Annotated in this window: 64 protein-coding genes and 3 pseudogenes (1 of these 67 running past the window's edge); 36 read left to right on the top strand and 31 right to left on the bottom strand. The window is 47.6% G+C overall.

Annotated elements, in window-relative coordinates; genetic code table 11:
* A protein-coding gene (locus CWE06_RS05965; RefSeq protein ID WP_126792160.1) for an OmpW/AlkL family protein crosses the window boundary here: on the top strand, positions 1-158 show its end. It extends 541 nt beyond the left edge of the window; 158 of the gene's 699 nt are visible here — the last part of the coding sequence; its start codon lies off the left edge, out of view; its stop codon occupies positions 156-158.
* Positions 159-276: 118 nt separating this feature from the next.
* Positions 277-456, top strand: coding sequence for a DUF6435 family protein (locus CWE06_RS05960; RefSeq protein ID WP_126792158.1), 180 nt, complete (start codon positions 277-279; stop codon positions 454-456).
* A gap of 4 nt (positions 457-460) precedes the next feature.
* Here CWE06_RS05960 and CWE06_RS05955 read toward each other — a convergent pair whose 3' ends face one another.
* Together CWE06_RS05955 and CWE06_RS05945 are read right to left on the bottom strand one after the other, a co-directional pair.
* The gene (locus CWE06_RS05955; RefSeq protein ID WP_126792156.1) at positions 461-946 is read right to left on the bottom strand and encodes a hypothetical protein; all 486 of its coding nucleotides are present in this window, start codon (positions 944-946) and stop codon (positions 461-463) included.
* Between the two features lie 511 nt (positions 947-1,457).
* Positions 1,458-1,952: a PH domain-containing protein gene (locus CWE06_RS05945; protein ID WP_126792152.1), complete on the bottom strand. Its 495-nt coding sequence runs from the start codon at positions 1,950-1,952 to the stop codon at positions 1,458-1,460.
* A 230-nt stretch (positions 1,953-2,182) separates the two neighbouring features.
* Between CWE06_RS05945 and CWE06_RS12380 the strand changes: the two genes are divergently transcribed.
* Together CWE06_RS12380 and CWE06_RS05940 are read left to right on the top strand one after the other, a co-directional pair.
* Complete coding sequence (locus CWE06_RS12380) at positions 2,183-2,359, top strand: hypothetical protein (protein ID WP_157981145.1); 177 nt, start codon at positions 2,183-2,185, stop codon at positions 2,357-2,359.
* Between the two features lie 37 nt (positions 2,360-2,396).
* Positions 2,397-2,696 (top strand): hypothetical protein, encoded by a 300-nt coding sequence (locus tag CWE06_RS05940; RefSeq protein ID WP_126792150.1) that lies wholly within the window; start codon positions 2,397-2,399, stop codon positions 2,694-2,696.
* 64 nt (positions 2,697-2,760) lie between these two features.
* On the opposite strand, the gene CWE06_RS05935 is transcribed toward CWE06_RS05940, so the two are convergent.
* A complete protein-coding gene (locus CWE06_RS05935) occupies positions 2,761-3,366 on the bottom strand; it encodes a hypothetical protein (protein WP_126792148.1) in 606 nt (201 codons plus the stop codon).
* Positions 3,367-3,662: 296 nt separating this feature from the next.
* Here CWE06_RS05935 and CWE06_RS05930 point away from each other — a divergent pair, with 296 nt between their 5' ends.
* From CWE06_RS05930 to CWE06_RS05920, 3 genes are read left to right on the top strand one after another with little or no spacing between them, the layout of a single operon-like run.
* Positions 3,663-4,181 carry a hypothetical protein gene (locus tag CWE06_RS05930; RefSeq protein ID WP_126792146.1) on the top strand — a complete coding sequence of 173 codons (519 nt, stop codon included), beginning with the start codon at positions 3,663-3,665 and terminating at the stop codon, positions 4,179-4,181.
* Positions 4,182-4,190: 9 nt separating this feature from the next.
* Positions 4,191-4,382: a hypothetical protein gene (locus tag CWE06_RS05925; RefSeq protein ID WP_126792144.1), complete on the top strand. Its 192-nt coding sequence runs from the start codon at positions 4,191-4,193 to the stop codon at positions 4,380-4,382.
* 44 nt (positions 4,383-4,426) lie between these two features.
* Positions 4,427-5,089: a YoaK family protein gene (locus CWE06_RS05920; protein ID WP_126792142.1), complete on the top strand. Its 663-nt coding sequence runs from the start codon at positions 4,427-4,429 to the stop codon at positions 5,087-5,089.
* Here CWE06_RS05920 and CWE06_RS05915 read toward each other — a convergent pair.
* The 4 genes from CWE06_RS05915 to CWE06_RS05900 all read right to left on the bottom strand — a co-directional run bounded on the left by CWE06_RS05915 (position 5,086) and on the right by CWE06_RS05900 (position 10,102).
* Positions 5,086-5,853, bottom strand: a complete 768-nt coding sequence (locus CWE06_RS05915) for a nuclease-related domain-containing protein (RefSeq protein WP_126792140.1) — start codon at positions 5,851-5,853, stop codon at positions 5,086-5,088. The genes CWE06_RS05920 and CWE06_RS05915 overlap by 4 nt on opposite strands.
* An 88-nt stretch (positions 5,854-5,941) precedes the next feature.
* Positions 5,942-8,389 carry a DEAD/DEAH box helicase family protein gene (locus tag CWE06_RS05910; RefSeq protein WP_126792138.1) on the bottom strand — a complete coding sequence of 816 codons (2,448 nt, stop codon included), beginning with the start codon at positions 8,387-8,389 and terminating at the stop codon, positions 5,942-5,944.
* Position 8,390: 1 nt separating this feature from the next.
* Entirely contained in the window at positions 8,391-8,978 is a 588-nt protein-coding gene (locus tag CWE06_RS05905) for a class I SAM-dependent methyltransferase (protein WP_126792136.1), read from the bottom strand.
* Positions 8,979-9,112: 134 nt separating this feature from the next.
* Positions 9,113-10,102: a M23 family metallopeptidase gene (locus CWE06_RS05900; RefSeq protein WP_126792134.1), complete on the bottom strand. Its 990-nt coding sequence runs from the start codon at positions 10,100-10,102 to the stop codon at positions 9,113-9,115.
* Positions 10,103-10,239: 137 nt separating this feature from the next.
* Between CWE06_RS05900 and CWE06_RS05895 the strand changes: the two genes are divergently transcribed.
* From CWE06_RS05895 to CWE06_RS05880, 4 genes are all read left to right on the top strand, one after another.
* Complete coding sequence (locus tag CWE06_RS05895) at positions 10,240-10,995, top strand: helix-turn-helix domain-containing protein (protein ID WP_126792132.1); 756 nt, start codon at positions 10,240-10,242, stop codon at positions 10,993-10,995.
* 182 nt (positions 10,996-11,177) lie between these two features.
* Positions 11,178-11,732, top strand: a complete 555-nt coding sequence (locus CWE06_RS05890) for a hypothetical protein (RefSeq protein ID WP_126792130.1) — start codon at positions 11,178-11,180, stop codon at positions 11,730-11,732.
* A complete protein-coding gene (locus CWE06_RS05885) occupies positions 11,729-12,787 on the top strand; it encodes a winged helix-turn-helix domain-containing protein (RefSeq protein ID WP_126792128.1) in 1,059 nt (352 codons plus the stop codon). The genes CWE06_RS05890 and CWE06_RS05885 overlap by 4 nt, the downstream gene beginning before the upstream one ends.
* 64 nt (positions 12,788-12,851) lie before the next feature.
* On the top strand, positions 12,852-13,409 hold the full coding sequence (locus tag CWE06_RS05880; protein ID WP_126792126.1) for a YIP1 family protein: 558 nt from the start codon (positions 12,852-12,854) through the stop codon (positions 13,407-13,409).
* Positions 13,410-13,421: 12 nt separating this feature from the next.
* On the opposite strand, the gene CWE06_RS12375 is transcribed toward CWE06_RS05880, so the two are convergent.
* Positions 13,422-13,595 carry a hypothetical protein gene (locus CWE06_RS12375; RefSeq protein WP_157981144.1) on the bottom strand — a complete coding sequence of 58 codons (174 nt, stop codon included), beginning with the start codon at positions 13,593-13,595 and terminating at the stop codon, positions 13,422-13,424.
* A 294-nt stretch (positions 13,596-13,889) separates the two neighbouring features.
* Here CWE06_RS12375 and CWE06_RS05875 point away from each other — a divergent pair, with 294 nt between their 5' ends.
* The 7 genes from CWE06_RS05875 to CWE06_RS05845 all read left to right on the top strand — a co-directional run bounded on the left by CWE06_RS05875 (position 13,890) and on the right by CWE06_RS05845 (position 19,238).
* Positions 13,890-14,177: a CopG family ribbon-helix-helix protein gene (locus tag CWE06_RS05875; RefSeq protein WP_126792124.1), complete on the top strand. Its 288-nt coding sequence runs from the start codon at positions 13,890-13,892 to the stop codon at positions 14,175-14,177.
* Positions 14,174-14,464 carry a type II toxin-antitoxin system RelE/ParE family toxin gene (locus tag CWE06_RS05870; protein WP_198679055.1) on the top strand — a complete coding sequence of 97 codons (291 nt, stop codon included), beginning with the start codon at positions 14,174-14,176 and terminating at the stop codon, positions 14,462-14,464. The genes CWE06_RS05875 and CWE06_RS05870 overlap by 4 nt, the downstream gene beginning before the upstream one ends.
* Before the next feature lie 440 nt (positions 14,465-14,904).
* A complete protein-coding gene (locus tag CWE06_RS05865; protein WP_126792123.1) occupies positions 14,905-15,876 on the top strand; it encodes a CsgG/HfaB family protein in 972 nt (323 codons plus the stop codon).
* On the top strand, positions 15,873-16,184 hold the full coding sequence (locus CWE06_RS05860) for a hypothetical protein (RefSeq protein WP_126792121.1): 312 nt from the start codon (positions 15,873-15,875) through the stop codon (positions 16,182-16,184). Before CWE06_RS05865 ends, CWE06_RS05860 begins: the two co-directional genes overlap by 4 nt.
* Entirely contained in the window at positions 16,184-16,552 is a 369-nt protein-coding gene (locus tag CWE06_RS05855) for a DUF4810 domain-containing protein (RefSeq protein ID WP_126792119.1), read from the top strand. Before CWE06_RS05860 ends, CWE06_RS05855 begins: the two co-directional genes overlap by 1 nt.
* Positions 16,549-17,226 carry a DUF799 domain-containing protein gene (locus tag CWE06_RS05850; protein WP_126792117.1) on the top strand — a complete coding sequence of 226 codons (678 nt, stop codon included), beginning with the start codon at positions 16,549-16,551 and terminating at the stop codon, positions 17,224-17,226. The genes CWE06_RS05855 and CWE06_RS05850 overlap by 4 nt, the downstream gene beginning before the upstream one ends.
* 47 nt (positions 17,227-17,273) lie before the next feature.
* A complete protein-coding gene (locus CWE06_RS05845; RefSeq protein WP_126792115.1) occupies positions 17,274-19,238 on the top strand; it encodes a hypothetical protein in 1,965 nt (654 codons plus the stop codon).
* A gap of 64 nt (positions 19,239-19,302) precedes the next feature.
* On the opposite strand, the gene CWE06_RS05840 is transcribed toward CWE06_RS05845, so the two are convergent.
* Positions 19,303-21,354, bottom strand: coding sequence for a PAS domain-containing protein (locus tag CWE06_RS05840; RefSeq protein ID WP_126792113.1), 2,052 nt, complete (start codon positions 21,352-21,354; stop codon positions 19,303-19,305).
* A 161-nt stretch (positions 21,355-21,515) separates the two neighbouring features.
* Here CWE06_RS05840 and CWE06_RS05835 point away from each other — a divergent pair, with 161 nt between their 5' ends.
* Together CWE06_RS05835 and kynU are read left to right on the top strand one after the other, a co-directional pair.
* Positions 21,516-22,334: an alpha/beta hydrolase gene (locus CWE06_RS05835; protein WP_157981143.1), complete on the top strand. Its 819-nt coding sequence runs from the start codon at positions 21,516-21,518 to the stop codon at positions 22,332-22,334.
* A 2-nt stretch (positions 22,335-22,336) separates the two neighbouring features.
* Positions 22,337-23,575 (top strand): kynureninase, encoded by a 1,239-nt coding sequence (gene kynU / locus CWE06_RS05830; RefSeq protein WP_126792109.1) that lies wholly within the window; start codon positions 22,337-22,339, stop codon positions 23,573-23,575.
* A gap of 19 nt (positions 23,576-23,594) precedes the next feature.
* Here the strand turns inward: kynU and CWE06_RS05825 are convergent, their stop codons facing one another.
* Complete coding sequence (locus CWE06_RS05825; protein ID WP_241972499.1) at positions 23,595-23,789, bottom strand: YgaP family membrane protein; 195 nt, start codon at positions 23,787-23,789, stop codon at positions 23,595-23,597.
* Positions 23,790-23,991: 202 nt separating this feature from the next.
* On the opposite strand from CWE06_RS05825, the gene CWE06_RS05820 reads away from it, so the two are divergent.
* Genes CWE06_RS05820 through CWE06_RS05810 form a run of 3 tightly spaced genes read left to right on the top strand, consistent with a single transcriptional unit; the run spans position 23,992 to position 27,261 of the window.
* Positions 23,992-24,873 (top strand): sensor domain-containing diguanylate cyclase, encoded by an 882-nt coding sequence (locus tag CWE06_RS05820; RefSeq protein ID WP_126792107.1) that lies wholly within the window; start codon positions 23,992-23,994, stop codon positions 24,871-24,873.
* Positions 24,874-24,883: 10 nt separating this feature from the next.
* Positions 24,884-26,359, top strand: coding sequence for a flavin-containing monooxygenase (locus CWE06_RS05815; protein ID WP_126792106.1), 1,476 nt, complete (start codon positions 24,884-24,886; stop codon positions 26,357-26,359).
* Between the two features lie 11 nt (positions 26,360-26,370).
* Positions 26,371-27,261, top strand: coding sequence for an alpha/beta hydrolase (locus tag CWE06_RS05810; protein ID WP_126792104.1), 891 nt, complete (start codon positions 26,371-26,373; stop codon positions 27,259-27,261).
* 44 nt (positions 27,262-27,305) lie between these two features.
* Here CWE06_RS05810 and CWE06_RS05805 read toward each other — a convergent pair whose 3' ends face one another.
* From CWE06_RS05805 to CWE06_RS05795, 3 genes are all read right to left on the bottom strand, one after another.
* A complete protein-coding gene (locus CWE06_RS05805; protein ID WP_126792102.1) occupies positions 27,306-27,515 on the bottom strand; it encodes a cold-shock protein in 210 nt (69 codons plus the stop codon).
* A 230-nt stretch (positions 27,516-27,745) separates the two neighbouring features.
* Positions 27,746-29,056 carry a type II toxin-antitoxin system HipA family toxin gene (locus CWE06_RS05800; RefSeq protein WP_338021484.1) on the bottom strand — a complete coding sequence of 437 codons (1,311 nt, stop codon included), beginning with the start codon at positions 29,054-29,056 and terminating at the stop codon, positions 27,746-27,748.
* Positions 29,056-29,382 (bottom strand): helix-turn-helix transcriptional regulator, encoded by a 327-nt coding sequence (locus tag CWE06_RS05795; RefSeq protein WP_126792098.1) that lies wholly within the window; start codon positions 29,380-29,382, stop codon positions 29,056-29,058. The genes CWE06_RS05800 and CWE06_RS05795 overlap by 1 nt, the downstream gene beginning before the upstream one ends.
* 279 nt (positions 29,383-29,661) lie before the next feature.
* Here CWE06_RS05795 and CWE06_RS05790 point away from each other — a divergent pair, with 279 nt between their 5' ends.
* Both CWE06_RS05790 and CWE06_RS05785 read left to right on the top strand, forming a co-directional pair.
* Positions 29,662-30,123 (top strand): magnetosome magnetite crystal formation protein family, encoded by a 462-nt coding sequence (locus CWE06_RS05790; RefSeq protein ID WP_126792096.1) that lies wholly within the window; start codon positions 29,662-29,664, stop codon positions 30,121-30,123.
* Positions 30,123-30,959 carry a putative RNA methyltransferase gene (locus CWE06_RS05785; RefSeq protein ID WP_126792094.1) on the top strand — a complete coding sequence of 279 codons (837 nt, stop codon included), beginning with the start codon at positions 30,123-30,125 and terminating at the stop codon, positions 30,957-30,959. Before CWE06_RS05790 ends, CWE06_RS05785 begins: the two co-directional genes overlap by 1 nt.
* On the opposite strand, the gene CWE06_RS05780 is transcribed toward CWE06_RS05785, so the two are convergent.
* Positions 30,946-31,206 (bottom strand): substrate-binding domain-containing protein, encoded by a 261-nt coding sequence (locus CWE06_RS05780; RefSeq protein WP_126792092.1) that lies wholly within the window; start codon positions 31,204-31,206, stop codon positions 30,946-30,948. The genes CWE06_RS05785 and CWE06_RS05780 overlap by 14 nt on opposite strands.
* Before the next feature lie 12 nt (positions 31,207-31,218).
* Between CWE06_RS05780 and CWE06_RS12585 the strand changes: the two genes are divergently transcribed.
* The 3 genes from CWE06_RS12585 (at position 31,219) to CWE06_RS05770 (ending at position 33,033) form a co-directional block, all read left to right on the top strand.
* On the top strand, positions 31,219-31,365 hold the full coding sequence (locus tag CWE06_RS12585) for a beta/alpha barrel domain-containing protein (protein WP_275065570.1): 147 nt from the start codon (positions 31,219-31,221) through the stop codon (positions 31,363-31,365).
* A gap of 20 nt (positions 31,366-31,385) precedes the next feature.
* Positions 31,386-31,481: a hypothetical protein gene (locus CWE06_RS12580; protein WP_275065569.1), complete on the top strand. Its 96-nt coding sequence runs from the start codon at positions 31,386-31,388 to the stop codon at positions 31,479-31,481.
* 109 nt (positions 31,482-31,590) lie between these two features.
* Positions 31,591-33,033, top strand: coding sequence for a plasmid pRiA4b ORF-3 family protein (locus CWE06_RS05770; protein WP_126792090.1), 1,443 nt, complete (start codon positions 31,591-31,593; stop codon positions 33,031-33,033).
* A gap of 20 nt (positions 33,034-33,053) precedes the next feature.
* Here the strand turns inward: CWE06_RS05770 and CWE06_RS05765 are convergent.
* Positions 33,054-33,149: pseudogene (locus CWE06_RS05765) on the bottom strand (DNA-binding response regulator); the annotation flags it as partial.
* Here CWE06_RS05765 and CWE06_RS05760 point away from each other — a divergent pair.
* On the top strand, positions 33,139-33,330 hold the full coding sequence (locus CWE06_RS05760) for a hypothetical protein (protein WP_126792088.1): 192 nt from the start codon (positions 33,139-33,141) through the stop codon (positions 33,328-33,330). The pseudogene CWE06_RS05765 and the gene CWE06_RS05760 sit on opposite strands and share 11 nt — an antisense overlap.
* Here CWE06_RS05760 and CWE06_RS05755 read toward each other — a convergent pair.
* Positions 33,327-34,340 carry a hypothetical protein gene (locus CWE06_RS05755; RefSeq protein ID WP_126792086.1) on the bottom strand — a complete coding sequence of 338 codons (1,014 nt, stop codon included), beginning with the start codon at positions 34,338-34,340 and terminating at the stop codon, positions 33,327-33,329. The two genes, CWE06_RS05760 and CWE06_RS05755, sit on opposite strands and share 4 nt — an antisense overlap.
* Positions 34,341-34,343: 3 nt before the next feature.
* Complete coding sequence (locus CWE06_RS05750; RefSeq protein WP_126792084.1) at positions 34,344-34,685, bottom strand: PadR family transcriptional regulator; 342 nt, start codon at positions 34,683-34,685, stop codon at positions 34,344-34,346.
* Between the two features lie 240 nt (positions 34,686-34,925).
* On the opposite strand from CWE06_RS05750, the gene CWE06_RS05745 reads away from it, so the two are divergent.
* A complete protein-coding gene (locus CWE06_RS05745) occupies positions 34,926-35,663 on the top strand; it encodes an endonuclease/exonuclease/phosphatase family protein (RefSeq protein WP_126792082.1) in 738 nt (245 codons plus the stop codon).
* Positions 35,664-35,672: 9 nt separating this feature from the next.
* On the opposite strand, the gene CWE06_RS05740 is transcribed toward CWE06_RS05745, so the two are convergent.
* The gene (locus CWE06_RS05740; RefSeq protein WP_126792080.1) at positions 35,673-37,115 is read right to left on the bottom strand and encodes a phospholipase D-like domain-containing protein; all 1,443 of its coding nucleotides are present in this window, start codon (positions 37,113-37,115) and stop codon (positions 35,673-35,675) included.
* Between the two features lie 146 nt (positions 37,116-37,261).
* Positions 37,262-37,363: pseudogene (locus CWE06_RS05735) on the bottom strand (type 1 glutamine amidotransferase domain-containing protein); the annotation flags it as partial.
* Between the two features lie 173 nt (positions 37,364-37,536).
* Between CWE06_RS05735 and CWE06_RS05730 the strand changes: the two are divergent.
* Together CWE06_RS05730 and CWE06_RS05725 are read left to right on the top strand one after the other, a co-directional pair.
* The gene (locus CWE06_RS05730; RefSeq protein ID WP_241972497.1) at positions 37,537-38,922 is read left to right on the top strand and encodes an amidohydrolase family protein; all 1,386 of its coding nucleotides are present in this window, start codon (positions 37,537-37,539) and stop codon (positions 38,920-38,922) included.
* A gap of 232 nt (positions 38,923-39,154) precedes the next feature.
* Positions 39,155-39,982, top strand: coding sequence for a MipA/OmpV family protein (locus CWE06_RS05725; protein WP_126792078.1), 828 nt, complete (start codon positions 39,155-39,157; stop codon positions 39,980-39,982).
* A 13-nt stretch (positions 39,983-39,995) separates the two neighbouring features.
* Here CWE06_RS05725 and yjjJ read toward each other — a convergent pair whose 3' ends face one another.
* The 10 genes from yjjJ to CWE06_RS05675 all read right to left on the bottom strand — a co-directional run bounded on the left by yjjJ (position 39,996) and on the right by CWE06_RS05675 (position 50,105).
* The gene (gene yjjJ, locus CWE06_RS05720) at positions 39,996-41,378 is read right to left on the bottom strand and encodes a type II toxin-antitoxin system HipA family toxin YjjJ (protein ID WP_126792076.1); all 1,383 of its coding nucleotides are present in this window, start codon (positions 41,376-41,378) and stop codon (positions 39,996-39,998) included.
* A 267-nt stretch (positions 41,379-41,645) separates the two neighbouring features.
* Positions 41,646-41,942, bottom strand: coding sequence for a hypothetical protein (locus tag CWE06_RS05715; protein ID WP_126792074.1), 297 nt, complete (start codon positions 41,940-41,942; stop codon positions 41,646-41,648).
* 186 nt (positions 41,943-42,128) lie between these two features.
* Positions 42,129-42,440, bottom strand: coding sequence for a type II toxin-antitoxin system RelE/ParE family toxin (locus tag CWE06_RS05710; RefSeq protein WP_126792072.1), 312 nt, complete (start codon positions 42,438-42,440; stop codon positions 42,129-42,131).
* Positions 42,428-42,685 (bottom strand): type II toxin-antitoxin system Phd/YefM family antitoxin, encoded by a 258-nt coding sequence (locus CWE06_RS05705; RefSeq protein ID WP_126792070.1) that lies wholly within the window; start codon positions 42,683-42,685, stop codon positions 42,428-42,430. The genes CWE06_RS05710 and CWE06_RS05705 overlap by 13 nt, the downstream gene beginning before the upstream one ends.
* A gap of 448 nt (positions 42,686-43,133) precedes the next feature.
* Complete coding sequence (locus tag CWE06_RS05700; RefSeq protein ID WP_126792069.1) at positions 43,134-43,706, bottom strand: site-specific integrase; 573 nt, start codon at positions 43,704-43,706, stop codon at positions 43,134-43,136.
* 225 nt (positions 43,707-43,931) lie between these two features.
* Positions 43,932-44,672, bottom strand: coding sequence for a DUF4145 domain-containing protein (locus CWE06_RS05695; protein ID WP_126792067.1), 741 nt, complete (start codon positions 44,670-44,672; stop codon positions 43,932-43,934).
* Positions 44,669-45,241 (bottom strand): hypothetical protein, encoded by a 573-nt coding sequence (locus CWE06_RS05690; RefSeq protein ID WP_126792065.1) that lies wholly within the window; start codon positions 45,239-45,241, stop codon positions 44,669-44,671. The genes CWE06_RS05695 and CWE06_RS05690 overlap by 4 nt, the downstream gene beginning before the upstream one ends.
* A gap of 107 nt (positions 45,242-45,348) precedes the next feature.
* Entirely contained in the window at positions 45,349-45,909 is a 561-nt protein-coding gene (locus CWE06_RS05685) for a hypothetical protein (RefSeq protein ID WP_126792063.1), read from the bottom strand.
* A gap of 81 nt (positions 45,910-45,990) precedes the next feature.
* Positions 45,991-48,744, bottom strand: coding sequence for a TrlF family AAA-like ATPase (locus CWE06_RS05680; protein WP_126792061.1), 2,754 nt, complete (start codon positions 48,742-48,744; stop codon positions 45,991-45,993).
* A 239-nt stretch (positions 48,745-48,983) separates the two neighbouring features.
* The gene (locus CWE06_RS05675; protein ID WP_126792060.1) at positions 48,984-50,105 is read right to left on the bottom strand and encodes a Fic family protein; all 1,122 of its coding nucleotides are present in this window, start codon (positions 50,103-50,105) and stop codon (positions 48,984-48,986) included.
* A gap of 316 nt (positions 50,106-50,421) precedes the next feature.
* Here CWE06_RS05675 and CWE06_RS05670 point away from each other — a divergent pair, with 316 nt between their 5' ends.
* From CWE06_RS05670 to CWE06_RS05655, 4 genes and pseudogenes are all read left to right on the top strand, one after another.
* Complete coding sequence (locus tag CWE06_RS05670; protein WP_126792479.1) at positions 50,422-50,712, top strand: helix-turn-helix domain-containing protein; 291 nt, start codon at positions 50,422-50,424, stop codon at positions 50,710-50,712.
* Positions 50,713-50,760: 48 nt separating this feature from the next.
* Positions 50,761-50,991, top strand: a pseudogene (locus tag CWE06_RS05665) (type II toxin-antitoxin system HipA family toxin); the annotation flags it as partial.
* A 159-nt stretch (positions 50,992-51,150) separates the two neighbouring features.
* Entirely contained in the window at positions 51,151-51,450 is a 300-nt protein-coding gene (locus tag CWE06_RS05660; RefSeq protein WP_126792059.1) for a helix-turn-helix domain-containing protein, read from the top strand.
* Positions 51,437-52,759, top strand: a complete 1,323-nt coding sequence (locus CWE06_RS05655) for a HipA domain-containing protein (protein WP_126792058.1) — start codon at positions 51,437-51,439, stop codon at positions 52,757-52,759. Before CWE06_RS05660 ends, CWE06_RS05655 begins: the two co-directional genes overlap by 14 nt.
* Before the next feature lie 42 nt (positions 52,760-52,801).
* Here CWE06_RS05655 and CWE06_RS05650 read toward each other — a convergent pair whose 3' ends face one another.
* Together CWE06_RS05650 and istB are read right to left on the bottom strand one after the other, a co-directional pair.
* Entirely contained in the window at positions 52,802-54,124 is a 1,323-nt protein-coding gene (locus tag CWE06_RS05650; RefSeq protein ID WP_126792057.1) for an ATP-binding protein, read from the bottom strand.
* 248 nt (positions 54,125-54,372) lie between these two features.
* On the bottom strand, positions 54,373-54,992 hold a 620-nt coding region (gene istB, locus CWE06_RS05645; RefSeq protein ID WP_126792056.1), incomplete at its 5' end, for an IS21-like element helper ATPase IstB.

Raw genomic sequence — 54,992 nt, 5'->3', positions numbered from 1 at the left:
ACTATCAGCTAACCGAGCGCATGGGCATTCACTTCATGGTCAGCAAAATGGCCATCGACACGACCGGTAAAGTGAAAGTGAACGGCACCACCGTACAAAGCGTCAACGTCGACATTGACCCAGTTGTCGCCATGCTCGGCTTCCGCTGGAAAATCTAACCGCCCGCATTAGGGACCGTAGCTGGAATGGCATTCCAGCTACGGTCCGCAATGAAGCCACTGAACTCTTCTACAACAACGTGCGTATTCAGATAACACTATTTAATACGGACGCACTATGTTTAACTTATTCAAATCGAACCCAACAAAAAAGCTCCGCAAACAACTGGCCAAACTGCAGGCTGACGCTATGTTTGCATCACGCAACGGCGATATTCGTAAAAGCTCGGAGATCTCAGCTGAAGCCGATAAGATTTGGCAGGAAATTCAGAGGATTGAAGGTGAAACGAAAAGCTAAGCCTCTAGCCAAGTAGTTGTGCTTCGCTATTCAACTTAAGTGCAGCTTCCGCAGCTTCGTATAACGTAGCATCAACAATCGGTGTGCCAAGTTTTTCGAGTTGGCTCATTACACTCGCAAGACGAAAGATCTGAGTGTTGCCGACGTTGGTCATCGGATGAATGCTGACGCCCTTCGTTTGCATGATCTTAAGAACTCGCTGGCGACTTATTTGATAATTCGCCGCTATATCCGATGGACTCACATAATCTGGTTTCGCTTCAAGAAACCGAGCACCAGGAAGTGCGCAGAGAACTTCTGATTTCGCCCGTTCGAAAGCCATCAATGCTGATTCAGCCTCTCGATTATAATCGATTTGAATTTCACCTTTTCGACTATGCCGTACAAGCGCGTCACCACATCCAGCTTCGAACAGTAGATCATCAATAGCATCGATACTCTTCTGACAGGCTGAAATATCAAATCGCAAACTGAATTCAAACATCTTCATTTTGACTCTCCATGAGGATACATTTCTCAACCGCCCTGCGAAGACTGTTCGCATGATTCTGCCCGTTTCGCGGGGTGCTCCATACAGAGATCATACAAAAGTCACCGCAACGGCATAAAGCATTTACAGATCCATAAGGACAAAGTAACCGCCCCAAGCAGTGAGCGCTATGACCTGCAGAAATAAGTCTCCATCCACACCTTTCTGCAAACCTAACCGCAGCATCAATTTCCTTAACAGGATGCTTTTTACTGGCCATACAACGATAGTCCCTTACCTACCTATTGTCAATTGACAATAGGTAGGTAAGGGACTATCGTTGTAGACCATGAGCCACCAACAAAACCAGCGATTACCCCGCAGATTCCACTGCCAATTCAATTTCCGCTGGTGCAACAAGCAATGGCCCTAACTCGTCGGCGCAGCTGTGCAACCAAAACTGCGTTTCTGAAGGGCGAATCAACAAAGGCATGCGGTGGTGATAGGTCGCACATTGCTTGAACCTCTTGATTTAGAGTACAGGAACACTCACCCGGCCACCCAAAACGATCGGATAAGCGACGGTTTCAATCACGGTGAATTCCTGAGGGCGCTCAGCATACAAAACAAAGCCTCGCTGACCGCTTGCCAAGCGAAACCAGCCGGGTTGATACTGCCCAAAACCAGTACCACCCACACGCCGACCCGGTCGAAACTCTGAAGCATGTAGCGCTTCTCGACTTAGATGCTGAACAGCAATAATATCATTGACCGCCACCTCCGTTCGATGCAGCCCCGCACGCACAATGAGCGAGTCGTTCTCAAGCCGCACTTCGTTCGTTCCATATACCGAATAAGACAGCAACCACACCGCAACCACCGAACCAATCGCGAGGCTAATTGCGACATTCATATTGATTTTTCGCTTCACCCCCAGCGAAATCCACAACGGCACAAAACAAAGCCCCCCAATCATAAAGGCCATAAAAAAGTGTAATGACAGACCAATATCGTAGCTTTGCAACATTTATTTATCCTTCTAAATCCTAGTGCCCTAACCATAAATCGCAATAAGGCATTTCACAACCTTTTGCGAATCAGCGGGTTAGAGTTTCGGCTCGGAGCCGGAAAGCGGAAGCTTTGCGTTACTGCACCTTGCGCGTAATTAACTGCTTATCCATCGCGGCTCTCCAACAGTGCTTGATGAATCAAGGCGGACGGGTCAGTAGCTCGTTTTTCGACACACGCGGACAGAATTTGGCAAAAAAATTACTGAAGCATTACCCCAAAGCGTTCGTTGAATTCATCATGCCCGCGTTGGTATACAACAAAGAGGGCAAAAAACTGAAACGAGGCGAACGCCGCGCTCAAAACGCCTTTTACGGCACTTGGCTTGAGGAATCTCAAATTACGTTCTCAGCCCCAAAACGCTAACTATCAAGGACCTACAACAATAAAAAGGAACATAGCTATGAAAAAATTGGCATTACTAGCATTCTTCTCATTAACTCTCACCGCCTGTAGTCAGGAAGAAATTGTAGTCGTTGAGGAAGTGAAGGATACCCGCATCGATCAGTCCAATATATGCATCTACAGCACTGATGACGAAGCAAAGCTTTGTGTAGCTGGGAAGTTATCATTCTTTAAACCCACTCGATGGGGTAATGCCCAACTTCCGATTCTTGTTGCCGCTGCATATTGTGATACGAATTATCAGGTGATTTACAACGAATCTGGCGTCCTTTGTGTGTTTACAGACGAGAGAATGTAAGGAGCCAGTCCATTCCGAACCGTAGCTGGAATGGCATTCCAGCTACGGTCCGCAATCAAAACCGCTACCAATACAGGTACGCGAGCTCGTTAACTGTGTCTTCGATGTGTTTTTTCCATGAATCGAGGATTCTGCGGTTGTCGTTGTAGTGAGTATCCACTTGATAACTACTCAAATCCCAATAGGCGGAACAGCTTTGACGTAATTGCGCTCGAGTGTTCGCGATTTCATAGTCCCAGCGCTCTTGCTCATTCAGTTCATGTATAACTAAATCGATATTCGCAAGAATAACCTTGCTATGCGCATCGGTGCACTGGTTAAAACGATAAGTCATCGTGCAGTCGACAAATTTCGTGCGAAACGTATTAACTTGCTCATATACCATAGCCCGAGTCTTTTCCACTGCAATGGTATAGCGGTCATATTCTTCCATGTCTCGACGCATTGCATTCACCGCATTATCGCAACGCTGTTCAGCCTCGTACGACTGAATAATCGAAGCACCACGATTCATACATTCCTGCTGCGCCCAAGAGTCATTCGGATAGGCCGATTGGCACTGAACCGCCACATTAAAATAGGCCAAATCGCTGCTTTCACAACCCGACAAAAATAAAGCCAAACCACTAAAAACAACCGCTTGAACCGAAACGCGTAAAGTCGTCTTCATAAGGGGGATACTCTTCTATTGTTGTTATTGTTCAAATTATAAACAGGTTTTGAAAATCCGCTAGAAATAAAAATCATCAAATAAAGTTTGCATGCGACATGTGCTGTCGCATCAATTGGTTAATCTGTCATCAGTCGCTTCTAGGGAAGGTTCCGAGCTCGCAAGCAGGAGCTTAGGCAAAGTAGGAACAAAGTCCGAGCACGGGCACAGGATGTGCCGACAATAACTTCTTTATCTCGTCCGAGATGTAAAACTCCAAAATCAAAATACCATCGCAACAACTGAAGGAATGAGCTATGAGCAATTCATATCGCCAAGCCGCCAAGGACACGCGTAGTCCGATAGCCAAACTCGCCGACCGTATTCACCTCGCCGAGTTTCCTGAAGAATACGCCCACATGAACGATTCACACGCTGACGCCCAAGCGCGTCGACGCGGCGAAAACCCCATGAACCCAGAGTACTTCGAACAAGTGAACCTCATGCGCCAGGTGCGCGGAGTTGGTCCCCTCGACACATTCGGTCAACCAACCGACCAAAAAAGTCGCAAATGGGCGCAGGAAAAAGCCACCCGAGACTTCACTATTAAACTCGACAATGCGCTGTACAACAACGACCCCATGAGCACCTGTTGCGTGCAAAACTATTGTACAGACGAGTATGCCAACATCACACGCGGTGTTATCGCCCGCCTCGACAAAGAACCATTACACCTCGCCATTCTCAATGAGCTCGAGCAATGGTTCGACAAAGAACTCGTCGACCGCCCCAGCGTTCACCTAGGCGTCATGGCGACACTCACCGATCTCATTTAAGGAGCTATTATGGAAAAGGAAACCCTAGAAAGCATGAGCAACGCTGAAATTGTTGACGCCATGCATCGCATTCTTGCCAGCCCCTACCAAAACTGGCTTTCCACCTGGGGAAAAAACATCGCTTTCAACCGCTACAGCGAAGAGCTTTATCGGCGCGGTTATGCCGGCGTGATACCCGCTTGGCGCTACGGCCCGGGGTAAGGTATGGTAAACCTCTACGCTGGTTTGCAGAAAGGGGATAGGCGGTGGTTTCTCGGTTACCGAAATGGGTGGAATATGGCGCATTTATCCTTGCGCTAGTTGCCGGCTTCGTCAACGCCGTTGGTCTACTTGGCTTTCAGCACCAATCAATTTCACACCTTTCCGGTATTACCACGCTCATCGGCACTAGCCTCACCAGCACCAGCTTATTACACACCGCTCACCTCGCATTCATTATTGTGGCGTTTGTACTCGGTGCAGCAATCTCCGGCTTCTTTTTGCGCAGCGGCGCCTTGAAAATGGGTCGCAATTACAGCGGGCTTCTTGCTGTCGAAGGCCTTCTGCTGTTAATCGCGATTGGGTTGCTAAATTACGACTCGTCGCCAGGGCACTACTTTGCTTCTGCTGCGTGCGGACTGCAAAACGCCATGGTCACCACCTACAGCGGTGCTGTGATTCGAACCACACACGTTACCGGCATTTTCACCGACATTGGTATCATGATCGGCGCAAAGCTACGCGGCGAACCTTTCGACAGCCGCAAAGCGTTACTGTTTGCACTCATCGTGGCGGGATTCATTGCAGGCGGTACTTTCGGTGCCGTCATGTTCAACCACTACACCTTTAATGCCCTGTACGTGCCAGCAGCCATTTGTGGTCTGCTGGCATTGTCGTACCTGTGGTATCGGCAGGGGCATAGTGGTTAAAAAAGTTTTGAAGCGCGGATGTATTTCCCAAGATGAAACTTTAATAGATTCACGTCCTCAACTGCTAATATCTCACTTTGTTTACTGATAAACGATGGGATCGCCTTAGGATTCAACACCCAAACTAAGTTCTTTGGTGTATTGTGATTCGAGCGTATATACCAACCGGGAAATGTAACGATCCCTTTTACCGAAACTCTTCGTCCTGAGCTTTCTTCAATAAGTTGCCGCAACCAGACTGACGCTGCTGAGACTTGCACTACTGGGTTTCTTGGTAGTGGCTTTCCTTCCTTTAAAACCTCTTTTCCATTGAAAAAAAGCTCAGTTTTTCCAGATTCTGGCTTCTTAAGGGATTTGGTTTCAACGACATACACACCCGTTCTATGAATAACAACGTGGTCTAAATTGAAGCTCTCTCCTTGAATATCGTGAAAAACCTCAGCGCCATCAGCCCGAAGCCGCTCAAGAAACTGGCCGACTGCTTTTTCACTTAGGATGCCTTGATTAATTAACTTAATTTCCTTAAATGCCCGAGTCATCCGAACAGCCGCCCACATGATGACTCCTAATGCTAATACCGTAGTTATGTAAGGATTTGGGGGTATAACGTGCAACCAGCGATACCATTCAAATGCAGCCCAAACAAACATCAGAATTGCCACAATCAAAGGAAGAAAAACTCGCTCTAATGCTATGTCATTCCTTCTGTATTCGAGAGACTCACCAGGATTATTCAACGGCTTAGATTTTAGTGGGGACTTCATTGTCACTCCATGAACAGTTATCAAACCTGCTTAAATAATAAGCCAAAACCAGATAAAAACTAGCCAGCTAAAAATTGAAGTCTGCAAACTACTTGCCGCTCAAATACTCTGCCATCCGATAATCACACAACTCAAGTGCTATAGCTTCAAACATGTCACGCTCATCATCACCAACAATAAAGCTTGGACTCATTCGGACGCCATCATTTAAAAACCATGCTTGGTCATCTGACTTATTCTTGGAGCTATATGCGGCAATAGGATTCTTCAACCAATACTTTAACCATTCTGCACTTTCCGCTGACAATGATCTTTCTTTGTGGGCTAAATCCACGGCAACTGCTTTAGGATAGCGATGCAAAATCTCCCAACTTCGTATTGAAAGCTCTGTGATATCAACGCCTTTCATTGCGCCATCGATCAATTCAAAACCATCGAGTTCGATAAACGATCGCAATAATATAGCTTTGAAGCACTTGGTCATGCTCGTAGATTCAATTGCTTGTCGCATGAATGCGCCATGGCGATTATTGAGCGTTAATAAGTTTTTATCATTCTCAAGCTTAGCAACCATACCTAACCAACCACCAAATCGTGACTTAATTTTTGGTCGCTGATAGTTGCCTGAATGGAAAAATTCTGTTGCTGTCGGGCGATGGCCTAATTCAGTCTTTAACTCATCATAATCGTCCTCGAGCGTTGACCCCATTACTTCAATGAGCTCTTTCCAAAAGTCGACGATTCCGGTGTCAAAATTCAAGTGACAACCAGGTGCTAGTTCTATTTGATTATTAATCACTCGTTTGGCGCTTGCTCTTAGGCCAACAACACCCAGTAAACCTGCTGGCTTGATAAGGAATGATTTGTGATTACCAATGAAGTCGATAACAACCACATGTGACTTGCCGGTATCTGGCGATGCGCGTAAACCGCGTCCTAGTTGCTGCAAAAAGAGAATTTTTGACTCTGTAGGTCGCGTCATAAGAACCGTATCCACAGCCGGAATATCAGTGCCCTCATTAAAGAGATCAACTGAAAACACAACATCGATCTTGCCTTCGCTCAACTCAGCGAGTGCTTCATTACGACGAACTTCGGAGCCGCTATAAACCGCTACGGCTTTGACGCCCTGCTTACAAAAGTAATTCGCCATATAATCTGCGTGGCGCTTAGAAATGCAAAAGGCTAGGGTTCTTGACTGCTTGTGACTCAGCCAGTTTTCATAAATATGTTTAGCTCGCTTCTGAGTGGCAAATGCAACGTCTAAGGCAGTTGGGTCAAATTTGCCGTTACGCCAAGGGATTTCCTTATAATCGACAAATTCATCATGAATGCCATAGTAATGAAACGGAACAAGGATTTTGCTCTCGATACCATGAACAATATTCCGTTCGAATACCAAATTGTTATCGCAAAGACTAAGAATATCCGATTGATCGGTTCGCTCTGGTGTGGCTGTTAAACCAAGCAAAAATTTTGGCTTAAAATAAGCCAATAATTTCTGATAGCCTTGAGCTGTCGCATGATGAAATTCATCGACAACGACATAATCAAAATGATCTACCGCAAAGCTATGAAGGTATTCTAATTTGCCTAATGATTGGACTGATGCAAACAGAAATTCTGCTTCAGTGTCTTTTGTTACGCCGTTAAAAAAGCCTATGCTCTTTTCTGGAAACAAGGCGCTAAACGTCCGTTGGGCCTGCAGTAAAATTTCCTCACGGTGAGCCACGAACAGTACTCGAGAAGCTTTGATTTGCTGCGCATCGAAGGCAGCTAACCAGGTTTTCCCCATCCCAGTAGCCATAACGACTAGACCACGGCAGTAACCTGCATTTCTACTTTCCTGCAGAGCTATCAGTGCTTCAGTTTGCGAGCTATTTGGCGTGTGGGCTTCAGGTTCCGGTTCATCTTCAATACCCAAAACCGTCATCAATGGTGCGTTTTGGCGTGCAATTTCTTCGAACTGCTTTGTGTAAGACTCGATGAGCTGTCGCGTTAAGAAGTGAGCCTCTGGGCTCTCAAAAATTGTTTCGAAACTGCGTCTAATGTGCGCGAACTCTTCTATAGATTTGTCTGAGCTTGGCTCCAAATCAAACCGAAGATTCCACTCGAGACCTGATGTTAAAGCGCTCGCACTTAGATTACTTGATCCGACGAATGCGGTGCCCGCTTCTATCGTGTGATTCGGAACAGTTTCTCGTTCGCGTACAAAGATATAGGACTTGAGGTGAAATGCCTTGCGGTCCGAGCATTGATAAAGCTTTACCTGTGCACCACGTTGCTGCAGCAGCAATAATTGTCGCAACGCTTGTGGATGGGTAATACTCAGATAATCGGAAGTCATAATGCGAATAACAGCATTGTTGCCTATCGCATCAATCAACGGTTCAAGCAGTAATGACACCCCCGACGGTTGGGCAAAAGAAACACAAATATCAATCGCTGTCGCATGATTAATGGCACGAATTAATTTGGGTAGTAGCGGATCTTTCGATGTCCCTGTAGTCAGCAAATATCCCTGCGCCAGTCCCATTCTAATCCCCTTCCTTTACCAAAATCGCATTCAACCATTGCTCATGTTCTCGACCCGGCCGAGCGTCACCAGTAGTCCATGTTTTCTTCACTGCCAAGTCACTTTCAGCCAGCACTTCATGAAGTCGTGCCTCATTCAAATTCGTAAAGCGCCTGCCGCCTCGTTCACTTTCGTCATCGCCATACTTAAAAGAGCAATAAAACAATCCGCCTTTTTTTAACTGCTTAGCTAAGTGCCAAAAGGTTCGCGCTAAATCGTGAAAAGGCACATGCAGCAACGAGGCGCAAGCCCATATCGCGTCGACGGGTTCTTGTGCTGAGAACTCTAAAAAGGTTGCCTGTACGGCTAAATCAGCACCGAGTCGCTGACGAGCAATATCGATTAAAGCTTCGCTTGCGTCGAAAGCAGTAACTCGGAATCCTTGCGACTGAAAAGCCATAGCATCGCGACCAGGGCCACAACCAGCGTCAATAATATGTGCGCCAGCAGGCAATAATGGCAGGAACTCTTGATAAAGAGCCGACATGTCCACATCGGCAGTGTCCGCATGAAACGCAGAGGCGTTGTTATTGTAATAATCAATGCTCATAAACGGCTTTCCTTAGGTGTTTGAGCCATCATAGCCTAATTTTCAATAAAGCCGAACTATGAGAATTCCGCATACGACACATTCCGTCGCATCACATCAGGCTGCACCACTGCCGTCTGAAAGAATTTCGAACTTTAATCTGGTAAGCCTGCCGACTCACCAACCACGCGCTGGCCGCGGACAATCTCGCCCACCCCTTGAAAGCGAATCGGTAAACCCATGCCGGTGAAAATGCTGGGAGTATCCTGCAGGTGGAAATGTAGGTGTGGTTCGGACGAATGACCGGTATGGCCGCAGCGACCAATTTCTTCGCCCGCTTTGACGGAATCACCAATTTTGACCGGGATCGTGCCTTTGATGAGATGTGCATAGAAGCCATATTCACCGTCGGCGTGGCAAATGACCACATGGTTACCAGCGAAATGACGGCAGAGGAAATCGGCGATACCAAAACCGACCAGCGGCGCAGGGCCGATTTTATCGACAACATCGACGACTTCGCCATCGGCCGCAGCAAGAATTGGCTGCCCGTAACAATAATAGTCACGTAAGCGCATGCCTTGACCGCGGTGGCGACGAAACTCAGGGTCGGCTTGCACGAAATCATAAGCATATCGCTGCGCTAACACCTGCCATGAGTGCGACGTCGCCTCTTTGAGCCCACCATTAAATACCAACCACTCGCCGCTAAAAGGCAGTCGGTAGGTCGCTTTCGTTTGGTAATTGGCGTTGGCCTCTTCGTTACCTTTTAAGCGCTTCGCGGCCTTGGCTTGACCGAAAATTTGCCGAAATTGCTGCACGAATTGAAATGGATTCAGCGACGACAATATCAAAGTGGGATAGAAGGTAAGGAAAAATACATATTTTCCAGCGTAGCGAATCGGTCCTGAAATCGGCCAGTCATGGGCGGGATGACGTTCAGCGGCGACTTCGGTTCCAGCATTGGCGACTTTTGCGAGCAACCACCCAAAGAAAAAATACAACGCAAAATAAAGTGCGAGTTTTAGCCAACGGTTCACCTCGACACCAAAGATCATTTGACTGGCAAACATCAACAGGAAATACGTCGGTAACGCAAAGAATATCGGTGTATACCAAGCTTTTAACCAGTCGCGATTTTTCATAGTTTACTCGTGTAGTTGGAATGCTGTCGACTTTAAAGAGCGGACTGTGACAGAGCAATAGCGTGGTGGTTTCAATTTATTAACTATCGTTTTATGATAGCTTAACTATCATAAATCGATACAAAAGGCGGTTTTATATGCCCCTGGTGACGCTCAAGTTTCAACGCTGCTTAACGCGGATTAAACAAGAACTAAAACGCCAAGGTATTACCTATACCATGCTAGCTGAGCGCATGGATCTGTCCGTGGTCACGGTTACTCGTATGCTTAATCACGACGATATTTCCTTGAAGCGTTTACTTTTGCTGGCCGAAATTTGTGGTCTCGATGGCCTTGAGCTTGTCAACTCAGCCACCATAACGCACGGCAGCCACTACTTTTTTAGTGACCGCCAAGACGCCGCCTTCGCCGACAACCCACACCTTTATGCTTATTTTGTGGCGTTGTTTTTTGAGCAGCAATCGCCCCAGCAAATTGCCGAAACCCATGGTCTGAGTGAACTCAGCACTTATCGTTACTTGCGTGAGTTGGAAAATTTAGAATTAATTACGTTAGCGCCCGGCAATCAGGTGAAATTCGTTGTTCGCGCACCTTTGGGTTTTCGCGCCAATAGTCGCGTTTTGCGGCAATCGATAGCCGCAGCGATTAGTGACACCAGCGCTCGGCTATTAAATGATAAGCGTGAACCTCTCGACTTTATGCTGCTGAAGCCCATGCATTTACCCGAGCAGGCCGCTCGCAAACTCCAAGACGAACTTCGCCAAGTCATCGATAAATATGCCGAAGCTTCTGAGCTGCTTTATGCCGACGCGCCGAGCTGCCAAGTTGCCGTCGCTATGCATGCCACCGATGCCGAACCATCGCCAAGCATTATTCCGCTGGATTCTTGTTAGCCTTTGCTAGCTGTTACTCTTGGGGGAATATAGAATTTACTTACAAGCATGGCTGCGTCTTGTTAATTAGCAAAAAATTTCGACCATTTCCCCACCATTCACCAACTCCTCAGGTTTTGCTCATGACTTGCAACACTTGCATAGCCTAATCTGCAGCCGTTCATTCAACTTTGGAGGTGGTCATGTCGTGGTTTCGGGTGTTAGGTTGGGGCTTTGTTTTGGCGTTATTAATTACGCCAGCCATTGCCATGCGTTTTAGTGAGGAAGTGCAATGGACAGCGTTTGATTTTGTTGTCGCTGCCGTATTGCTTGGCGGTACCGGGTTGTTAATTGAGCTAGGCGTGCGAATGTCGACCCACTTGGCCTATCGGGTGGGAATGACCATTGCCATTATCAATTGCTTGCTGATTATATGGTTGAATCTCGCCGTTGGTATTATCGGCAACGAAGAGAACCCCGCCAATTCAATGTACTTGAGTGTCATCGGGCTAGTGGCCGTCGGAAGTGTATTCTTACGCGGCAAAGCCAACGCGATGAGCTGGTTGATGATTGCAACCGCTATCGTCCAACTCAGTATTTCCATTGCGGCGGTGTTGCTAGAAATACCTGCAGACTTGCAGCCAGCATTCTTCCTAAATTCAGCGTTTGCCATTTTATGGGTGATTGCGGCGGGTCTATTCAAAGCGGCTAGCGAGCGCTATGATGGCGAAAAACCGACAACTCAGCGGCATTCATGAACGAACCAGTTATCCAATTTGCGGATTTTACCATGCACCCCGGAGAGCGGCTGTTGTACAAACAGTCGCAGCCGGTGGAGCTGACGAGTCGCTATTTCGATGCATTACTGCTACTTGTGCGACAACCGGGAACGCTCATCAGCAAAGAACGCTTCATGCGGGAAGTTTGGGCTGGCATACCGGTGACGGACGAAGCGCTAACACAATGCATTCGCACGCTGCGCAAAGTGCTCGGTGACAGCGCCCGTAACTCACAGTTCATCGAAACCGTTCCGAAGCATGGTTATCGCTTCATTGCCACAGTACGTACTAACGTTGCTACAGAAAGTACTAACTTCAACACTATCAACGAAAAGATAGTAAGCACTAACATACATCCATTTATTCGGATTGCGACGCTCGGTGGTTATGGCACATTGGGTGCTGGTATCGCTGGCCTAGTCGGCGGCACCTTGCTTGCTGCCCTTACGCTCGCACACCCCGAGCTTACTCAATTTGGTGCGGCATCGATCATGTTTGTCATGATCGCCATTACACTCCTCGTCGCATTACTCGGTGGTGCTGGCGTTGCCTTCGGTCTTGCTGTGGGCGAAGTATTTGCCGAAAAACACTTACCTGCCGGTCGACGTTTTCCGTTTGTGGTGCTCACAAGTGCATTCGGTGGGTTATTCGTTGGGGCATTTGTTAAGTTGGTGGCGATCGACACATTCAACTTGCTTCTCGGCGCTAGCCCAGGCGACATCACCGGTGCAGTCGTAGGCTTTATTCTTGGCGGTGCGGTTGGCTTAAGTTATGCGCTCACTCGTCTCGCCTCGCCGTTGCGTTTGGTGCTCGTGAGCTTGTTCATTGGCGGCTTGCTCGGCGCGTTAACCGTTGCTAGCGGCGGTAATCTCTTAGCTGGAAGCCTCAATTTAGTCGCCGTTCATGTGCCCGCCAGCCAACTACCTAACCCGTTTGTTTCTGCACAATTCGAGCTTTTTTCAGCAGTTGTTGAAGGCGCTCTTTTTGTGGCTGCTGTCGTTTTCTCATTGCGCCAACTGAAATATTTCCGGTAAAGGCTTGTATATTCCTCAGTGATAGCCTAAACATATAAATAAAATGTATGTTTAAGAGGCGCATATGAATATTTCGACACTTTGGTTGCCTTTTACCGCAAAAGGCTGGGGGCAATTACAAGGCATGGATATTGATATCCCGTCACTGGCGTGGAAGCTGGTTTTGCCGATGTCGCTTATCCCACCTATTCTTTTGTATTTTAATGGCACCCATTACGGTAGTGAATTCTTGCCCGGTTTTGCCGACAAAAACTGGCAATTTATCACCACCACATTCTTTCTCGCGGAGTTGCTTACCTTCTTCGTAATGGGCTGGTTAATTTACTCGGTATTGGCACAGTACAAACACGATGTCACGTACCATGACGCCTACTTGCTAGCAGCGATAGCACCGATTCCAATGTGGGTGTCTGCGGTGGGTTTAGTTTTTCCTAGTCCGTGGGTTGCTGCCGTCACTGTCGGCATTGGGCTCATACTATCGTGCTTGTTTGTTTATGTCGGTACCCGTGCACTCAGTCACAGTAAATCCCTCGACATTGACAGTATGGCGGCAACGTTAACGATTATGTCTGCCTCTTTAGCAGCTTGGGTGCTGCTGATGTTGATAATTTGGATGTACTAGCCAGCATTACAATTACTCCGCAGCGGGCATTGGCCAAAAGCTGAGCTCATTGCTGTACTGATACCGGTAACTTTCCCAGTGTTTAATTTGCCCACTGAAGCGCCGGTTCAGTTCACGAGCTTGTTCCGCACTGATTTTATCGCGTAGTACCGTCCAAACATTCGAGCGGTCGTCGTAAGCTTCCATAAAGCCCGCTGGTATTTGCGGCGAACTTACCTCGTCGATGCGTTCGTGAAAATACCGTGGCGCTTTAGTGCTTACGGCGGGGAGCAGTCACCTAAGCAATGAGAGATCGTTCCCTTTTGTGCAAATCATGGTTGGAATTTGCTGGCCGTCTAAAGTGCCGTTTCGTGCAAAAGTTGGTTGGAAGCTAGAATAAATCACCTTGGGGAGCCGAAATTTCAAGACTAAGTGTGTCATAGACAGAAAATAGCTAACGTGCTACATTGTACTTAATGTGTAACACATGAGGATGCAGCTATGAATGAATCAACTTTTACTTTCCGAGTTGATGATGCCTTGAAAAGCCAATTTGCCCAAGCAGCTAAATCCCAGGATCGAAGTGGGGCACAGCTTCTTCGAGACTTCATGCGCGAATTCGTACAGCAACAGGAAGAAGCCGCAGAGCATGATGCTTGGTTCCGCCGTCAAGTACAGATTGGTCTTAATTCGGCCAACGCGGGTAACTTGGTGTCTGCCGCTGAAGTAGAAGCTAAATTTGCAGCTCGTCGGGCTTCAACGCGTCGTCGGATCAAAACCTCTGAATGATGGAGTTACTTTGGACACCAGAGGCGATACAAGACCGCGAAGATATTTATGATTACATAGAAGCTGATAACCCCGCAGCAGCTTTGGCTCTCGACGAGTTATTATCAGAAAAGGCTTCACGCTTAGCCGAACATCCTAGTCTCGGACGTCTTGGGCGTGTGGCTAGCACCCGTGAGCTGGTCGCTCATCAAAATTATGTTTTAGTTTATGACGTGACTAGGGAGCAAGTTCGCGTGCTTCGAGTCCTTCACGCTGCTCGACAGTGGCCGCCGAACCGTATTTGTTGACGCATCCCTGTTGTCAGAGAATACAAACAAACTGCATTTTGGTGAGTTGGAGAAAAATAGATAAATCCAACCAGACATAGCTTTTGACCGACTATGAATCTAAATTCAGTTCAGACAGTTTCCAACCCTAGAATGCAAATAGCCGAATTTTGATTGTGTGAATCATGTTTCACCATCCTCTTGCCACTCAACAAGTCCTTCACGCTTACTGCACAAGTCGTCCATAAACCAGAGCAAGGGTATAGATCTGGTTTTATGAATCAGCAATATGATAATTGTCTATTTTTTAATCAGTAATAGGTAGGTGCTTTAATTTTAGTTACATTATTTTACAAATATGTAGAGGCTTTTTTCTTAACGATGCATTAGCATACTAGCGCAAATGATATATCGGCTGAGTTACATCGGTCTTTTTTTGGCTTATCTAGGTCGCTTAATATATGAAAATCAAACTTCTTGTTTTGGCGAGTACGGCTCTTTTAGTCAGTGCCTGTGCGAGTCAACAGCCTCAGCCGCAACCGCAGCGGGCACCCGTGACACAGCAACAACAAGCTCAAGCTCAGGAGCAAACAATTGCTGCTCAGCCAGTCGAACTTGCTTTAAAACGCAAGCTTGCCGTTGGACGGTTAACCAATGAAACCAACTATGGCCGTAGTTTGCTGCGTGAAGCGGTAACGGGTCAGCACGATCAGAAAATTTCTGACATGTTTACGCAAGCTATCGTCAACACCAACAAATTCATGATTTTTGAGCGTCCAAGCTTAGATGTTGTGACCACCGAACAGCAATTAACGGGTCAAAGCAACGACTTAGTCGGTGTCGACACATTAGTTATTGGCTCACTGACACAGTTTGGTCGTTCCACCACAGGTGAGCGCGGCTTCTTCTCGACCAGCGGCAAACAAGAAGCAACTGCGACGGTGGATTTGCGTTTAGTCGACACACGTACCGGTCAAGTGATTGCATCGGTGACGGGTTCTGGCAGCTCGTCGCTTGAGCAAAGCCGGACAATGGGCTTCGGTTCTGTGGCTGGCTATGACGGCAGCTTGAATGACCAAGCGATTGGTGCGGCGGTGAATGCAGCGGTCGAGAAAATGACCCAAATGCTGTTAGAACGTCCGTGGACAGCCGACATTCTGACCGTCGAAAACGGCATGATCTTCATTAGTGGTGGCGCCAGCCAAGGCGTGGAAGCCGGAATGGAATTCGAAATCATGACCAAAGGCAACCGCGTGCGGTCACAAACCACGGGGTCGTATATCACGCTTCCTGGTCAAAAGGTTGCTGAAATCAAAGTAACTGGCTTATTTGGTAACACTGAGCTCGACCAAGGTGCCATCGCGGTTTTAAGTTCAGGTAGCATTGACGGCTACGACTTAACTGCGCTTGAAGTTCGGGAGATGAAGAAATGAAACAACTACTGATTATCGCTTGTTGTTTGCTACTTGTTGTTGGCTGTGCCAAACAACCAACTCGTTTAACCGGTGTCGTTAACGACGCACCGACCGTGAACTTCAAAGTAGAAGACCCACGCAACTTAAACTTATGGGTGGACGGTATCGATTTCGGCCCAATTGCCAGTTACACCTATCCACATTTGTCTGTGGAATTGCTGCCAGGCGAGCATCTGATCGAAGTTCGTAACGGTATGCGCGTTATTTATTCACAAACTCACTATTTTAGTGAAAAAACCCATCGGACCTTGGAAGTTAACCGTTAATGAAAACCAAAATAATAACAATAACAGCAGCAATACTGCTGCTTTCAGGTTGCGCGACAAACAAAAACTTATATGAGTGGGGAAACTACGAAGAAACGTTATTCGTTTATTTCCATGAGCCAGAAGTCAAAGACCAAATGCTCACCAACTATTTAACGTTTATCGAAAAGGCTCAAGCAGGCTCTGCCAAGAAAGTGGCCCCAGGCTTATTTGCTGAAGCAGGCACCTTTATGCTTGAAAAGAACGACGTTGAATCGGCGCTGCGCTTTTATCAGTTAGAACATAAAACTTGGCCAGAAAGTCGGTCAATGATGGAAATTATGATTTCAAACCTAGAAGCTCGTAAAGCACAGGCGGCCGCACAATGAAAAAAATCATCAGCACTTTGGTTGTAGCCGTAGTCTTTCTTGCTGGCTGTACCGCAACCACAGATAACAGTTATTTAGAACCGCTCCACACTGCTAAATTACAATCGATTCTCATTGTTCCTGTGAACAACGGGACTATTGATGTGCAAGCCCCTACCTCGGTACTTGCCACCTTACCGTTTAGTTTGGCAGAAAAAGGCTACTACACGTTCCCTGTCCATACAGTGAAAACCATTCTTGAAAGCGAAGGCTATTATGAAGCTGCCGAAGTTCATGCCGCGCCAGCCGAGAATTTAGCTGCCTTGTTCGGCGCTGACAGTGTTTTGTATGTCACTATTCATGAGTGGGAAGCCAAATACGTTATTCTATCAACCACAACTCAAGTTGATTTCGAATACCGCTTAGTTGACAAGCATGGCGAGCAACTTTGGCATGCGCGTAAACAATTGGCATATTCACCGCAACAACAAAATAGCACGGGTAATCCATTTGCTGACTTAATTGCGATGGCCATTACCGCGGCGATTGAACGTGCGGCACCAAATTACTTACCGCTGACGCGGACTGCCAATGCCGAAGTATTTTATGGTTTAGGCACTGCCTTACCGCCCGGGCCGTATAGTCCTGCTTATCAGGAATATTACCGCCAGTTAGAACTTCAGAAAGCAAACTAACCTGAAACAAAGCACCCTTCGGGGTGCTTTGTCATATGGAGCAACACATGATTCATTGGAAGAGTTTATTAACATTAGGATTCACTGCCGTTCTTGTCGGCTGTGGCGGCGGTGGTGGCGATGACACGCCTCCCGTTCAGCAACGCCACCTCATTCAAGGCTTTGCCTCGGGCCCCGGAACCGTTACCCCAAACGCCATTTCAGCGTTGCAGGGTAGCACGTATGTATTTACATTTGAGGCCCATCCCAACTTCATTCTACACGACGCACAAGGTTGCAACGGTCGCCTTGAAGGCAATAAATACACGGTTGGCCCGGTCACTGGCCCGTGCGACCTGACGGCCTTTTTTGGTCGCCCGCCACTCGAACTTGCTTTCAACACCGATGATGTTGAAACCGTCTTTAAAATGGCCTTTACGCGCGACGAATTCACTGACGTCACCACATTTGGCTCCAATTCTAATATGATTGGCGTGACCAGTACCGGTGAGTATCGCTTTATTGCTGAGTCCAATGTCGCCGTAACCGCAAGTGATATTGCAACCAGTCCGGACGGTCGTTACCTGTTTCTTGCGCTCGGTGGTAGTGATTCTGATAATTACATCGTGCACCAGAAAAGCTGTGGCTTAGTCAAAGTTGATCGCACCACAGACGACTACGAATGTCTGGCACCCGACCTGATTTTCACCGGTTTCGACTCCAATCAGCCCATATCAATAACACCGGTTTTGCAACTCGACCCGCGCGTCGACGAGCAAGGCAACTGGGTTGGCAAGCTCTACTTCCATGCTTCAACCTATACAGTTACCGGTGATTGTGAGTTTACTGGCTATTGCCGGGTCGCGAGAGATAGCGACCGCTTTATTTATCAATTAGACCTTGATGGTCAGGTCGAAGCGATTACGCCGGCGGACTATCGAGTGCAATCGATGCACATCAATGCAGAAGGCGAGCTGTTCATCGACGCACTGATCCCAACGGGCGACAACCAAGGCTACTCGATATTCAAATACACCGACAATACACTCGAGCTTATTCAGCCTATTAACAGTGGTAGTGTTCATTTTGACGATGTGAATACGTTATTCACCCTTGATCGAAGCCGCACGCCACTGCTCGTGCATGCGAGCCAAGACGGCATTGAACGGGCTGACTATGGCGACTTATTGCGTGGTCCATTTGGTCAAATTTACCGTGGCCCACACGGTCACTTGTTTAATTTTGACGCCGAGTCGACTGCGGTGTACTCGATTTTACCGCCACGCTCAGAGCCGGTGTTTGTGGACGACGCATTTGAGCATGCAGGATTAAGCTATCTGGGTCAGTTTAAAGCTGTGTATGGCGACTGGTTCTTAACCTATATGGCCGAAGTGCGTACCGGCCAGACTTGGGAACAGCAATTTATCATGATGATTAACGTCGTCACTGGTGAAACACGTCGTCTCCTGCTGCCATTGAACCTCGGACTCGACCAAGAACGTAGCTATGGCTTCAAAGTAATTGGTGATCAATTATTCGCTCCTATTTCGCGCTCTTATACGAGTCAGCATTGGGTTCAAGTCGTGAACCTAGCGGAACTGCTTGCTGGCGCGGATGAAGAAGATGTTTCTAAAGCTGCGTATTTCCGTTGGCGCGGTCAGCTTATCGCCATCGACGATGTGATTGATCTGCGAATTCCGGCGCCAGCACCAAACCACGAACTGACAACAGCAAATGTCATTTTCGATAAGTCTTTAGGTGCGGTGATTACGGTCGAATTTTCACAAGCAGTCGATCGCGCCAGCGTCGAGTCTCATTTGCAAGTGCGCCATGCAAGCACCCATGCAGTAGTGCCTTATCTGCCAGTCTGGCTTGAGAACACCCTACACTTGGTTGTTTCGGTGGATGGCTTCGATGACGAGCAACGCACCGTCTTGCCAACCGATGAAGATTATTACCTGAGCTTTGGTGCCGGTATGGTCGATGCTCAAGGCCGCGCGCTTGAGGTTGATGGCGAGATTTACTTGAACTAAAAGCAAGCAGGGACCGAACTCCAGCAAGTACAGGAGTTCGGTCTACAATGCTTGCGGGTACTAGTTAGTCTGCGACAGCGACTCGATTACGACCAGTTTGCTTTGCGCGATACATAGCTTTGTCGACGCGAATCATAAGGTCATCTAGTGACTCGTCCAGAAGACGTTCGGCAACGCCAAAACTTGCGGTGACCTTAAACACATTATCGCGATCTAACTTAATCTCAAGTTGGCTAACGAGATGTCGCAATTGTTCTGCGACGTTTACAGCTTGCTCACAGGTAATGCTTTCCGCTAACACAATAAACTCTTCACCGCCGAGACGTGCAAACAGATCCATTCCGCGCAGACGACTGCGTACTGCCGCACTCACCTTGATTAATACTTGGTCGCCTGCAGAGTGGCCACGTAGATCATTCACCCGCTTAAACTCGTCAATATCAAACATAATTACAGAAATCGGCTGTTGAATGCGGTTCTGGCGGTTAAGCATCGGCAGCGCTTTTAAGAAAAACGAGCGCCGATTGTCGATTTGGGTGAGGGCATCCGTGTCCGAGAGTTTGCGCAGTTCAAGTTCGAGGAGTTTCGTTTCGGTTATGTCACGCACAGTTCCTGTCAAGTACCTGCCATTACTCTCTGTTTGCGTGTAGTCAGCTAGTTCATGCACCCAGCGGATTTCACCGTCTGGCCGAATAATCCGATGCTCAACATTATGCAAACCTGTTTCCATCGCAACGCGTTCACTTTCGCGCACCGCCTCGATGTCCTCAGGATGCACGCAACTATTAAATAGGTCTAATGAAGGCGTAATATCCTGTTTATCGAAGCCGAAAATGGCAAAGATGGTATCTGACCAGAATAGTTCACCCGACGACATGTTTGCTCGCCAGTGCCCCAATTTGGCGATTTCTTGCGCACGCTCCAATTGAAATTGGTATTCACGAAGCTGTTGTTCAGTGTGCTTCGCTTCAGTGATGTCCATAATCATGCCATACCAAGCAATCGAGCCATCACTTTCTAACTCAGGAACCGACTGACCATGTACCCACATGGTACTGTCTCCGCGGATCACTCGATACTCGCAGTCCCACGGTAGTAACGTTTGAGCCGACTCTTCAATACTTTCAGCGACACGCTGCACATCATCCGGATGGATTGCTGCAAACACAGAACTAGCGTCTTCAGCAACCTGCTCTGCTGTAACACCATAGATGTCGAAAATAGACTTGTTGGCGAACGGGAAGCTGACAGTGCCATCGGGAGCTCGGACAAATTTGTAAAGTAAGCCCAAGGCAACGTCAGCGATTCGCTTGAGTAGCCGGTCTTGGTCCATGAACTCCTGTACATTTTGAGCTGAGCCAACCACTCGAACAACTTCACCGTTTTCTATAACTTTATGGCAATGGTCTTCAATATACTGGTAAACGCCATTTTTGTCGCGCATACGGAAAGTGCGAATTAAATCGGTTCTTCTTTTCGACGCCATAAACTGGCGGAATTCTGCAATCACATAATCGCGTTCGTCTGGATGTAAACGCTGGTGCCAATCCGTATTGATGTCACCTGAGTGCATTGATAAACCGAAATCAGCCGTCAGATTTGGAGACACGTAGTTCAAATGATAAGGAGGGGTCGGCTCATAGGAATAGAAAGCAACTCGTGTACCGGCCATCAATTCGTCAAGCTGCTGGTAAACAACGCGCTCAAGCTCGATTTTGCCCATTAGCTCGGTCACTTCAAAATGCACTCCGGCCATTGCCACCGGTTTGCCACTTTCAAATTGGCTAAAGTCCCCACGCGCTTTTATCCATACCCAACGCCCTTGCTTATGTTGCATTCGAAAAACGCAACTAAACAAACGTTCAGGTACAGCTTGTTTTGCTTCTAACGCAGCGTGGATAATCGGAAGATCATCAGGGTGAATAAGACTTTCAAAGCGAGTGAATGTTAATGGGGAGATCTCTTCAACTGTATAACCGATCATGGCTGCCCAACGCTCATTGATCTGATTAATGTCATTTTGCATATCCCATTCCCACAAACCTATTTCCGAATTGTGAAGAATATCTAAGATATGTTGCTGAGAAACTGCTTTAAAATGGGACTGATTCTGCAAACTAACTACTCCATTTGACTCTCTTTTTGAACATTAGCATTTGGAAATATTTATTCATAGAGTTCTATGACATTCATCATATAAAGAAATCTTAATGGGGTGACTACGTCACTACTGCTATTTTGGTTGTCATCGTTCGAGAAATCCGAGGAGTTCGATACGTGGGCTTTGCTTTAAGTTTTTTGTTGAGTTGGTATTTAACTACTTCACTAGGGCTGACCTCACCCGTGAGTTTCCAGCAGGTCATCGAACGCTCAACCGCGGTTGCCGACAAGGTGATTCATTATGGCGACGCTGAATCACAGTTTATTGAGCTTTACCTAGCTGAGTCTACGGTACACAACGACGCACCCTTAGTCGTCTATATCCACGGTGGTTGCTGGCAAAACACTTTTGGAGTTGACCATGCGCGTGGTTTCGCCGAAGGCTTGAGCGCTGCCGGTTTTGCGGTCGCACTGGTTGAATACCGCCGCTTAGGCGATGAAGGTGGTGGCTGGCCAGGGTCGCTCGACGACATTCTGCAAGCCTTGGAGCTGCTAACCAACACCCAAGACACAGGGTTTCAACCTAGAAATATCACTTTGGTCGGCCATAGCGCGGGTGGTCATTTAGCGTTGCTCGCCAGCCAGCCACAACAACGACTTCCGATTCGGGGTGTAATCGGCCTTGCCGCCATCACTGACATTGAAGCCTATGCTGCTGGCGCTAGTGGTTGCCAACAAGCGGGGGCAAATTTCCTTGCCACCGCGCCGGATCAGGCGCAAGTCATGAATCCGGCCAAACAGTCACGGCATTCATTCGTCTTTTTATTGCGCGGTGATCAAGATACGATTGTTGGCATTGAACAACAGCAACTCGATGGCGCCGAAGTCGTCGATATTCCTGGCGCTGGCCACTTTGATTTAATTCATCCGGACACCGAGGCGTTCGAGCAAGTACTCGAGACCATTCGTAACCTTTATCCGGAGCTCACGAGGTAACCATGACGACAGCAGTGCATCCGCTCGACAAAGAAGACCCGCTTGCTCATAAACGCGCAGCGTTTCATATTCCAGCCAATACGATTTATTTCGACGGCAACTCATTGGGCTTAATGGCACCAAGTGTCCACGAACGTGTCAACCAAGCCTTGCGCCATGAATGGGGTGACGACGTGATTACCAGCTGGAACAAACATGGTTGGATTGATTTACCGCTAACTGTCGGTGACAAAATTGGTCGTCTGATCGGTGCCCCTGAAGGGCAAACAATCTGTTGTGACTCGACCTCGATTAATCTGTTTAAAGTGCTTTGTGCCGCACTACAGATTAATTCCGATCGCAGTGAAATTCTCTCCACTACCGACAATTTTCCAACTGATTTATACATGGTTCAGGGCATTGAGCAGTGGCTTGGTGAACGCTGTAAGCTGCGTTTGGTTAGTGAAGACTCACTTCTGAATGAAATTAACGAAAATACGGCTGTGGTTCTGGTTACTGAAGTTAATTTTCGCACCGGCCGACGCCTTCCTATGGCTCACATTAGTCAACGCGCGAAGCAATGTGGCGCGTTGACCGTCGTGGATTTGGCGCATAGTGCAGGTGCTTTACCGGTTGATGTGGTGGCTAACGAAATCGACTTTGCTGTCGGTTGCACCTATAAATATTTCAATGCCGGACCCGGCGCACCGGCGTTCTTATATGCCGCCGAGCGCCATCTCAAACAACAGCGCCAGCCTCTGCACCCGCTTTATGGCTGGCTCGGGCACGCAGCGCCATTTGCATTCGAGGTCAATTACGCACCCGCCGACGGTATCCGTCAATTTCTGACAGGCACACCACCCGTATTGTCGTTAGTGGCCGTTGATGCCGCGCTTGACCTGTTTGCTGACGTGACTATGAGCGACATTCGAACCAAGTCGATTGGCTTAAGCAGTTACTGGTTAGAGTGTATGGACAAGCACGGTTTACTCGATGTAATGCCATGCATTTCACCAGTAGTCGCAGACGAGCGTGGTAGTCAATTAGCGTTTCAACATGCAGAGGCCTATGCCATTTGCCAAGCACTGATTGCCGAAGGGGTCATTGCCGACTTTCGTGCGCCTGAATATTTACGCATCGGCTTTGCACCGCTGTATAACAGCTACGCAGAAGTTGAGTCAGCAGTAAGCCGACTCGCAGTAATTATGCAAGAGAAGCGCTACTTGAACGCAGAGTTCCAGCAGCGCAGTAAGGTCACTTAGCCTACTGCTTGATAAGGACTTAAGATTTCACTTTACAGGTGTTAATTCCGAGTACCCGATATAAACCGCAGAACCGAAATATGCCGGTGGCGATTAAAGCAACACCGAGGATCCACCAGAAGTTGCCGGCATTAATACTCCACACCGCAATTAACAGACCCACGATAATTCGAATCATGCGGTCGATTTCACCAACGTTTGTCATTTTTGCCATGCTGTTTTCCTTTTTAGCTGAATGTGCCTGCTTAAGCGTAGACTAAGTTCTGAAATACCGCCTAGTCTATTTTTTGACTAAAGTTTAAACAGATAAATTGCAGGTTGAGGAAAACAGTGGCTTAATGGTGCATGACCAAATTAAGGTCACACATGAGTCATTCTTCAACCGCACATAACAATAAGAAAACGCGAGTTAACCCATGACAAGACCGGCATTTGCAGAACTAGCTGAGTACTTAGATTTACTACTCGAAGCCATTTGCGTGGTCGAGCCTAATCACCGTATCAGTTATGTGAGTCGCGGTGCTGAACGGGTTTTTGGGTATCGGCCAGACGAGATGGTCGGACGGATGATCTATGAATTCATGCATCCTGATTATCGCGAGGCGTCCCTGCGCCTTGCTGAGCACGTCAACGCCGGTGGTGACGTTGTCCACTTCGAGAATAAATATATTCACAAAGACGGACACGCCATTGATATTCACTGGACTACTCGTTGGTCGGAAAAAGACCAGGTTCGGGTTGGCGTTGCTCGGGATATTACCGAGCAAAAACGACTTGAAGTAGAGCGTGAAGCATTAATTGCCAAGCTTGAGGCGATGGCTCTGACTGATTCTTTAACCGGCCTACCCAATCGCGTTCTATTCGCGGATCGTGCCGATGTTGCTATCAGCCGTGCAAAACGCACAAGGCGCGGCTTTGGGGTCTTGTATATCGACCTAGACAAGTTCAAACAAATGAATGACGAAAAAGGTCACGCCTTCGGTGACGAAGTATTAAAAGCCGTTGGCAAGCGTTTGCAAGGTTCTGTGCGTCCCACCGACACCGTTGCGCGCTTAGGCGGTGATGAGTTTGTTGTGCTGGTCGACGTTGGCAATAGTCAATTATCTTTGGAAGCAGCGGTGAATACCGTGGTAAAAAATATTGACGAAACCTTTGCGCAGCCCCTGCAAGTGAAATCGCTGTCAGTTCGCATTGGCATTAGTATTGGGGTTGCGCTTTGGCCATTCCATGGCAACACCATTGAACAGCTTATGCAACACGCAGACCACTCCATGTACCGCCGAAAGTTCGCCAAATGAGTTTGCGAAAATGAACAAGCCCCACGACCTCATCATTATTGGCTCAGGTTTTGGTGGTATCGGCATGGCTATTCAGCTGAAGAAAGCCGGTCGCGATGATTTTCTGATTCTCGAAAAAGCCGATAGCGTGGGTGGAACCTGGCGGGATAATACATACCCCGGCGCTGCTTGCGACGTCGAATCTCATCTATATTCCTTCTCATTTGCGCCGAAACACGACTGGTCACGACGCTATAGCGGGCATGCAGAGATTAAAGCCTATATTGAATCGTGTGTTGCACGGTTTGAATTACAGCAACACCTGCGCTTTGGTGCCGAAGTGAGTGAACTCGTTTTCAATGACGCCCGCAACGTGTGGCAAGTACACTTAAGCACGGGTGAGGTACTCGAGAGCCGCGTGGTGATCACGGCTATGGGACAGCTCAACCAACCCCGTTACCCCGACATTCAAGGGCTCGAGCAGTTTAACGGGCCGGTATTTCACTCGGCGCGCTGGGATCACTCCGTGAGCCTGCAAGGGAAACGTATTGGCGTTATTGGCACTGGCGCATCGGCAATTCAGTTTGTGCCGCAGCTCGCTCAAGTTGCGCAGGAGCTACATGTTTTCCAGCGTTCTGGGTCGTGGGTGATTGGCAAAAATGACCGACCATTCAAGCCATGGGAGCAGTGGCTTTTCCGCCATGTACCCGGCGCAGCACGGTTGTATCGGACGTTCTTGTATGTAAAAAGCGAGTCGCGTGCTGTCGTCTTTACGCGTTTTCACTGGTTACTGAAGTATGGTGAATGGCGGGCGCGCTGGCTCGCTCGCCGCGACGTTAAAAACCGTATGAAACGCCAGCAACTCATTCCGGATTATCAAGTGGGCTGCAACCGTATTTTATTGGCCAACGACTGGTACTCAAGTGTTGATTTACCGCATGTGAATTTAGTCACCCAACCCATTCAAGAAGTGACCGCAAATGGCGTCGTTACTTCCGATGGTACTTTGCACAACGCCGATGTGTTGGTACTTGGCACCGGTTTTCGGGCTTCGGAGTTTCTCACGCCGCTGCGTGTCATTGGTCGCGGTGGACTCAATTTAAACACCGCATGGGCGCAAGGTGCCGAGGCCTACAAGGGCATTTCGGTGCATGGTTTCCCGAATCTGTTCATGCTTTACGGCCCGAATACAAACTTATCGCACAGTTCTATTTTGCTGATGCTCGAGTCGCAAATTCATTACGTATTGGCCTGCTTGCACCAGCTTGATGTGCGTCAGTCAGTGGCAATGGACGTCAAACCCGAAAGTCAGCGCAAATATGTGTCGGCCTTACAGCGAAAACTCGGGAGAGCAGTTTGGTCGTCCGGTTGTAGTTCATGGTATTTAGATGCAAATGGGCGTAATGTCGTCAATTGGTACGGATTTACGTTTAGTTATCGCTGGCAAACTCGCCACGTTAATGCCGCCGACTATCAGTGGTTTACTGGCGGCTCACGGAAAGGCTAAAGAGAAAAGGCATGAAAAAGGAATATTTAAGGCGTTTCATCAAGCTTGCAGTGCAACCGATGTTTCACCCGCGCGTACCGTTTAAAGTGCGACGTATTCTGATGAAAAGTGCAGTACTGTTGCAGCGTAAACAACCGGGAGTCACTCGCAGTACGGTAACGCTGGGGCAAGTCAGCGCCTATCAAGCCCAGGTAGCCCAGGCAAGCGAAACACAGGTGCTGTATTTACATGGCGGTGGCTATGTATTCGGCGACGTTGCAACCCATCGTCAAGTGGTTGACGGTATTGCCTTAATCGCCAACGCAACCGTGTGGATGCCAACCTATCGCTTAGCCCCAGAACATCCCTTTCCCGCTGCGCTCGACGACGCTTTTGGCGCTTACCAAGCCTTGCTTAGTCAGGGCGTACCCGCGGACAACATCATCATTGCGGGTGACTCGGCCGGTGGCGGGCTGGCGTTAGCATTGGCTTTGCGCTTGCGTGACGAGGGGCAGCCACTGCCGAGAGGGCTCGTATTATTTTCACCTTGGGTCGACTTAACCGTTACCCGCACTAGTCACGTGTTTCATGCCAAACGCGATCCGATGTTATTGCCAGCAGGTTTGCAGTCGTGTGCAGAGGCTTATTGTGGCTCCACACCTCATGACCACCCCTATTGCTCGCCCTTATTTGCCGATTTTAGTGGCTTACCACCCGTGTGTGTACAGGTCGGTAGTGACGAAATTTTATACGATGATGCCATCGAGCTGCACCAGTCACTTTTACGTGCAAACGTGACAGCCGACTTGCAGGTGTTTGACGGTATGTGGCATGTGTTTCAGTTGCACTGCCACCAACTACCCGAAGCGACCGCAGCGGTCACGCAAGCGTTTCATTGGGATTTTATTAGCCGCAACCAATAAAAAAGGAGCCTTTCGGCTCCTTTATTCTGAATTCTCAGTGCTAGTTAGATAGCAACGATGTTTTCAGCTTGTGGGCCTTTAGCGCCCTGGGTCACAGTGAAAGACACTGCTTGGCCTTCAGCTAAGGTTTTGAAACCTGTGCTTGCAATAGCGCTGAAGTGAGCAAACACGTCTGCTCCACCTTGACGCTCAATAAAACCAAAACCTTTCGCTTCGTTGAACCATTTAACGGTACCAGTAACTGTATTAGACATAATTAATCTTCCTAAAATAATAAAAATCGCCTGTTGAGGCATACATTGGAGAGGAAATAAGAGCGGTTAAAGCAACAGAACGGAGTTAATTACGAATAATGTGGCAACGAAGTGTAGAACAACTGAATATTTACTAACCAGAGACGTGCACTCTACGCTGATCTGGCAGGAAGTCAAACTTATTCGTGAAATAGTTTTTAAAGCGACCGAAATAAAAGCGTTAACAAGACTTACAAGTCCAAACGCAAACCACGCTCCACTTCCTGAATAAAGTGCTCAGGAAGTTCATGCTCAACAGCGAGCGTGCGCCACTGCGATACCTGCTCAATGGTTTCGTCGAGAATCTGATCGATATTCGCGGGACTGAAAATCTTACCGAACCGTTCGAGGCCATAAAAATCTTTACGGCTAAAGTCTTCGCGTTTGCCGTTTAAGCTCATCCAGTGGCTGTTGACCCACTTACTGCCGGGCTTATAACTGAAGGCAACGTCATAAGCTGGAGCTAGTTGCCATTTCTTATCAGGAAGCATAAAAGCAAAGTTTTTGCTGTGGTCGTCGTGATTGCGGGCGACAATGTTAAAGCACATCCGCCGCAACAATTGTTCAGCCTCGTCACGACTTAAACGCAGCTCACGACCGACACTGAAAAGCTCTTCGTAGGAAAACGAACCGGGCTTCTTGTAGTCAACGTGGGCTAGGCCATTTAAAGTTTGCACATGCACCTTGTCATTCCCGATGCGGTCAAAACGCTTGGTAATGAAGTGTCTTCGATTGCCTTCAGGTAAAAGCGCACAGTGCTCCATGTGAATACCGGCTGCTGTGGCCATGCGATAATAGATATACTCCATGACACCGAAACCACTGGGGTCACCAAAGGTCTCGCGATTGGCATTGTGCTCGGTGACACCGTCGAACTTCATCAAATAGTGGGTGAACCCTGCAGGCACTGTGGTTTGCCCTGAACGAACTTGCGTGAAGTCGTCGTTAAACGCTAGTACCGCTTTCGGCCGCGCACCACCTGCACTCATTCCAACCGATAACAGCTCCATCATGGCTTGGCGGTCGGCTTGACGGTCAGTTGCGAGGTTGACGGAAAACTGGTCGCGGCTATTCATCACCTCTTGCGCAACCGCAATCAGGCTATCGATTTCAATTTGCTGCGCTTTGTTTAAGAGACTTTTGTTTATGGCCGGCGCATACTCCAGCGCACCCATGCCACGAACGCCGGTATATTGTAGGCGCTGCAGTGGCGTTATGTCCTCTGGTGACTTGCCTTGTGCCGCTACCCAAGCATTCATGACCGCATTGCCAAAATCATCAGGTAAAGAGTCGGCGACTAAGCCCGGTAGTCCTTTAAAGGTTTCAAAGTTCAGTTCAGGAAAGGAATACGGATTCTGTTGTAAGGGCATAGTCAGTGGCGATAACTCGACGCCTCGCTTAATAAAATTGGGGGTATATTGAAAGCTGCCGTAACCTTTCGTGGTGTCAAAGCTTAAAGCGCCGGCATCCTCATCCTGATAGCGAACCGTAACAACTTCCATTACCATTGTTCCATGTCCTCGCTATCGTCGACTTGACCACTTGCTCGTTGGCGCTTTTTCCCTTTGAGTTTTAATATTTCCAGAGGCGATAGATCTTGCTCCGGTAAGAAGTTCTCAAGCTGTTCCGCGACACCAAGCACCTGTAGAATTGCTACAAAAGTTTCCAGCCGCGCATGACCTTTTTCCGCTTCAACAACGGTGCGCCGCGCCACCCCGACTTTTTTGGCAACGTCTTCTTGAGTTAGATTCTTATTGAGGCGAGCTTGCTTGAGTCGTTGACCAAGCTCCGCAAGAATCGCTCCGACAGGCGCCGTCCTGAATCGCATAGTGATACCTTTTCGTTACTTTAACGTCGCTTTTCTCACTTATGATCCTAATTTAGCACATTATTGTGATTTATCAAAGTATTCAAATAATGTTACTAATTACGCTCACTAACAACAGAAAAACATTCAATGTAACTAAATTTATACTTTAATTAATATTTATGCAGCAAGAGAACGCTGACCAAGACGAAAGCACTTGCTTGTTGTTTTTAAAAATTCGGGCTACATTCGCAAATACGCTAGCGAGCACTCTACAAAAATAATAACAAGGAAAATCTTATGGATACCGAAAAATTACGTAATTTACATAAGCTAAAAGAAGATGGAGTTTTAAGTGAGGAGGAGTATCAAGCAGAAAAGAAAAAGCTGCTCGACGATCCTCGCCCTACAGGCTCGGTGCTGAACGCAACCGACAGCCGCGATTACTCCATGTTCATTCACCTGTCGCTTTTACTCGGTTTGGTCTTTCCGTGGATCGGCTTAATCGTACCCATCGTACTCTGGCTGGTGAAGAAAGAAGAGCCGTTCATTGACCAAAACGGTCGTATTGTGGCGAACTGGCTAATTAGCTCAGTCATCTATTCAATCGTCGGCCTCATTTTGGCTGCGGTACTTGTTGGTTTCTTTATCTTGTTGGCACTCGTTATTTGCCACGTTGTCTTTGCCATTATCGGCGCAATGAAAGCGAAGGAAGGCGTGCTTTGGCATTATCCGCTGAGCATTAAGTTCTTCAAAGTTTAATGGTGCAGCCGTTCACAAAACTTTGTTGCCCGCTGAACTGCGAGTCAGTGCTGGTACTTGATGGCAAAACCTGGCGCTGTGACAACGGCCACAGCTTTGATGTGGCCAAGCAGGGTTATGTTAATCTTTTGCCGGTGCAGAACAAGCGCTCGAAGGATCCAGGCGACAGTAAGGCCATGGTGCAGGCACGCGCCGAGTTTCTCGCCAGTGGCTTTTATCAGCCACTGGCAGAGGCACTAACACGCGTTGTTTTACATCAGCCGCCACAGAGCATACTCGACGCCGGCTGTGGTGAGGGTTATTACTTACGTCAGATCTTGGATGCGGCGCAAGCCAGCGGTCTAAGCATGGACGTTGTCGCCCTCGATATTTCCAAATGGGCAGTACAAGCTGCGGCGCGCAGCGACAAGCGTGCGACTTGGCTTGTCGCCTCAAACAATCAAATTCCAATTGCTGCAGGCAGTATCGACGCCCTGCTGTGTGTGTTCGGCTTCCCAGTCGAAGCAGAGTTTGCTCGGGTTCTAGCGCCAAATGGACGCTTGATTATGGTCGATCCCGCCGAGAATCATCTCATTGAGCTAAAACAAGTCATATACACGGACGTAAAAGCTAAGCCGTATCAGTTACCAATTACCGGCGCGAGCTGGCAGTTAACGAGCGAACAGCGCATAACATTCACAGTCACCTTGCCAAGCAACCAAGCTGTTCGTGATCTACTGGTCATGACGCCACATCTTTATCGCGCCAGCAGCGAAGGAAGATCTCGCGCGGAAGCACTTTCCGAGCTGACCGTCACCGTTGATGTTTGGCTGCGTGAGTTTGTTACCCGCGACTAGACGTGGAATTCCGCACAATCAATTCCGGTGTAAACAAGGACTTCAGTTCTTCAATCGGCTTTTGGTACACGGTTTTTAATATCCAACGCGCAGCCATTTGGCCAATTTCCGCCACCGGGTAGTCAATGGTGGTCAGTTTTGGGTAGGTGTAGTGCGAGAAGTTGATGTTATCAAAGCCAATGACAGCTAGCTGTTCTGGAATTTCGATGCCTTCGTCATGGGCAACTGTGATGGCACCCGAAGCCATTTCATCATTGGCGTGGGCACAGCAACAACCTCGGAAGAGCTTGCTGCTGCAGCGGGTGCAGGCGCCCAATTTGCCATTAGCCCAGGCATTACCGACGAGCTTTTAACAGCGGCAAAAGCTGGTGACATGCCTTTGATTCCAGGAATCGCGACTATTTAGCGCTGAACAATGTTCTCTGCGTGGGTGGCTCGTGGATATTGCCCGCCGATGCGATTCGAGCAAAAGACTGGGCGGCGATTGAAAAGCTCGCGAATGAAGCGGTTCAACAACGATAAACTGTTTGTCTAGCGTTCAGCGATCGATTAATCCTTGTCTTGGGGTTACCGAACCAGTTCGACTTCGGTTAAACTTTCGTTAATTTAAGTCTAACGAAATCGAAAATATATGCCTAAATATCTGCAAATTAGTGTCAGCCTTGATGACGCACCCAATCCTATCGAGCGCACACTGCTCATTCCTGCCGAAACGGATTTACATCAACTCCATTACTATCTGCAGTTAGCCATGGGTTGGCAGCTTTCGCACTTGCACATGTTTATTACTGCCAAAGGTAATTTCTCGGACTACGAGGATGACTTCGAACCAGGGGATGAGCTTCTGGAATTTGATGTACCAGTCACCGAAGTTCTTAATGGTAATCATCGTCAAATCAAGTATTTATATGATTATGGTGATGACTGGATGCACACCATTAAGCTCGAAGAAAGTGTCATCCTCCCTGCTGACACCCACGTTAAGCTGCTACACGCGGTAGGTGTTTGTCCTGAGGAAAACAGTGGCGGCGTTCATTACTTACGCAAGAATTCGCAAAAAGTCGACCAAGAGCGCATTCAGTCGCTGTTGCAGCGCTTTTATACCCTGACTGTCCTGCAGGGTTACGGACAACAGCCAGCGTTTATTGCTTGTATGGATGACGAGGAAGTGCCATTTGAGTTTGGCCTAGATGAGGACAATGACTTTTCCGCAGCCGAACTCGCTATGATTGCGGCGTTGCATGAACAGTTTAATCACGATATTTATCACGCAATCAACCAACGTTTTAGCTATGCAACCCTCAATGATTTTAATCGCGACCCCTATGGTCACGAGCCATATCGAATTGCAGCGCCAGCAGATGATATGGCTCGGCAGGCACCCATTCTGCAGGCGTTAACGCCGCTCTTTGATGCCTTTCGAGAAGGGCCAGTGAAATTGACTGCCAGTGGCTATTTACCTGTAAAACTTGTGAAAGCGATCGACGCAAAACTGCACGACCCGCGAATTCCGTTAATTCAAGAGTCACAGTTTGAGAAAGTTACCTCCGAGTCAAAATCAACAGCTGTTGCAGTGCTTCGCCATATAGTGTGCTTAAGCCCATTGGTTAAAGAATATAAAACTAAAATTGAGTTAACCGCAAAAGGTCGCAAATTACTCGAAGCCGACAAGTCTGGCGAAATCTATCTTGCACTTTTGCAGTCAGCATTTCGAAAGTTCAATTGGGGCTTCATTGACTACAGCGACGAGTGCCCGTTACAGCAAAGCGTTGCGGAGGTTATGGTGCTGCAAAGCGCAGTCGCACCTGAGCTCGAGATTATTGACGAAGCTTTCTATGCATCACTAAGCGCGATGATCCCTGCTCTCGACGAAGAACCAGTGACCACCTCGCAATGGACAGCACCGACGCCCAACCATGCGAGGGTACTGCATTTTCGTCGTCGCTATGTTTATATCTTCGGACTCCTTGGCCTATGGACACACAACGCAACTGATAGTCACCTCGCAAGCCTCGAGCCGCGCAGAGTTCAGGTGACCCCTTTGTGCCGAAACTTAATTGTGGAAGACTCATAGCAGCTTTAAACCTGGCCGCACTACAACCAGCCTTTCTGACGGGCGATCCGCGCAGCGTCGATACGATTTGCGGCATTCAATTTGCTAATCGCTTCGGAAAGGTAATTGCGCGCGGTGCAAAATGGCGCACCTTATGCGACACCTGAGCAAGTGCAGAAAAACTATGAAGATCAGTTTGTGCACGTGGCGAAGCAATACCATCGCTTCGCCTTTGCTGAGCAGTCGCGCCATTTCATCATGGCCGACGCTCCTGAGTGGTTGGTCGCCATGATTCAAGAGTTTATCACCGAGCTTTAATTTGAGTTCCCGTCGGCGACGGATACACTGTCGTTGGCGGTCGCTTTAAGCGTCGCAATGAGACTATCGGAATTATGCATTTCGCCATTGAGCACTAAGTTAATACTGTGCTGTTGACCCGCATCATCGCGCCAAATTAACGCATAGTGTTTGCCAATGCCAAGACCGACAAAGCTGCACCAAAATGGCTTTTCTTTCAAGTCGACGATGCCTGCTCGCGGAACCGTGTGATTACCAGTAAACGAACGGATGGTCAAAGTGTCCTGTGTCAGCTCGTAGCGATCCCAGGCCACACAGCCACCAATCGCCAACTGCGCACCCAGTAAAAAGAGAATGACGTTTAAAGCGGTACCGGTTGGCGCCATATAACCCCAGCCAAAAAGACCGGCTAAGCACGAAAGTGAAATACCGCCCATGACGATCAGCAGGAAAATCGCCGCATACTTACTACCTTTTTGTGAATAAACTTCAAGCACTTCGCCCTTCGTAGATAACTTCACTGGCTCAGGTTTGGCTTGCGTGAATGCGAAGGTATACCAATAGCTCATAAAAAAACCAAAGAAGGTAGCGTTAAAAATAAAAATAGTCGCCATCGTTGGAAGGTTCTCAAGCAAACTGCGCTCAGCTTTTTCTTCGCCAAGAAAAGACGCTGTTGACATAAGACTCATTAGGAACATGAGCGTGGCAAATGTCAGACCAAACCGAAAAAACATGGTGACGAATAGCTTGTAGCGTTCCTGCCGTTGCGACTTGGCATGTACTTCGACGTCGCCAAAGTTGACCACCGCCTGCTCGGCGGCCTTCTCAATCGGCTGACCTGCGGCGACCATATGGTCGGTCGACTCGAGCAAATGGTCTCGAGTTTCTTCAAGCGTTATCTTTCGCACGCCCTGACTACCGACCAGCCGAGCGTCGAGATCCCGCAAATACTGATCAATAGCAGCATTCCCTGTTGCTAAATCACCTGGAAATGTATGCTTCGGAAAGCGTGTTAAGCGATGAAAGTTCATACGTCAGTCCTTCTTAAAAATTGTTCGGTCAAGTAATGCCGAGACTTGCCGCCAAGCTTCAATTTGTTGTTTCAGGTATTGGTGTCCAGATTGCGTGATTTTGTAATATTTCCGCGGCGTACCGCGGTCACCCGGCTGACGATATGACAGGACCAACTCTTTTCGTTCGAGTCGGTGTAACAAGGGGTATAGGGTTGCCTCTTTCACCACATCAGCATCATCCCCTAACTGCTCACGCAACGTCTCTTTTATCCCAAACCCATAATTGGGTTCAGCCAACAACACGTTCAACACCAAGGTGTCGAGCAGTCCTTTATAGATTTGTTCACTCTCGTTTCTGGCCATGGATTCACTTTAGCTATGTTTAATAAGCCTAATGCAATTAACTTTACTAAACAAACCTAAATTGATCAAGATTTCGTGAAAAAATGTCGATAGGCATTGGCTTGGCATTGGCTAGACATTGTTTTTTGGGGTAAATCCACGGAAAAACTAGACGAGTCTGCCACAGTTTTTTGGTATAATTCTTAAGCAGTATGGTCTAAAACTGCAGCGATCATCCATTACCGATTGAAAGGCGGAGAAGTGCTAAAGCCCAGAATCATTGTTCCTCAACGCTTTATTCATCAACAAGCGATTATTCGTGGTGAAGAGTTTGGCGTGCTGTGCTGGAATACACAAAAGCTGACGCAAACACTGAAATTTCAGGTGGCGTTAGCGCGTATTCTGCATCAATTTCCAAGTCTTTTTTTGCTGCTCCAAGAAGCAAAGCTAACCTTAAACAGTGACTGGAAATTGCCGCATTGGTCCTATGCCGTAGCACCGAACATGCAAACTAGCCGTTCAGTGTATGGTGTACTAACTGCTTCGCAAATTGCATTTACCGACGTGCAAACGCGCTTAACCAGCAAGCGTGAAGGCATTTTCGCCACGCACAAAAGCTATATGTTGTCGTATCACCCGCTACCGAATGAACAGTCGTTACTGGTGGTGAATGTGCACGCCATTAACTTTGTCAGCGCCAACTATTTCTTGCGGGAAATGGAGCTGTTACGAGCTGAATTGAATCACCACAACGGTCCACTGATAGTTGCGGGCGACTTTAACGTCTGGAATCGTCAGCGCCGCCTGCATCTGCTGCGTTTTTGTCGCAGCGTCGGTTTGCGCCAAGCCTACATGACTGACGATCACCACATTAAAACCTATCGCACCCACCCACTCGATTTCATTTTCTATCGCGACTTGGTACTGAAAGAAGCGACTGCTATCAACACCACTACAGTGTCAGACCACAACCCTATTTATGCGCGTTTTGCTGTGTGAGCTTTCGCGCTAAAACGTACTCATCCCGGTCGCTTCCATAAAGCGATAGAGCAAGCGGTGTTGTAAGCTGCTTTCGGCAAAGACTTCATAGTTAGCGCTGAACACGCGGCCATCGCGATTGAACCATTGATCGTCGAACCATTCGACTCCTGCGTGCAGTGCTTGCTCGGTTACCGGGCCGCGCAAAATCACACTGGTTTCGAGATTGAGGTTATGGAGGTTACGGCGGGTAAAATTGGTCGACCCCAATAGCATAGTCGCCTGGCCAGTGGCGCTGCGATGCATGAGCCATTTGGCATGGCACTGTTCGCCTTGCGTCGCGCACCAGCGCACTGATACGCCGGCTTGCGCGAGCTCGTGGCCAACCGGGCGATTGGGCACACCATTCTTTTCGCGACCGAATGCGTCTTTGTTCGGATCAAGTAAAACGCGGACACTGACGCCACGCTTTGTGGCTCGTTTGAGCGCTTGTATGACGTGGCGATCGGAAAGATAAAACACCGCAAGGTCGAGGGCTTCATCAGGCTGAGCGGCGTCAATAATATCGACCAGTGCTTGTTCAACTGCGCGTTCGGTGACGACTTGCAGTGTCATGTTTGCTGACGTTGGTGCTGGGCTTGGTACATTTAATGTTACTTCAGGACCACCAGAAAATCCGAGTACAGCCTTCTCACTTTCAAGTAAGTCAAACACTGCAGGGCCGTTAAAGCGCAACGCAACATTACCATGCGCGCTACTGCCATCGTGCGGGTTAGCGCTGGTGACTAAGGCCACGAGTTCAGAGCTGTCGTGCTGGTCGCTAATGATGAGTTTGCGGTGGTTGGCTTTAAAGTTGAACAATGCGAGATAACTACGAATGGACACTCGGCCGTCGCCGAACGGGTTCGGTGCCGTGTTCGCTTCACGATTGCCAAATGGCTGCAACAATAAACGCCAAAGCCCTGAGTATGCGGGATTGCTGTCCCTTAAACGCGCAAGCCGCGTTAACGTCACGTCAATACCCGCTGCTTCTAAACGCTGAAAGTGCTCCGAGACACGACCGCCATAAACGGTATTGAGTGGGTCGGAAATGACGTGAATTTCCATCGTTGGGTATTGCTGCTTCTGGTCAATCAGTGCCTGAGTTAACTCGGCTGAAAGGGGCCGATGATCTTCACTGACTGCACCCTGAAAGTCGTTAAACAGGAACATATCAACCAAGATAAATTGACGTGCATTGGCGATCATGTCGAATACTGCGTCGAAAATTTCCTGCTCGATATAGCGGCTGTCTTCCTCGCTTTCACGACCATAGGTAACGTCGGTGAGAAATGAAACTTGCGTTACCGAGTGCTCAGCGCCAGCTAAATTCAGCCCGGCAGGAAGCGGTTTGTAGGCATGGTACACAGTGGTCGCGAGCCAAATACTCGCAAAACCGAAGAGAACGATTCGAATCAGAGCGCGCTTTTGCATGCCAAGACTTCCATTCTTGTTATTGTTTTCACTAGTGTAATGGAAAATTCTGACGGACACATGATTATTCTGTGCGCAAGAAAACGCCCTCGTCGTGAGGGCGTTCTTCGCTCGTTCGAGGTTTAACGCAAATGTTTGACCATCGTTGCCGCGACCGCATGAGTGAGCTCGGGAGAAAACGTGCCATTGGCTTCGTCTGTTTCTCCGAGTGTGGCGTGATTCGTTACAAAAACCAGTACTTTTTTCATCGTCCCTCCACTTCTAAATTTGGGTGCTTAGGTTACACCTGAGGTTAAGTAGTAGAGAATTCAAGGGTGAAAGGATCAGGTGGTCACCGACCGCTACGAAAATTGACGCCAGCGCAATTCCGTCTATGCTCTATAAGAATCTGATTTTATTGATAATGCTCGAGGTAATAAAAATGGCAAAAAAGCGGAGTTGGCCGGTGACTCAGATCTGGCTGTGTTGTTTAGCGATGGTCATGAGCCTTCCTGTCCACGCGGAAAAAATAGCCTTAGTAGGTGGTCGTTTAATCGACGGAACGGTTGCACCGCCTATGTTACACAGTGTCATTTTGATTGATGATGGCATTATTCAGCAGGTTGGCACCGTAGATTCGCTTCCAGTTCCTGAGGGATATCGTGAGATTAATATGGGCGGCCATGATATTTTGCCCGGCTTATGGGAAAACCACGCCCACTTGATGCTGGTGGGTCATGCAGACTATCCTCACTGGAATGCCACCTACTCTGACCGCTTCGAGTCAGAGATTATGCCCGCGGCAGCTTTGCAATTATTACTTGCAGGCGTCACCAGTGCACGCGACTTGGGTGCACCATTAACAGCGTCGGTGAATGTAAAAGCCGCCATTCGCGAAGGCCGTATTCCGGGACCACACCTGTATACCTCAGGCCCTTTCCTGCAACATGAAGTGGATGCTTGGCAGAAAGGTTATCGTTGGGAAGTGAAAACTGTTCAAGAAGCACGCCTACGAGTTCGGGAACTTCATGAAGCCGGCATGGAAATCGTTAAGCTGATTGACCATGACGATATGGAAATTGAAGTTGCGCGAGCCGTTGTCGAAGAAGCCCATCGGTTAGGAATGAAAGTGGTCGCCCATGCCCACAAACCCAATGAAATTCGCATCGGTGTCGAGATTGGTATCGATAATTTTGAACACACTGGGTTAACCACAGCTCCCGGTTACCCACAGGATGTCCTTGATGCCCTTATAGAGCGCACTGCAACTGGTATTTTTGACGGCTTGTTATTCTGGACACCAACGGTTGAAGGGCTTTGGAACTATTCAAATACTGTTGCTAACCCAACTCGCTTGACTGATCCCTGTTGGGAACGAGGCCTTTCCGATGAAGTGATAGCTGACATTCGAAGCTCTATTCAACACCCTTCGCAGCTTGGCTACATGCAGCTAACCCCGCTCCGTCGCTCGACGTTGAAGAATAAAATTGCGCAATTAAAAGATACGGGCGTGGTTATGTTAATTGGAACTGACAGCGGTATTCCAATGAAATTTCATTGCCAATCTACATGGCAAGAAATGGCATGGTGGGTTGAAGAAATGGAGTTTGATGCTCAGGAGACCATTCGCGCTGCAACGTATTGGCCTGCCGTAATGATGGGTGTTCAAGACCGATTTGGAACCCTACAAGCTGGCAAAGTGGCCGACATTATCGCTGTTCGAGGCGATGTATTGCGCTATATCAATTTGCTGCAAAAAGTGGAGTTTGTCATGAAGGAAGGCACAATTTACAAGCAAGATGGACAAGTGAACGAGTCCGCGCTCTGATTTCAAATCTTCGAAGCGAGCCGACGTGAAAAGATCAGAATTTGTGGGTAGAGGGCGCTGTGGGATTGCGAGTTAGAGCTTCTTCAACTATAGGAATTGCTAAGGGTTGTTCTAATTTAAGAGGGCTAGGAAAAAAAGTAGCAAACGAAGATCCTGAATGAAACGTGAAACGTAAATTACAGCCAACTATTCCTATTTTCGAATTTGTTCGGACATTAGCAGGCAAATTGACATGAAAAAATTCACTGGTTTACTCGCGTTAGCTTTAATCCCTACTTTGTTGTTACAACCGGCACTGGCGCAAGAAGAGCGAACGGCGCTTGTGCCTTTACCGTCACTCGATGACTTCACTCGAGGACAAGACGGCTGGGCGTTCGGCTTAGGCCTTGGTATTGAATATGAAACGGCTTACGAAGGGTCGGACGAATTTGGTTTTGAAGTTGACCCAGCGGGTGCCGTGCAATGGCGTCGCGGCAATGACATCTTCTTCTTTGCCGGCGAAGCATTCGGTTGGCGTGGTTTGCGCAGCGACACTTGGTTGCTGCAAGCGCTGATTGGCTTTGACGAAGGTCGTGAGGAAGGCGACTCGGACAAAGGCAATTTAGACGGCCTTGGTGACGGTGAAGAAGGCCTTGAGTTCGTCTTCGAAGCACGTCGTGCGTTCGACGCTGACTGGCGGAATTGGTTAGTCGGCCGCGTAGTCGCCAGCGAAAACGGTAACCTTGGCCTGTTCGGTGTTGGCCGTCGTTTTGGTGACAAGTTTGACGGCTCAGGCTCAGAAATTAACCTCGTTGCTGTGTTCCACGATAGCGAATTCGCCAATAAGGACTTCGGTATCACCGCCCAACAAGCGGCAGCGTCTGGTTTGCGCGAAACGCGCATGAGCGGCGGCTTCCGTTCGGTCGGTATAGACTACAGCTATCGCCACATTGTGAACAAAAACTGGCAGATTTTCGGCGAAGTTTTGTATGAATATTACAGCCGCGACGTGCGCAACAGCCCAATTGCACGCAGCAACTTCGAAGCTGAAGTCGGTATTGGTTTTCTTTACGTGTTTTAAGATAGTTTAACGTTTAGGCCATACGTTGAATGACTGCTGCAAAGTCCTTCACAACTGAAAGTTGTTGTCGGGCTAGTATTTTAAAGTGGTCGCTAATCGATGGGTGCTCAATCACTTGTTGCCAGAGCGCAAGCGCCAACGGGTGAGCGAGCTCCCAATGTACACGGTCGACTTGTAAGCAAAGGTTGATGTTGCGTGGCTGCGTTGGAAGATCGCCTGCGGATGTGGGCGCAAAGTGCATCGGTAGCATGTCGTAAATAGGCGCTAAATCATAAGGCCTGCCCCGCATATTCAGTACGGACAAGTTCCCTAGATGCATATCCGAGTTAGCTATCAATTGACCAAATGCCCAGGCTATTTTGCTATGTACTAAAGCTTGTTCGGTGACTATATCTGCATTTGCCAGCGCTTGCATGATAACCGGCCAAGGCTGCTCTGCCTTACCAACGAATTCTGCGTCCAAACTGCTGAGCGAAATCACGCCCAAGCGGCCGCCTTCGGTTGTCCGATCAAAACGCTGAGACGCCATAAACGTTCGCTCGTATACCTGAAAAGCTCGGTTTATCGCGGCGATACCAGGAATAGCTTGATTGAGTACGGTCGAGCTGAGGGCTTCCACATGAAGTAGGTCTGCCCAACGGTTTGCGACCGTATCCACCGCTGTCTGCATCACCTGGCCGGTGAATTTGACGATACATTCTGTACCCGCAAGACAAGCAATAAGCTTCGGTTGCTCGCCTTGCGTGGAAGAATCGAAATGCTCACCTCGTGCGATGGCTTCTGCAATCTCAGCAACTTCAGCAGCACTAATAGATACCGACTGAGCCAAATGCAGCCACTGCTTATAAGCCTCTTCCCCGATTAGTAAATTACCAATATTGTCCTGAGGATACCGGGCCAAAACGGACAGGATTTCATCGTCACTCCACGTGCGGGGATCTGCGTTCAGATTCTCGCCTCGAGTTCGCAATAGATTTGCAAATGAGCGACCGAGAAATCCCTGCGGCCGCATATCCGTCAGCCACCACGGTAAAGACTCATAGTAGGTCCACTCCACGCCTTTCAACGATACCTCGTCAGTGGCGTTCTCACGAAAGTACTCAACCAAGTAACCATTGGCAGGAAACACTAAATACAAATGAGCAATTTTATGTGCAGAAGCTGCCGTGTCGACACGATAAATCGGTAGCATATGCGCATCGCCTAGCGCCTTGAGTGGTCGACTGAGGTACCAAAGCGTTGAACGTCCGGCTCCGCTTTTAATGACCCGATCGCCTAATTGATTAAGCTGGCGACTGACTGTGGTCGCATTCACACGCAAGCCAGCAGCGATATCAGCCGACGACATAGGGCCAGAGCGGAGTGTTAAAATTATGTTTTCAGAAATTTTACTCATCGTCGACACCAGGTGTAAAGTGACTAGGACACTCCATATTTGCAGTGATTATTGCAGCGTTTATTTAGAACATTAAAACGTTGTAAATCATCTTATTAGAGAACATATAATCTGTTTTAAGCATATATTATTGCAGTGTTTTTAGCTATTCGTTTATATGTTATAGCACGTGCAGGTTCGGTGAGCTACTTTCTCGCCTTGTTTTTCGTAGGCTTTAAGTGAACGCCGGATAGTTTTCTATTCGGTGTTTTATTTTGGGTGAAATAACTAATTCAATCGATGTTCGCGCCTTGCTTCAATCTGTTTCGCGGGCAAATCTCTACCGAGCACCGGCTGTAGTGCTGCTTGAACCTTTGGCAACAAGACAGCAAATTCTTCCAACAAAGTTTGCTCTGTCACCTCGTCATTAAAAACCAAAGTAACGACTAAGCTTGCCGGAAAGCGCTGGTAATTCACTTCGTGGGTAAGCCACACAAAGCCCGTCAGCTGCGGCTTCATCGTCTCACATACATCGGTTAAACGCCGAATGATTTCATTTTCGAGTTTTTTGTCGGATTTACGCATGGTTTGACGTGTTGAATCTGCTTATTGATTGAAAATTATATTTTATATTATTTTCAATAACTTGGTGTGATTTTTGCTGCTGAGTTTTTTGTTGAACTCACCGATGTACTAACCAGTTGGATTGGGTGATGACTGCGGGTTTACACAAATAAAGCTGTGCGATATTAGCTCCGATGCACCTAATTATTAACTATCCCATTCCGTATCTAAAAGAAATTTACGTAGCTGTCTTTCTTCTCTCATAACGAGCAAAATTAGAACAATGTCATCCTCATTCCTATAAAAAATTCTGCATGGTCTGACATACAGTTCACGGTAAATCGAATTTGGCAGCTCTGGTGGTTCATGCCCGGACTCTGGAAACCGTTCGAGGCGGTCTACAACAGAGAAGATAGCCTTCACAAGGCTAGAAGCAGCTTTGGGTTTATCCAGCGCGATGTACTCCGCAATCTCCTCCAACTGGTCCAGTGCCGAGTGTGTCCAAATTACTTGAGCCACTTCCGCATCCGGTCTCTGGCTTTGCTATGGGAGGTAGTCTTACCCTCCAGAATTGCCCTTTCTCCCTTGGACAATCCCTCTAGCAGCGCCAATCTACGCTGCATAAACTCATAGTCCTGAACATCTACCAGGTAGGCCGATGGCACGCCATGCTCCGTTATCAAGACTGCCTCTTTACTCTCGTGCAAATCGGCCAGAATCTTTGTTGCTCGCCGCTTAAGGTTAGTTACTAGTTCAACTTTCATAGCTCGCCCTCGCAAAGTGTCACTATAGTACCACTTCAAAAAAGTTTAAGCTAACGGGTTCAAATTTTTTAGCGAACGGGCAGTGACGTAGCCGTATAATCACCAATCACCGCTACGTTACTGTCCTAGTGTGGCACGCAGTGACACACGTATTAATCGCTTTGTTAGGTTCTTAACGCCGTACTAAAAAGCACCAAGCGTTATAACCATATTCATGCGCGTCTAAAAGTTCTTTGCTATTTCTCTTGCGTCTGAACCTACAAAACACCCATCTAAAACCCGGCGGAGCCGGTTTGTGTGATATATCACGCATTCAAATTTCCTCGCCCGAAGTGGGAGGCGAACAACGAAACTTGATACTAAATTAGGAATCCACTATTCTAGAAGTGCGAAGACTAGAGGTGTGGGCCTCCCATTCCTTGTTAAAAAGGCGGTGTAAACCGCTTTTTTAATTTTTACCAACCCCTAATGCCTTAATTACTCGCGCGATTTTTTCAGCCTCCACCTCGGTTAGATCAAACGGTACGCCAATCACTTGAACAATTAAATCTTCTCGTAACGGGATCGGGATCGGGTATGTTGATTCTGATTTTGTTAGTTGAGCTACATGATTACTTTGGATTGATTCGTTTTGAGTTTTTTTGATTTTATCCTGACTATTTGACACTACATGTTCTTTTTCGCTTTTCTTTCTCGCAGAGCGCTGGCTTATGCTTGGACGATATGACATAGGAGCATCAGTGTATTTAACGAAGTCACTAACAGCGGATTTCAATCTGCTTCTATATGTTTGAAGACTTGAAGGGGTTAGCTCTTTGCCCTTTAGATTTGCATATCTTTGGCAAATAGAGTCAATATCTATGTTTCTGACATCGCTTTGCTCACTTTCTTCGAGGATGCCGAAAATCCTCGAAGCGGCGTTCCTCCAGTTTTGTGCAGTATTATGTTTTATAAGACCTTTATCGCTTACATAATCAAGAAACTCATGCAGCGAGGATACAGAGTAATTTTGACCGCTCATAGGGACCTCCAACTTTGACCTTAGATTGATAATAATAGATCAATCTAAGGTATGCAACTTTTGTTTAGATTTATTTGATGAATTCTGGGTAATGCTTGACGTCATGACCGTTTAGATACATGTCGCTTCTTAACTATACGAATTAACTAGAGAACCTAACGCCCGGTTCACGCGTCGGTTTGGAGCCGCATAGCGGAGGAAAATCGGCCACCGTGCAGCCGATTGTTAGCTGCTTTGTACGATCAGGCCACTTATATATAGTAGTTCTTCGATTGTCGCGCGATATTCAAGCTTGGATGTTCTAATATCGTCTCTCCGACAATTATACTTAACCCTATGAGCTGACAAATTACCCAACTCACGAAACTTGTCTATATCTTTTTTTACGTCACCTGATATTTTTATTTCTGGCCTAGAGATAGCCTTATTAATGAGTGTTTTTAAATTTTGGTAGCTTCCTTCATCGTCTTTTGCATCCTCATCAATTCCTGCCTTCTCAAAAGCATGAATTAGCAACACTTCTAACAACCTGCGCATCATTAGGCTGCAAGCATCAAATAGATTATTCTCATAACTTGCGTTTATTTGCTGAGTCAGCTTTATGAGATAGGGCCGTCTAGTTTCCTGGAGAAGAATTTCTGGCAGTATCGAGTCATCAGAAACAATCTCTTCTGCTTCATTTATATCAGGATAGGCCTCTCTAAGCTGCTCTAGTCTTTTAACTGAAAGCCTGTATGTGTCTTTAATTGAGCCTTTAACAAAGGCTTTTGACTTAATGATTTTGTTCTTCAACCGGCTTTGATTTGGTTTTGCGAAGCCCAGGGCAAAGATAAACGATGAAACATCCCCCACTGTAAATTCGGACTCTTGCTTGTTCTCTGAAAGGAAGTACGCAAGTAGTTCCACTTTCTCAAGTTCCGTTTTTTCCGATAGGGTGGCCAACTTAGAAAAGTGCTCAATCTTCATGATTCAGGAAGCGTATCAGATACGAATATTTCACCAGCACGGGTAAGGTGCCACTTAGTACTATCTGCTGCGTTAGCTTCAAATAAGTCCCTCTTATTCTTTTCGTTAATCATGATCTGGCGCAGATGATTTGGGCGTTTTATTTTAAGCATCTTGTACGCATATTCAATTTGCCCTTCAGAAAAACTGTCTTCACCCAATTTCTCGGTGATGTAATGACCGATAACCGCAATAATATTGCCGTTACCTGTTCCAGGCTTCTTCTCCTCCATGTAAACCTCCAGTGACGGGATATCCCCTCCACCGTGAATATCAAACCTTTCCATTGAGACTTTAGGTGCAGATTTTTTACCTGCACCGGCTTTAGGCGTTGCAGATTTTTTAGCCTGTGCCTTTTTGGGCGCTGGTGCTTTGGATTTCTGATATTGCTGTTGTGGTGTTTCAGGTCTTGGCGGCGTCTTGAGCAGTTCCTTGAACTCATCAAGGTAGCCGCGCACAAATGATTCGCTGCCCTCAAGCTCGATAGTTCCTTCCTTTATACTGATTTTTGCTTTTGTTGATTCACCCACTTGCAGGTCTCCTTAGAGTGATCGATCTTGTTGTGACAGCTAACGCTCAGGCTCACAGGGCGCCGCGCTTTTTGCGGCGCTCCTTGTGAAGTCCCTTGTTATGCCATTTACAGTTTATAATTGAGCCGCTCAAGTTCGGACCTCACTGGCGTAACAATCTCTTTCGGTGCTTTTTGAATATATTCCAAGGCATTCTCTTTAGCGGATTTAGGTAAGCGTCGGAGATAACCAAGGGCATTATCGATAGAAAAGTCCATGCTTGTTTGCTCTTTGAATTGAGAAGGCAGAGCAGTCCATACAGCGGCATCATAGTCATATTTTTTGCACCAAGCTTGGATGTTTTCAAGTACATCTATTTGATCATTAAACTCTTTTCTTGAATTATTGTTATTCGATACCTCGATAAATCCTATTCTCTTTCTTACGGTTCCCTCTCTATCTCTCAGGTCTGCGATTGCATCACCAAGGTCGCTGCGCTTACTTTGAGCAGAATATGTGTTTACTACTGCACCGTTATCAGGATCAATTACCAAAGTAAGACGCCCATCTTTTGAAACACGAGAGAACTCGATATTTAGCTCTGGTCCTGAGTTATCCCAGTCACCTTTAATCGGCAATGTCCTTAGATCCCATACCAATGATCCCCACGCGATAATTGCTATTTTCATCAATCTCCACCTAAGGCATAACGCTTTGCTCACCGGAAAATTAGGAGCGCAGCGAGTAATTTTTCCGCGTGCAGCAACTTGTTATGCGATTACTGCATTAATTCGTTTATATCTCTGGTCAAACGCCTCTTTGCCGCCTTCCATCACTCGGCATATCTGATTCCGTATGGAAGACTCTTGGAGTCCACCCTGTGCCACGATTCGGGTCTGCCCTGACCTTACATCAAGGGCGATGACATTTTCCGCATCACCGTTCACGACGATGTTGGCGTTGTGCGTGACCACCAAAACCTGTCGCCTCTGTTTGATCTCCCGAAGTTGCGTCACGATCAGGTCATAGATCAAGTGGTTGTCGAGATCATCTTCTGGCTGGTCAAGCACCAGAGGCTCATCACCATACGAAAGTATAAAGGCAAGGAGGGCTGCGGTCTTTTGCCCAGGTGATCCCTGTTCAACAGGTTTGAAGCTCTCGCCATCCTTGAGACTGTACCTAACATCCAGCGAGTCATCGGGAAACCAGCACCAGATTCGATCTATTTGCTCGGGGGTCAATCCTTGAATGTGAGAGACAAAACGTCGATCTTTGGCTGCATCCACCGCCGTTGTATCGTTTGCATGAATGGCGAGCAGCGATGATTTCAATGCTGCAATTTTTTCGTCCATGGTATTGGAAGAGTTCTGCGTTAGTGTGGCCAGTAGGCCCTCATCCCCGTCGACCACGCCGATGTCGCGATCAAAGCCGCCATTGCCCCGATCGATTAGGTTACGGAACTCTTCCTCAACCGTGAGCTTGTTTCCAAATGGGATAACATTGATCTGTACATATGAGTTGCCAACGAGGGTAGCCTTGAGAAAATCCTCGCGAAGCATGGTTATCTTGGCCCGATGCTCATGGAGCTTGACCAAGCACTCTTCAGCGCCCTTCTGATACTGCACAAGAGCTTCTCTCTTCTTACTGAACCCCTTGAGCTTCTCCTCGAGATCTTGCCGCTGTTTAACCAGAAGACCATATCCGGAAGGATCGCCCGCACCTGCTGCGCTGAGTTGACCGAGGAGGTCGGTGTATTCCTGGTTCGCTGTTGTAATTTTTTTCGATATTTTAAGATCTGGCCGGGCTTGATTCCATGCGCTCTTCGCATCATCAATCCGCTGCGCGATTGAATTCATCTCACTCTGAAGTGTCTCAAAGGTCGCACGGATGTCCGCTGCAGCGTCGATCAGCTCTTTATCATCTGCAACCTCAACATTGAAATGCTGTGAATCTAATTCTGGTGGCAACAGGCTTCCTGAAATATCCCGGACCTGTTTAGCGGAACCTTCCCAAAGCTTTTCCCAAGAGTCGATGGACTTGCTCTGGTTTTGTCTGAGCTGGTAAGCCTTAAGGACATCCGCGTGACCTGCCTTTTCAAATACCTCGAGCTTGCGTTTGACGTCCTCAAGCTGCCCCTTGATTACCGATTCTTCCTGAAGGCCAGACTGGACTTCACGCTCCTGGGCGCGAATAGAGAGATATTTGGAAACCAGTTCGTCCCATTCAAGTTGCCAATCACGATGATTGACCGCCGGGGCATCATCGACGACTTGCAACAGCGCCTGGGGATGCTTCGCCAGCTCGAAAATCTGCTTCTGGCTGTAAATTCTGACGGGGAATCGTTGTGCTATGTCTCCCTCGGAAGCGCTCCAGGTTCCGGGAGCGGACTCTTCCTCTATGGCATATTTGCTTTCGGCGTTAGACCAGGTGATTCGAAAACGGCCGCCGTCTTTTCGAAAACCGACCGTGATGTTCGTGGAATCCGTTAAGAGTCCTTCATCCTGACGGCTGCCCGAGGTTTGGCTGTACTTAGCGAATTCCTTTTCCAGATTTCTAGGTATCTCTCCCTTCCGTTTGAGAGCAATCCGGAGGAACTCCAACGAAGTCGATTTTCCGGTGCCTCGACCACCAATGATGGTGTTGAGCCAAGGGTTCAGTTGGCAGAAAAAGGATTGACCTCTGCCCAGGTACTTCGCGTCGTCAACCACGATGCTTTCGATGGCAAGTTGCCCATGGGTATTGGGGTCACCGGTGAAACGGTCCGAACGCTTCAGAGAGAGAGCACCATCAATGAGTGCCAGCCGCAATCCGTCATAGGATGGCTCCGACATTTTTACCCAGGTAAAGTGACTCCCAGGGTAGCGTTGACCGTCCGTTCCGGATGGATGATGGGAATCGGTTCCAATAACTTCCGCCCATTGCAAATTCTTGCCGATGTAGAGCTGCGGCTTTACCTGCGCAAGGTCCGTGACCTCCATGGCAAATACATTCTTGTTGTCGAGAACCTGCTCAAGTGTGTTTCCGGAACAAACTGTAAAAAGTCCGTTGGCCTGATCGACATGAGCAGGGATCGCCAACCCGCCAGATCTTGCTATTTCGTCAATTACCTCAACAGCAGAGCATTCAGTGCAGCCGTCGCTTCTTCCTTTGGTGGCTCGATACCTCACAGCGCCGAGAAGAGAATCAATGTCCGAGGTGGTCTTTTCTGTGCCGAAAATAGCCAGAATATGGATATTCCCCTGAACGGTAATCTCGACGCCGGGGAACAGATAGAGCGGTCGATAGTCCGGATGGCCTTCGGATGACAACTCTAGGAGTGCCTGCTTTAGTGGATCAATCCAGGCACCTGAATTGTGATCCGTCACCGCGACGCAATCGATGCCTTGCCGCATGTAGTTGAGAAGCCAATTCTTATGGGATATCTGTTTATGCAGGGCCTGGTCCGGGCCTTTCCCATAATCATCCGAGACCGGAGTATGATTGTGAAAGTCGAACTTCCACCACCGTGAGCCAATCCAATTCATCTATACCGTTCCTGTTCTTTTCGCATAACATTTGTATACAGCGCAAGCACACTTTCTCAATGCTTCACTGAAGTATTTATGGCAGCAGGCGAATGATTTAGCGAAGATTTCTAGCGGAGGAGGCTCTTTCCCTGAGAAAACAAACTGAGCGTGCTCGTTTTGCTGTAATACTGCGCTGTACATCCATCACTACGCGTTGTTTAACTGACATTACAAGATTACAGCGGATTGGGCAAATTTTAATCAGCAACCCTATACCGCGTACTCCGGCCTCCGCCGGGAAGTTTTTCCAGAACTCCTTGTTCAACCATATCACTCAAATGTCGGGTAGCGGTCGCTTTGCTTACTTTGGCGACGCGCAGATATTGGGTCGCGTTGATACCGTGTTCGAAATCACCATCTAACAAACGATTGAGCACTTTACGCTGTGGCTCTAACAACACTTTGTCGGCGTGCTTTGCCCAGAACTTGGTTTTGAACATGGTTCTGTCGACCTTCGCCAACGCGCCCTCGACCGAGAGAGTGAGTGTCTTAACGAACCAAACGAGCCAATCGGTGATATCAATACCGTGCTTTTGCGCGTGCTCAAGCACATCGTAATAGGCGTTTCGATGCGCAAGAATCGCCTCGGACATAGCAAACAATCGAATGCTGTTCTGGTCGGCCTGTGCCAGGGCACGGTCTGTGAGAGCACGAGTTATTCGCCCGTTACCGTCTTCGAATGGGTGAATTGTCACAAACCAAAGATGCGTGATGCCGGCGCGAAGAAGAGGATCTAGGTCGGTTGTTGCTGAGTCGTTAAACCAATCTACGAAACGCTTTAATTCATGTTCTAGCACGGATTTCGATGGCGCTTCAAAATGCACTTTGGGTCGATGCAGGGGGCCTGAAACGATTTGCATGGTTGTACTACCGCGCAGTTCACCTGGTTGCACTTTTTGCATTAATGACTCTGAGCCTTGAGACAACCACAAATGCCATTGCAACAAGGTTTCCCGTGACAATGGTTGCTGCCAAGAGGTAACGGCATCACGCATTAAGTTCGCCAAACCTTCGCTTTGCTGAGAGACGCTGACAGGATTCTGATCATCAATCCCCAGCTGTCGTGCAAGTGAAGAGCGAACACCATACACATCTACTTTTTCGCCCTCAATTGCAGACGAGGCGACAATATTGGCTAGCAACGCGTCCAGCGTAAACTCTTCGAAGCCTGCAACCGATGCCATGCGTCCCTTAAGCTGACCAAGGTGATCATAGGCACGACGAAGCAACGGCTGGAGCCGAGAATCCTGCCACTCAAACGCTGGCCACTTAGGGTGTTGCCAAAGCCATTGTTGCGATTGTGCTTCAAAGTCTGCCATTGTTGTTCCGCTCGATTTACCAATGATTAGCCAATAGTGAGCCGTTCTTGAGCCGAAAACCGCCCTTATTCGGCTCACTATATGAGCCAAATAATAGATCGTATTGGCTCATTGTGCAATTAAGCGGCAAATTTTCGGCGTTGTCGGGCATACCCGACAATGTTTTTAACGAATGAAATCTATACGAAGTTCGTTCTGAATGGTGTAGTGGCCTTGCTGGAAGCCGCACGCGCACATATTAAATGGATACAATAATAGCCAATATAGGTCTTTTAGAGCTATAATGGATACCATTGTATCCAATGAGTTATTGCGAATGAATTTAACCTTACTTGATGATACCGATGTAAGCCAAGCCTATGCCGGTTATTTGCGTGAGTTACGCGAACGCGCAAAACTGTCACGAGCGGCATTGGCAGAGCGAAGCTGTGTACCTACGGCTACCATTAAGAAGTTTGAGTTAACAGGGCAAATTTCGTTCCGCCAACTGCTCTTGCTTTGGCAGACCCTCGACTCATTGGATAGGCTTTATCAGCTTACTCAACCTAACAAAGAACGCGCTGCTATGCCCTCGAGTATTGATGAGGTGCTAAAAGATGAAGTTTAAACCTATTCAGAAACTCACCGTGACCCGCACGTTAAGCTCGGGTGAGCAGGTGGGTATGGCAAGGCGCCGCCAATGAAGGTGATGCAAAAACTAGCGGCCAGTGCTGGCTATGGAAGTTGGAATGATGCAAGGCAAGTTATTGCAGAAGTTGCTGAAGCCATCAGCCAATTTACTTATCTTGCCCAGCAACAAGGAATCCGTAAAACAACAGTATCTGTGATTAGTAAAACACTGAATCAGCGCAAGCAGGAAAATGCAGTGCTTTTTCAGGGCAGTTGAAGGCTTTAAAGTGCATAAGCTAACTCCTGAAAAATAAATCCTAACAAAAAAGGATTTATTGCGTTTATCCCCGCCGTTTACTAAAAATCCTTCTAGGCAGTGATTTTATTGAAATAGTAGGCTAGAATTAATTAAATCACTCTTTAATAGGATTTAACTATGGCGCGTCGTGTTGTTGTTACTCCTCAACCTGATCTTTCCCAACCGGCAGATATGGCTCTGCTAGGTGCTGTTATTCGTCACCGAAGAACTAGTTTGAAGCTGACCTTGGAGGACGCAGCAGCGCTCTGTGGAATATCCAAGCAAGCCTACAACAATATTGAACTAGGCTCTGAAAACGTGAAAGTTGAAACGCTGTTCAAAGTGCTCACAGCATTTGGTATTTCACTACGCGTGAACGCTCCAGCATTCACAGAAACAGATTCTGATATAGGTAGTGCAAGCGATGACTGGCTCTGAAACAGCACCACAGATCACGATTTACGCGCAACAGCACCCAGTTGGGACACTGACGTTTCCACAACCACAACTCTGTGAATTTCACTATACCGAAACTTGGGTGCGGACGGGCTACCCCATTTCCCCACATATCTCTTTTTCAGGCGAATTCTCACCGCAATCCGTGGTGCGTTATATTCGTAACCTATTTCCTGAAGGGAGTGCGTTTGATCGTCTTTTAGAAACAGAGAACCTCTCGAGAACTAATATCTACGCGATTTTGCAAGCAATTGGGAATGATACAGCAGGGATGCTTACGTTTTCGCCAAACGTTAGAAACGAAGGAGTGCCAGATCTTCGACATGTCACTCACGATGAACTTGCGGATCGCTTACGCAACCAGAAAGACATGACCTACTGGGATGGTAAGTACCGTCTTTCACTTGCCGGGGTTCAGAATAAACTGAATGTATTTATCAATGACCAAGACGAGATGTTCCTCGCTAGTGGCGTTTACGCGAGTACCCATATCCTTAAGTTTGCATCCGCCAAATACCCATCGATTGTTGTCAATGAGCTCTTCTGTATGCGCCTTGCTAATGCCGTAGAGCTGCCTGCAGCGCCCGTGAGCTTGCGAAAGTTTGATGAGTTCACCGCACTTCTCGTTGAGCGTTTCGATAGAAAAACCAAGCCAAACGGTGTACAAAAGCGACATATTATTGATGGCTGCCAAGCACTCGACATGCCCCCAGAAAATAAGTACGAGCAAAACTTTGGCAGTAGCCGCGATGTGCAACATATTCGTGATGGTGTGAGCTTACCCAAGCTATTCCAGTTTGCTAAAAGCACATCAGTGCCCATACAAAGCCGCCAACACATGATTGATTGGGTAATATTTAATTTAATCATTGGGAACAGCGACGCTCATGGCAAAAACATTAGCTTCTATATAGGTAAACGAGAAGGAATTACGCTTGCCCCATTTTATGATTTGGTAAGCGTTGTATACGAAGCTCAGCAAGAACCAAAACTAGACACCAACCTGGCGATGGCCATTGGCGATAATTTCGATATCACCCACATTACTGGGTACGATTTACTCTCACTTGCGCAGGACGTATCGGTTGATGCGAGCTATCTGCAGCGACGCATTAAACGCCTTTGCCAGCTTGTTATTTCTCGTGCTGAAAAACTAGATTTTTCTGAGGAGAATTTAAATGAAGAGCAAGTTGCGCATGTAAAAGCGCTAGAAAAACTCGTTCTGAATGGCGCAGAGTCCTTGCTGGAAGCAGCAGATTTGTTTGAACAGGTACGGCGAGAAGCGCTTTGATGTCGGAACCAGAACCGCTTCTATCCCTAATTTTGAAGCAAGTTATCCCTGAACCACTGTTTGTGGTAAATACTGCGTGAAATACAAAGGCATCACGATATTGGTTTGCTCTAATGTGGATGAGCCTTGTGTGCCCGTTAACTTAAAGGTTTTACTTGGAGTACATTTTTCAACGTAGGATGCCAACGATTTTGCTTTTGTACGCTTACCACTTTTAACTTCGACAGGGATAATATCGCCTTCATCGGTTGCTAAAATAAATTCAATTTCAGCGCGTGCGTCATGCCATGAGTAGCTTGGATGAAGACCAATAGCAGTAAGTTCTTGCTGCACAAAGTTTTCTGCAACATAGCCTTTGTATTCATAGCGTTGTGCCTTAATCTCTTTATAACTGCTACCTAGCATATGATTAAGCAACCCCACATCAAACAGAAAAAGTTTAACCATATTTTCTTTTTTATAGGCCGCCAGCGGAGCTTTCGGCAATCCTTCAACAGGATAGTTTGGCAACGCTAAACGGCAGCAGCTCAGCCAATGGATCGCGGTTCCATAATCGCTATAACGAGATTTACGCTTATGCACATGTTTAAATTTAAAGCGTTTAACCGAATCATCGCTCACCAGTGATAGCTGCGCTGGAATACTATTAAAAACCGACTCAATCAGTGTTGCATCAACTTTGCCCGCGTATTTACCAAAATCGCGGCGATATCCTTCAATTAAATCGGCATGAATTTTAGTAACCTTTTCTACACGCTCTAGAATGCTTGAATCCTTAAACCGATACCAAGCAGAAACGGCTTCCGGCATACCGCCGGTAAAAAAGTAGTCTGTTAGTTTATCCATCAATTTAGTGTGCACCGCCGGTGTGCTTGCTTGACTATCAAATGCTTTGATCAGTGCTCGCTCGTTGGAAGCGTAAATAAATTCTTGGAAGGTCAGTGGTCGTAAATTGTATTGTTCAACTCTCCCCACAGGGAAGGTGTTGAGCAAACCAATATTTGAGCCGCTAGCTGCAACAAAATAGGAGGGAGCTTTTTCAGCGAAATACTTTAATGAGGTAACAGCACGCTCACATTCACCAATTTCATCTAGTATCAGTAGATCAGTTTCGGGGTTGAACACTTGGTTGGTTAACAGCTCAATGTTCATGAGTAGATCGTCAGGTGACAGCGACCCATCGAATGCTTCTTTGTAGGCGGGATTTTCAAGAAAATCGATACGAAGAACGTTAGTAAATGCGCTACCAAACAACTCTTGCAGCAGATACGTTTTACCCGTTTGCCTTGCGCCATCGATCAATAATGGCTTGCGTACAGGTTGATTTTTCCATGCCATTAAGGCGTTGAGTAAGTTGCGGTGCATTGTTATTTCCCGCCCATTAAGATTGTTAACGGCCTATAGTACAGCTCACTATACACTTTTACGCGCAGAAAAGTGTATAATTTTACATTTTTATGCGCGTAAAACAGTTGATGGCGCTGCTAGGTCAGCTAGGTATAAGATTGTTGAAAGTTTTGAGGGTTCTACTCAGTGCGTATTTCGGTGATTCCGAACAGCGATTCCGGAGTTATCCGATCACCTGTTAGCCGTTCTTTTTCATAACCCCCTTTTTACGCTAAGCGATCGGATTGGTCTAGTTTTCTCATTGATTCTCCTGTCAGTTCGATTCGGTGACTGTTGTGCAATAAGCGGTCAAGTAAGGCGTCGGCAATGGTTGGACTGGGGATCAGTTTGTACCACTCGCTGGTGGGGATTTGACTGGCGATGATAGTGCTGGACTGTTGGTAGCGTATTTCCATCACATCAAGCAGGTTGTTCGCCTGACGCGCACTTAACTTCTCCATGCCCCAGTCATCAATGACAAGGAGTTTACGCTTCGCTAAGGTATTCAACTGCTGTCGGTAAGAGCCGTCAGCATGTCCAACGTGTAACTCATCCAACAGCTCTCCGAGTCGGTAATAACGGGCACTGTGATGTTGCTCACAGGCCTGCGTGGCCAGCGCACAAGCTAGGTGGGTTTTACCACAGCCCGTTGCCCCAGTAATGATAATATTCTGGTTGTAGTGCAGGTATTGTCCGCTCAATAGCGTTGCTACTTTTTCTTTCTTGAGCCCACGGCCGCTGCGGTAATCGATACCGCTCGGGCGAGCATCGAAGCGCAGCTTTGCCTGGCGAGTTAGTCGCTTTACTTTGGTGTTGTCACGGCACAGTATTTCGTGCGTGGCAAGTA

Origin of the sequence: Aliidiomarina haloalkalitolerans, from assembly GCF_003987315.1 — a bacterium.
GTDB classification, from domain to species: Bacteria; Pseudomonadota; Gammaproteobacteria; order Enterobacterales; family Alteromonadaceae; genus Aliidiomarina; species Aliidiomarina haloalkalitolerans.
The sequence above is the reverse complement of the archived record's forward strand: the minus strand, read 5'-3'. Positions and strand labels throughout refer to the sequence as shown.

Bases quoted from the DNA above. Each gene is read 5' to 3' on its own strand.
- CWE06_RS05960 (WP_126792158.1), top strand. From the start codon at position 277: ATGTTTAACTTATTCAAATCGAACCCAACAAAAAAGCTCCGCAAACAA.
- CWE06_RS05955 (WP_126792156.1), bottom strand. From the start codon at position 946: ATGAAGATGTTTGAATTCAGTTTGCGATTTGATATTTCAGCCTGTCAG.
- CWE06_RS05945 (WP_126792152.1), bottom strand. From the start codon at position 1,952: ATGTTGCAAAGCTACGATATTGGTCTGTCATTACACTTTTTTATGGCC.
- CWE06_RS05940 (WP_126792150.1), top strand. From the start codon at position 2,397: ATGAAAAAATTGGCATTACTAGCATTCTTCTCATTAACTCTCACCGCC.
- CWE06_RS05935 (WP_126792148.1), bottom strand. From the start codon at position 3,366: ATGAAGACGACTTTACGCGTTTCGGTTCAAGCGGTTGTTTTTAGTGGT.
- CWE06_RS05930 (WP_126792146.1), top strand. From the start codon at position 3,663: ATGAGCAATTCATATCGCCAAGCCGCCAAGGACACGCGTAGTCCGATA.
- CWE06_RS05925 (WP_126792144.1), top strand. From the start codon at position 4,191: ATGGAAAAGGAAACCCTAGAAAGCATGAGCAACGCTGAAATTGTTGAC.
- CWE06_RS05915 (WP_126792140.1), bottom strand. From the start codon at position 5,853: ATGAAGTCCCCACTAAAATCTAAGCCGTTGAATAATCCTGGTGAGTCT.
- CWE06_RS05910 (WP_126792138.1), bottom strand. From the start codon at position 8,389: ATGGGACTGGCGCAGGGATATTTGCTGACTACAGGGACATCGAAAGAT.
- CWE06_RS05905 (WP_126792136.1), bottom strand. From the start codon at position 8,978: ATGAGCATTGATTATTACAATAACAACGCCTCTGCGTTTCATGCGGAC.
- CWE06_RS05900 (WP_126792134.1), bottom strand. From the start codon at position 10,102: ATGAAAAATCGCGACTGGTTAAAAGCTTGGTATACACCGATATTCTTT.
- CWE06_RS05895 (WP_126792132.1), top strand. From the start codon at position 10,240: ATGCCCCTGGTGACGCTCAAGTTTCAACGCTGCTTAACGCGGATTAAA.
- CWE06_RS05890 (WP_126792130.1), top strand. From the start codon at position 11,178: ATGTCGTGGTTTCGGGTGTTAGGTTGGGGCTTTGTTTTGGCGTTATTA.
- CWE06_RS05885 (WP_126792128.1), top strand. From the start codon at position 11,729: ATGAACGAACCAGTTATCCAATTTGCGGATTTTACCATGCACCCCGGA.
- CWE06_RS05880 (WP_126792126.1), top strand. From the start codon at position 12,852: ATGAATATTTCGACACTTTGGTTGCCTTTTACCGCAAAAGGCTGGGGG.
- CWE06_RS12375 (WP_157981144.1), bottom strand. From the start codon at position 13,595: ATGGAAGCTTACGACGACCGCTCGAATGTTTGGACGGTACTACGCGAT.
- CWE06_RS05875 (WP_126792124.1), top strand. From the start codon at position 13,890: ATGAATGAATCAACTTTTACTTTCCGAGTTGATGATGCCTTGAAAAGC.
- CWE06_RS05870 (WP_198679055.1), top strand. From the start codon at position 14,174: ATGATGGAGTTACTTTGGACACCAGAGGCGATACAAGACCGCGAAGAT.
- CWE06_RS05865 (WP_126792123.1), top strand. From the start codon at position 14,905: ATGAAAATCAAACTTCTTGTTTTGGCGAGTACGGCTCTTTTAGTCAGT.
- CWE06_RS05860 (WP_126792121.1), top strand. From the start codon at position 15,873: ATGAAACAACTACTGATTATCGCTTGTTGTTTGCTACTTGTTGTTGGC.
- CWE06_RS05855 (WP_126792119.1), top strand. From the start codon at position 16,184: ATGAAAACCAAAATAATAACAATAACAGCAGCAATACTGCTGCTTTCA.
- CWE06_RS05850 (WP_126792117.1), top strand. From the start codon at position 16,549: ATGAAAAAAATCATCAGCACTTTGGTTGTAGCCGTAGTCTTTCTTGCT.
- CWE06_RS05845 (WP_126792115.1), top strand. From the start codon at position 17,274: ATGATTCATTGGAAGAGTTTATTAACATTAGGATTCACTGCCGTTCTT.
- kynU (WP_126792109.1), top strand. From the start codon at position 22,337: ATGACGACAGCAGTGCATCCGCTCGACAAAGAAGACCCGCTTGCTCAT.
- CWE06_RS05825 (WP_241972499.1), bottom strand. From the start codon at position 23,789: ATGGCAAAAATGACAAACGTTGGTGAAATCGACCGCATGATTCGAATT.
- CWE06_RS05820 (WP_126792107.1), top strand. From the start codon at position 23,992: ATGACAAGACCGGCATTTGCAGAACTAGCTGAGTACTTAGATTTACTA.
- CWE06_RS05815 (WP_126792106.1), top strand. From the start codon at position 24,884: ATGAACAAGCCCCACGACCTCATCATTATTGGCTCAGGTTTTGGTGGT.
- CWE06_RS05810 (WP_126792104.1), top strand. From the start codon at position 26,371: ATGAAAAAGGAATATTTAAGGCGTTTCATCAAGCTTGCAGTGCAACCG.
- CWE06_RS05805 (WP_126792102.1), bottom strand. From the start codon at position 27,515: ATGTCTAATACAGTTACTGGTACCGTTAAATGGTTCAACGAAGCGAAA.
- CWE06_RS05800 (WP_338021484.1), bottom strand. From the start codon at position 29,056: ATGGAAGTTGTTACGGTTCGCTATCAGGATGAGGATGCCGGCGCTTTA.
- CWE06_RS05795 (WP_126792098.1), bottom strand. From the start codon at position 29,382: ATGCGATTCAGGACGGCGCCTGTCGGAGCGATTCTTGCGGAGCTTGGT.
- CWE06_RS05790 (WP_126792096.1), top strand. From the start codon at position 29,662: ATGGATACCGAAAAATTACGTAATTTACATAAGCTAAAAGAAGATGGA.
- CWE06_RS05785 (WP_126792094.1), top strand. From the start codon at position 30,123: ATGGTGCAGCCGTTCACAAAACTTTGTTGCCCGCTGAACTGCGAGTCA.
- CWE06_RS05780 (WP_126792092.1), bottom strand. From the start codon at position 31,206: ATGGCTTCGGGTGCCATCACAGTTGCCCATGACGAAGGCATCGAAATT.
- CWE06_RS05770 (WP_126792090.1), top strand. From the start codon at position 31,591: ATGCCTAAATATCTGCAAATTAGTGTCAGCCTTGATGACGCACCCAAT.
- CWE06_RS05755 (WP_126792086.1), bottom strand. From the start codon at position 34,340: ATGAACTTTCATCGCTTAACACGCTTTCCGAAGCATACATTTCCAGGT.
- CWE06_RS05750 (WP_126792084.1), bottom strand. From the start codon at position 34,685: ATGGCCAGAAACGAGAGTGAACAAATCTATAAAGGACTGCTCGACACC.
- CWE06_RS05740 (WP_126792080.1), bottom strand. From the start codon at position 37,115: ATGCAAAAGCGCGCTCTGATTCGAATCGTTCTCTTCGGTTTTGCGAGT.
- CWE06_RS05730 (WP_241972497.1), top strand. From the start codon at position 37,537: ATGGCAAAAAAGCGGAGTTGGCCGGTGACTCAGATCTGGCTGTGTTGT.
- CWE06_RS05725 (WP_126792078.1), top strand. From the start codon at position 39,155: ATGAAAAAATTCACTGGTTTACTCGCGTTAGCTTTAATCCCTACTTTG.
- yjjJ (WP_126792076.1), bottom strand. From the start codon at position 41,378: ATGAGTAAAATTTCTGAAAACATAATTTTAACACTCCGCTCTGGCCCT.
- CWE06_RS05715 (WP_126792074.1), bottom strand. From the start codon at position 41,942: ATGCGTAAATCCGACAAAAAACTCGAAAATGAAATCATTCGGCGTTTA.
- CWE06_RS05705 (WP_126792070.1), bottom strand. From the start codon at position 42,685: ATGAAAGTTGAACTAGTAACTAACCTTAAGCGGCGAGCAACAAAGATT.
- CWE06_RS05700 (WP_126792069.1), bottom strand. From the start codon at position 43,706: ATGAGCGGTCAAAATTACTCTGTATCCTCGCTGCATGAGTTTCTTGAT.
- CWE06_RS05695 (WP_126792067.1), bottom strand. From the start codon at position 44,672: ATGAAGATTGAGCACTTTTCTAAGTTGGCCACCCTATCGGAAAAAACG.
- CWE06_RS05685 (WP_126792063.1), bottom strand. From the start codon at position 45,909: ATGAAAATAGCAATTATCGCGTGGGGATCATTGGTATGGGATCTAAGG.
- CWE06_RS05680 (WP_126792061.1), bottom strand. From the start codon at position 48,744: ATGAATTGGATTGGCTCACGGTGGTGGAAGTTCGACTTTCACAATCAT.
- CWE06_RS05675 (WP_126792060.1), bottom strand. From the start codon at position 50,105: ATGGCAGACTTTGAAGCACAATCGCAACAATGGCTTTGGCAACACCCT.
- CWE06_RS05670 (WP_126792479.1), top strand. From the start codon at position 50,422: ATGAATTTAACCTTACTTGATGATACCGATGTAAGCCAAGCCTATGCC.
- CWE06_RS05660 (WP_126792059.1), top strand. From the start codon at position 51,151: ATGGCGCGTCGTGTTGTTGTTACTCCTCAACCTGATCTTTCCCAACCG.
- CWE06_RS05655 (WP_126792058.1), top strand. From the start codon at position 51,437: ATGACTGGCTCTGAAACAGCACCACAGATCACGATTTACGCGCAACAG.
- CWE06_RS05650 (WP_126792057.1), bottom strand. From the start codon at position 54,124: ATGCACCGCAACTTACTCAACGCCTTAATGGCATGGAAAAATCAACCT.